General features: G+C 61.9%; 54 protein-coding genes (2 of these 54 running past the window's edge). 23 read left to right on the plus strand and 31 right to left on the minus strand.

Annotated features, from left to right (window positions below):
• Together EGJ68_RS07765 and EGJ68_RS07770 are read right to left on the minus strand one after the other, a co-directional pair.
• Positions 1-775 carry the 5' portion of a LysR family transcriptional regulator gene (locus tag EGJ68_RS07765; RefSeq protein WP_123033861.1) on the minus strand. It extends 158 nt beyond the left edge of the window, so only the first 775 of its 933 coding nucleotides appear in the window; it begins with the start codon at positions 773-775; its stop codon lies off the left edge, out of view.
• A gap of 145 nt (positions 776-920) precedes the next feature.
• Positions 921-2,399, minus strand: a complete 1,479-nt coding sequence (locus EGJ68_RS07770) for a WS/DGAT/MGAT family O-acyltransferase (RefSeq protein WP_123033862.1) — start codon at positions 2,397-2,399, stop codon at positions 921-923.
• A gap of 128 nt (positions 2,400-2,527) precedes the next feature.
• On the opposite strand from EGJ68_RS07770, the gene EGJ68_RS07775 reads away from it, so the two are divergent.
• Complete coding sequence (locus EGJ68_RS07775) at positions 2,528-3,853, plus strand: hypothetical protein (protein WP_123033863.1); 1,326 nt, start codon at positions 2,528-2,530, stop codon at positions 3,851-3,853.
• Here EGJ68_RS07775 and EGJ68_RS07780 read toward each other — a convergent pair.
• The 6 genes from EGJ68_RS07780 to EGJ68_RS07805 all read right to left on the minus strand — a co-directional run bounded on the left by EGJ68_RS07780 (position 3,831) and on the right by EGJ68_RS07805 (position 10,163).
• Positions 3,831-4,463 (minus strand): class I SAM-dependent methyltransferase, encoded by a 633-nt coding sequence (locus tag EGJ68_RS07780; RefSeq protein ID WP_233248714.1) that lies wholly within the window; start codon positions 4,461-4,463, stop codon positions 3,831-3,833. The genes EGJ68_RS07775 and EGJ68_RS07780 overlap by 23 nt on opposite strands.
• Position 4,464: 1 nt before the next feature.
• Entirely contained in the window at positions 4,465-4,920 is a 456-nt protein-coding gene (locus EGJ68_RS18545; RefSeq protein WP_158283560.1) for a cold shock domain-containing protein, read from the minus strand.
• A gap of 156 nt (positions 4,921-5,076) precedes the next feature.
• Complete coding sequence (locus EGJ68_RS07790; RefSeq protein ID WP_027948509.1) at positions 5,077-5,289, minus strand: cold-shock protein; 213 nt, start codon at positions 5,287-5,289, stop codon at positions 5,077-5,079.
• A 91-nt stretch (positions 5,290-5,380) separates the two neighbouring features.
• Positions 5,381-8,215, minus strand: coding sequence for a valine--tRNA ligase (locus tag EGJ68_RS07795; RefSeq protein WP_123033865.1), 2,835 nt, complete (start codon positions 8,213-8,215; stop codon positions 5,381-5,383).
• A gap of 33 nt (positions 8,216-8,248) precedes the next feature.
• Positions 8,249-8,677: a DNA polymerase III subunit chi gene (locus tag EGJ68_RS07800; RefSeq protein WP_123033866.1), complete on the minus strand. Its 429-nt coding sequence runs from the start codon at positions 8,675-8,677 to the stop codon at positions 8,249-8,251.
• Position 8,678: 1 nt separating this feature from the next.
• The gene (locus EGJ68_RS07805; protein WP_123033867.1) at positions 8,679-10,163 is read right to left on the minus strand and encodes a leucyl aminopeptidase; all 1,485 of its coding nucleotides are present in this window, start codon (positions 10,161-10,163) and stop codon (positions 8,679-8,681) included.
• Between the two features lie 123 nt (positions 10,164-10,286).
• Here EGJ68_RS07805 and lptF point away from each other — a divergent pair, with 123 nt between their 5' ends.
• Complete coding sequence (gene lptF / locus EGJ68_RS07810; protein ID WP_123033868.1) at positions 10,287-11,405, plus strand: LPS export ABC transporter permease LptF; 1,119 nt, start codon at positions 10,287-10,289, stop codon at positions 11,403-11,405.
• Positions 11,392-12,453, plus strand: coding sequence for an LPS export ABC transporter permease LptG (lptG, locus tag EGJ68_RS07815; protein WP_123033869.1), 1,062 nt, complete (start codon positions 11,392-11,394; stop codon positions 12,451-12,453). The genes lptF and lptG overlap by 14 nt, the downstream gene beginning before the upstream one ends.
• A 19-nt stretch (positions 12,454-12,472) precedes the next feature.
• On the opposite strand, the gene EGJ68_RS07820 is transcribed toward lptG, so the two are convergent.
• Positions 12,473-12,934, minus strand: a complete 462-nt coding sequence (locus EGJ68_RS07820; protein ID WP_123033870.1) for an RDD family protein — start codon at positions 12,932-12,934, stop codon at positions 12,473-12,475.
• A 158-nt stretch (positions 12,935-13,092) separates the two neighbouring features.
• On the opposite strand from EGJ68_RS07820, the gene EGJ68_RS07825 reads away from it, so the two are divergent.
• Complete coding sequence (locus tag EGJ68_RS07825) at positions 13,093-13,773, plus strand: response regulator transcription factor (RefSeq protein ID WP_027948502.1); 681 nt, start codon at positions 13,093-13,095, stop codon at positions 13,771-13,773.
• 6 nt (positions 13,774-13,779) lie between these two features.
• A complete protein-coding gene (locus EGJ68_RS07830) occupies positions 13,780-15,165 on the plus strand; it encodes a sensor histidine kinase (protein WP_123033871.1) in 1,386 nt (461 codons plus the stop codon).
• On the opposite strand, the gene EGJ68_RS07835 is transcribed toward EGJ68_RS07830, so the two are convergent.
• The 3 genes from EGJ68_RS07835 to EGJ68_RS07845 all read right to left on the minus strand — a co-directional run bounded on the left by EGJ68_RS07835 (position 15,131) and on the right by EGJ68_RS07845 (position 17,877).
• Positions 15,131-15,820, minus strand: a complete 690-nt coding sequence (locus tag EGJ68_RS07835; RefSeq protein WP_123033872.1) for a hypothetical protein — start codon at positions 15,818-15,820, stop codon at positions 15,131-15,133. The two genes, EGJ68_RS07830 and EGJ68_RS07835, sit on opposite strands and share 35 nt — an antisense overlap.
• 108 nt (positions 15,821-15,928) lie before the next feature.
• Entirely contained in the window at positions 15,929-16,870 is a 942-nt protein-coding gene (locus EGJ68_RS07840; RefSeq protein ID WP_123033873.1) for a zinc-dependent alcohol dehydrogenase, read from the minus strand.
• Positions 16,867-17,877 carry an AraC family transcriptional regulator gene (locus tag EGJ68_RS07845; RefSeq protein WP_123033874.1) on the minus strand — a complete coding sequence of 337 codons (1,011 nt, stop codon included), beginning with the start codon at positions 17,875-17,877 and terminating at the stop codon, positions 16,867-16,869. The genes EGJ68_RS07840 and EGJ68_RS07845 overlap by 4 nt, the downstream gene beginning before the upstream one ends.
• A 192-nt stretch (positions 17,878-18,069) precedes the next feature.
• On the opposite strand from EGJ68_RS07845, the gene EGJ68_RS07850 reads away from it, so the two are divergent.
• The gene (locus EGJ68_RS07850; protein WP_123033875.1) at positions 18,070-19,596 is read left to right on the plus strand and encodes a flavin-containing monooxygenase; all 1,527 of its coding nucleotides are present in this window, start codon (positions 18,070-18,072) and stop codon (positions 19,594-19,596) included.
• 37 nt (positions 19,597-19,633) lie between these two features.
• Here EGJ68_RS07850 and EGJ68_RS07855 read toward each other — a convergent pair whose 3' ends face one another.
• Positions 19,634-20,428 carry an SDR family NAD(P)-dependent oxidoreductase gene (locus tag EGJ68_RS07855; RefSeq protein ID WP_123033876.1) on the minus strand — a complete coding sequence of 265 codons (795 nt, stop codon included), beginning with the start codon at positions 20,426-20,428 and terminating at the stop codon, positions 19,634-19,636.
• Positions 20,429-20,488: 60 nt separating this feature from the next.
• Entirely contained in the window at positions 20,489-20,845 is a 357-nt protein-coding gene (locus EGJ68_RS07860) for an EthD domain-containing protein (RefSeq protein ID WP_123033877.1), read from the minus strand.
• 171 nt (positions 20,846-21,016) lie between these two features.
• Between EGJ68_RS07860 and EGJ68_RS07865 the strand changes: the two genes are divergently transcribed.
• From EGJ68_RS07865 to trhO, 3 genes are all read left to right on the plus strand, one after another.
• Entirely contained in the window at positions 21,017-22,054 is a 1,038-nt protein-coding gene (locus tag EGJ68_RS07865) for an AraC family transcriptional regulator (RefSeq protein ID WP_123033878.1), read from the plus strand.
• 81 nt (positions 22,055-22,135) lie between these two features.
• Complete coding sequence (locus tag EGJ68_RS07870; RefSeq protein WP_123033879.1) at positions 22,136-22,471, plus strand: BolA family protein; 336 nt, start codon at positions 22,136-22,138, stop codon at positions 22,469-22,471.
• Positions 22,468-23,418 carry an oxygen-dependent tRNA uridine(34) hydroxylase TrhO gene (gene trhO, locus EGJ68_RS07875; protein WP_123033880.1) on the plus strand — a complete coding sequence of 317 codons (951 nt, stop codon included), beginning with the start codon at positions 22,468-22,470 and terminating at the stop codon, positions 23,416-23,418. Before EGJ68_RS07870 ends, trhO begins: the two co-directional genes overlap by 4 nt.
• 25 nt (positions 23,419-23,443) lie before the next feature.
• Here the strand turns inward: trhO and EGJ68_RS07880 are convergent, their stop codons facing one another.
• The gene (locus EGJ68_RS07880) at positions 23,444-24,214 is read right to left on the minus strand and encodes a trypsin-like serine peptidase (RefSeq protein ID WP_158283561.1); all 771 of its coding nucleotides are present in this window, start codon (positions 24,212-24,214) and stop codon (positions 23,444-23,446) included.
• Positions 24,215-24,311: 97 nt separating this feature from the next.
• Here EGJ68_RS07880 and EGJ68_RS07885 point away from each other — a divergent pair, with 97 nt between their 5' ends.
• From EGJ68_RS07885 to dmpG, 6 genes are all read left to right on the plus strand, one after another.
• Complete coding sequence (locus tag EGJ68_RS07885) at positions 24,312-25,175, plus strand: SDR family NAD(P)-dependent oxidoreductase (protein WP_123033882.1); 864 nt, start codon at positions 24,312-24,314, stop codon at positions 25,173-25,175.
• Positions 25,176-25,289: 114 nt separating this feature from the next.
• Positions 25,290-26,513, plus strand: coding sequence for an acyl-CoA dehydrogenase family protein (locus EGJ68_RS07890; protein ID WP_123034118.1), 1,224 nt, complete (start codon positions 25,290-25,292; stop codon positions 26,511-26,513).
• Between the two features lie 21 nt (positions 26,514-26,534).
• Positions 26,535-27,368 carry an alpha/beta fold hydrolase gene (locus EGJ68_RS07895; protein WP_123033883.1) on the plus strand — a complete coding sequence of 278 codons (834 nt, stop codon included), beginning with the start codon at positions 26,535-26,537 and terminating at the stop codon, positions 27,366-27,368.
• On the plus strand, positions 27,361-28,149 hold the full coding sequence (locus tag EGJ68_RS07900) for a fumarylacetoacetate hydrolase family protein (protein WP_123033884.1): 789 nt from the start codon (positions 27,361-27,363) through the stop codon (positions 28,147-28,149). Before EGJ68_RS07895 ends, EGJ68_RS07900 begins: the two co-directional genes overlap by 8 nt.
• 30 nt (positions 28,150-28,179) lie before the next feature.
• Positions 28,180-29,088 carry an acetaldehyde dehydrogenase (acetylating) gene (locus EGJ68_RS07905; protein ID WP_123033885.1) on the plus strand — a complete coding sequence of 303 codons (909 nt, stop codon included), beginning with the start codon at positions 28,180-28,182 and terminating at the stop codon, positions 29,086-29,088.
• A gap of 11 nt (positions 29,089-29,099) precedes the next feature.
• Positions 29,100-30,131 carry a 4-hydroxy-2-oxovalerate aldolase gene (gene dmpG, locus EGJ68_RS07910; protein WP_123033886.1) on the plus strand — a complete coding sequence of 344 codons (1,032 nt, stop codon included), beginning with the start codon at positions 29,100-29,102 and terminating at the stop codon, positions 30,129-30,131.
• Positions 30,132-30,426: 295 nt separating this feature from the next.
• On the opposite strand, the gene EGJ68_RS07915 is transcribed toward dmpG, so the two are convergent.
• Entirely contained in the window at positions 30,427-30,981 is a 555-nt protein-coding gene (locus EGJ68_RS07915) for a MarR family winged helix-turn-helix transcriptional regulator (protein WP_269845656.1), read from the minus strand.
• A 228-nt stretch (positions 30,982-31,209) separates the two neighbouring features.
• Between EGJ68_RS07915 and ectA the strand changes: the two genes are divergently transcribed.
• The 5 genes from ectA (at position 31,210) to EGJ68_RS07940 (ending at position 35,934) form a co-directional block, all read left to right on the plus strand.
• Positions 31,210-31,725: a diaminobutyrate acetyltransferase gene (gene ectA, locus EGJ68_RS07920; RefSeq protein WP_269845657.1), complete on the plus strand. Its 516-nt coding sequence runs from the start codon at positions 31,210-31,212 to the stop codon at positions 31,723-31,725.
• A gap of 65 nt (positions 31,726-31,790) precedes the next feature.
• Positions 31,791-33,125 carry a diaminobutyrate--2-oxoglutarate transaminase gene (gene ectB / locus EGJ68_RS07925; RefSeq protein WP_123033888.1) on the plus strand — a complete coding sequence of 445 codons (1,335 nt, stop codon included), beginning with the start codon at positions 31,791-31,793 and terminating at the stop codon, positions 33,123-33,125.
• Positions 33,126-33,189: 64 nt separating this feature from the next.
• Positions 33,190-33,594, plus strand: a complete 405-nt coding sequence (locus tag EGJ68_RS07930) for an ectoine synthase (protein WP_027948485.1) — start codon at positions 33,190-33,192, stop codon at positions 33,592-33,594.
• 92 nt (positions 33,595-33,686) lie between these two features.
• On the plus strand, positions 33,687-35,129 hold the full coding sequence (locus tag EGJ68_RS07935; protein ID WP_123034120.1) for an aspartate kinase: 1,443 nt from the start codon (positions 33,687-33,689) through the stop codon (positions 35,127-35,129).
• Positions 35,130-35,250: 121 nt separating this feature from the next.
• Positions 35,251-35,934 carry an OmpW/AlkL family protein gene (locus EGJ68_RS07940; RefSeq protein WP_123033889.1) on the plus strand — a complete coding sequence of 228 codons (684 nt, stop codon included), beginning with the start codon at positions 35,251-35,253 and terminating at the stop codon, positions 35,932-35,934.
• Between the two features lie 94 nt (positions 35,935-36,028).
• Here the strand turns inward: EGJ68_RS07940 and EGJ68_RS07945 are convergent, their stop codons facing one another.
• The 15 genes from EGJ68_RS07945 to EGJ68_RS08015 all read right to left on the minus strand — a co-directional run bounded on the left by EGJ68_RS07945 (position 36,029) and on the right by EGJ68_RS08015 (position 53,669).
• Complete coding sequence (locus EGJ68_RS07945; RefSeq protein ID WP_123033890.1) at positions 36,029-36,733, minus strand: sulfite exporter TauE/SafE family protein; 705 nt, start codon at positions 36,731-36,733, stop codon at positions 36,029-36,031.
• Complete coding sequence (gene ccoS / locus EGJ68_RS07950; RefSeq protein WP_123033891.1) at positions 36,714-36,896, minus strand: cbb3-type cytochrome oxidase assembly protein CcoS; 183 nt, start codon at positions 36,894-36,896, stop codon at positions 36,714-36,716. The genes EGJ68_RS07945 and ccoS overlap by 20 nt, the downstream gene beginning before the upstream one ends.
• A 13-nt stretch (positions 36,897-36,909) precedes the next feature.
• Positions 36,910-39,321 (minus strand): heavy metal translocating P-type ATPase, encoded by a 2,412-nt coding sequence (locus EGJ68_RS07955; RefSeq protein ID WP_123033892.1) that lies wholly within the window; start codon positions 39,319-39,321, stop codon positions 36,910-36,912.
• A 7-nt stretch (positions 39,322-39,328) separates the two neighbouring features.
• Entirely contained in the window at positions 39,329-39,841 is a 513-nt protein-coding gene (locus EGJ68_RS07960; RefSeq protein WP_123033893.1) for a FixH family protein, read from the minus strand.
• The gene (ccoG, locus tag EGJ68_RS07965; protein ID WP_123033894.1) at positions 39,838-41,247 is read right to left on the minus strand and encodes a cytochrome c oxidase accessory protein CcoG; all 1,410 of its coding nucleotides are present in this window, start codon (positions 41,245-41,247) and stop codon (positions 39,838-39,840) included. The genes EGJ68_RS07960 and ccoG overlap by 4 nt, the downstream gene beginning before the upstream one ends.
• 73 nt (positions 41,248-41,320) lie before the next feature.
• Positions 41,321-42,199 carry a cytochrome-c oxidase, cbb3-type subunit III gene (ccoP, locus tag EGJ68_RS07970; protein ID WP_123033895.1) on the minus strand — a complete coding sequence of 293 codons (879 nt, stop codon included), beginning with the start codon at positions 42,197-42,199 and terminating at the stop codon, positions 41,321-41,323.
• Positions 42,192-42,371, minus strand: coding sequence for a cbb3-type cytochrome oxidase subunit 3 (locus tag EGJ68_RS07975; protein WP_123033896.1), 180 nt, complete (start codon positions 42,369-42,371; stop codon positions 42,192-42,194). The genes ccoP and EGJ68_RS07975 overlap by 8 nt, the downstream gene beginning before the upstream one ends.
• Before the next feature lie 5 nt (positions 42,372-42,376).
• Complete coding sequence (ccoO, locus tag EGJ68_RS07980) at positions 42,377-42,985, minus strand: cytochrome-c oxidase, cbb3-type subunit II (RefSeq protein WP_123033897.1); 609 nt, start codon at positions 42,983-42,985, stop codon at positions 42,377-42,379.
• The gene (ccoN, locus tag EGJ68_RS07985; RefSeq protein WP_123033898.1) at positions 42,982-44,430 is read right to left on the minus strand and encodes a cytochrome-c oxidase, cbb3-type subunit I; all 1,449 of its coding nucleotides are present in this window, start codon (positions 44,428-44,430) and stop codon (positions 42,982-42,984) included. Before ccoN ends, ccoO begins: the two co-directional genes overlap by 4 nt.
• 54 nt (positions 44,431-44,484) lie before the next feature.
• Complete coding sequence (locus tag EGJ68_RS07990) at positions 44,485-45,087, minus strand: Yip1 family protein (protein WP_123033899.1); 603 nt, start codon at positions 45,085-45,087, stop codon at positions 44,485-44,487.
• A 117-nt stretch (positions 45,088-45,204) separates the two neighbouring features.
• The gene (fnr, locus tag EGJ68_RS07995; protein WP_123033900.1) at positions 45,205-45,963 is read right to left on the minus strand and encodes a fumarate/nitrate reduction transcriptional regulator Fnr; all 759 of its coding nucleotides are present in this window, start codon (positions 45,961-45,963) and stop codon (positions 45,205-45,207) included.
• Between the two features lie 86 nt (positions 45,964-46,049).
• Positions 46,050-47,249 (minus strand): helix-turn-helix transcriptional regulator, encoded by a 1,200-nt coding sequence (locus EGJ68_RS08000; RefSeq protein ID WP_123033901.1) that lies wholly within the window; start codon positions 47,247-47,249, stop codon positions 46,050-46,052.
• Entirely contained in the window at positions 47,246-50,674 is a 3,429-nt protein-coding gene (locus EGJ68_RS08005; protein WP_158283562.1) for a DUF1631 family protein, read from the minus strand. Before EGJ68_RS08005 ends, EGJ68_RS08000 begins: the two co-directional genes overlap by 4 nt.
• Before the next feature lie 212 nt (positions 50,675-50,886).
• Positions 50,887-52,890 (minus strand): pyrroloquinoline quinone-dependent dehydrogenase, encoded by a 2,004-nt coding sequence (locus tag EGJ68_RS08010; protein WP_123033903.1) that lies wholly within the window; start codon positions 52,888-52,890, stop codon positions 50,887-50,889.
• A complete protein-coding gene (locus tag EGJ68_RS08015) occupies positions 52,887-53,669 on the minus strand; it encodes an SDR family oxidoreductase (RefSeq protein WP_123033904.1) in 783 nt (260 codons plus the stop codon). Before EGJ68_RS08015 ends, EGJ68_RS08010 begins: the two co-directional genes overlap by 4 nt.
• Before the next feature lie 209 nt (positions 53,670-53,878).
• Between EGJ68_RS08015 and npdG the strand changes: the two genes are divergently transcribed.
• The 3 genes in view from npdG to cofD are tightly spaced (each overlapping or abutting the next) and all read left to right on the plus strand, a layout consistent with a single transcriptional unit that may run on beyond the window.
• Positions 53,879-54,562, plus strand: a complete 684-nt coding sequence (gene npdG, locus EGJ68_RS08020) for an NADPH-dependent F420 reductase (protein ID WP_123033905.1) — start codon at positions 53,879-53,881, stop codon at positions 54,560-54,562.
• Entirely contained in the window at positions 54,559-55,326 is a 768-nt protein-coding gene (gene cofE / locus EGJ68_RS08025) for a coenzyme F420-0:L-glutamate ligase (RefSeq protein WP_123033906.1), read from the plus strand. The genes npdG and cofE overlap by 4 nt, the downstream gene beginning before the upstream one ends.
• A protein-coding gene (gene cofD / locus EGJ68_RS08030; RefSeq protein ID WP_123033907.1) for a 2-phospho-L-lactate transferase crosses the window boundary here: on the plus strand, positions 55,323-56,089 show its 5' portion. The gene runs 190 nt beyond the window's last position; only the first 767 of its 957 coding nucleotides appear in the window; the start codon lies at positions 55,323-55,325; its stop codon lies off the right edge, out of view. The genes cofE and cofD overlap by 4 nt, the downstream gene beginning before the upstream one ends.

Raw genomic sequence — 56,089 nt, forward strand, 5'->3', positions numbered from 1 at the left:
GCGAGTTCTGCAGCACATAGGCTGGGCCGGGCAGAAAGTAGTCCGTGCTGCGCAATACTTCCATTGCCGTCATCAGGTGTGAGGTTTCCAGCGAGCCCTGCAGCGGGCTGCGCACACGCATGAAAGCGTCTGAGCTGCGCGCAAGCTCGGCCTGCTCCAGATCCGGCACATACACACGAATCAGCGGGAAGCTGGCCAGGCGGTCCCAGGTCACCTCCCCCGTAGTGAGTGGATGCTGCGCGCGCACCAGAATAGCGGCGGGTGCCGTTACCAGTTGCTGAGCACGGTACTCCGCTGGATAGTGGGACTGGGCGATGTGAATGGCAAAATCGAGGGCGCCCGTCGCCAGGGCGTCAAGTTGATGTTCCAGCCGGGTGATGGTGCGAATGGAAAGGCGTGGGGCCAGCCGGTGCAGACGCTGGATGAAGGCCGGTAGCAGGGCGATACCCACATATTCCGAGAGTGCCAGGGTGACCTCGCCGCTGTAGGTGTAGGGATCAAAGCGCGACCCCGACACCAGCCGGTTGATATCGTCCAGTACACTGTTCAGTTCCGCAGCCAGTTCCAGCGCACGGGGCGTGGGCTGCATACCACGGTTACTGCGGGTAAACAGTGGGTCACCGAACAGAGCGCGCAAGCGACTCAGGGTCTTGCTCATGGCCGGTTGCGTGATGTGCAGGCGCTCGGCAGCGCGCGACACGCTGCGCTCCTCGAGCAGCGCTTGCAGGGCCACGAGCAGGTTCAGGTCGGTCTTGTGCAGATTAAGAGTGTCCACCGTCTAATTATGAATTATTTTCATGGCGAACATAATAAAAATACATTGGATATATATTTGATTGGAACCTAAAATTTTCCCATGTCATGAGAGTTTCCGTTACCCGGTAGTGGAAGCGCCCATCCAGGTCCAGTAAGTGACACTTTCAAACCCGCCGTCTGGCGGGTTTTTTTTGCGCTTTTCGTGGCGCCGCCTTGCGCCGCGTGCGTGGTAGCACGGCAGCCGCCAGTGCCTGCAAGGATGCCTCAAGGCAGCGCTTGTAGTGCGCCGGGTCTGACAGCATGGCGCGGTCGGCGAGTACCGATACGGTTATCTTGCCGCAGTAGCTGAACACCATGTGGAACAGCCCCACGCCCGGCGTCAGCACGCCCAGGCCGTAATAGTCCATCAGGCGGGCGCCGGCACAGTACAGCGGCTGGTCCGGGCCGGCAACATTGGACACCACGGTGGATATGTTGACCGGCAGGTAGTTGGAGAGGTGGTTGCGCGCCCAGAAATTCGCAACCGGACGCGTGATTGCCGGCGTGAATACGCCGGCCAGCTTCAGCATGTCGACCAGCGGGCTTGCGTCGCCGGCCCGCTGCGCATCAAGTGAGCTGCGGTGGATTGCCTGCAAACGGGCGGCGGGGTCGGCAATGTCGGTGTGCAGGGAGGTGAAAATCGAGCCGACCTGGTTATGGTCTTCACTGGACTCCCGGCGCGCGCGCATGTTGACCGGAATCGCCGCCGCAAGTGCCGCAGACGGTGCCTCTCCCAGGTCATCGAGGTAGCGCTGCAGGGCGCCGCCGACAACCGCCAGTGCCACATCGTTGATCTTGACACCGGCAACATCCTTGATGGCCTTGAAGTCCTGCAAGCTGAACTCGGCTGCCGTGAATACCCGATGCGGGCTTACCGGGCGATTGAAGCGGGTTTTCGGCGCCTGCATGTCGACACCGGGATAGTCGCCGGTGGCCACGCCCGCCGCATAGCGCGCCAGCCGCAGAGAGTTGCCGGCGGCGCCGCTGATTACGCCGGCCACGTTCTTGATACCATTCACGGTAGCGCGCGAGAGCAACTCCGCCATACCGGGCGTAATATCCACCAGGCGTGGCAGGGGCTGATCGCTGTCGGCAGGTGCGGGGTCGGGCACCAGGTCGTGGATCAGGGCGGCTATGGAGTTGCCCCCCATGCCATCGACCAGTGAGTGATGGATCTTGACCATGATGGCGAAGCTGCCTTTAGGCAGGCCCTGAATACGGTCCAGGCCTTCGATGATATAGGCCTCCCAGAGGGGTTTGGACATGTCCAGCGGGCGGGAATGCAGGCGTGCGACCTGAATGCACAGCTGACGCCAGTCTCCCGGGCTGGGCAGGGCGATGTGCCGCAGGTGGAATTCCACGTCGAAGCGCTCGTCTTTCACCCAGTAGGGGCGGTCCAGACCACCGGGGACCTGTACCAGCCGGGTTCGAAACAGGGGCTGGTTATCCAGCCGTCGCTCGAACGTTGCAATCAGCTGTTTGAAGCGCACTTTGCCACCCGGGGCGGTAGACGGGTCGTAAATTCCCAGGCTGGCGATGTGCTGTGGCGTACTGCCGCGCTCCAGATTGATAAAGGCAGCGTCCAGGATGCCGAGCTGTTTCATGCAGGTGACTCCGGGTCGCCGGTTGAGTGGAGGAAGAGTGATGAGTCTGTCTGTGCGCCGTTATATCATTAATGCCGGGGTTGCTCTAGCGGCACCCGGCGGAGGCTGGTGGTGAGGAGGGGTTGGCGATGAAGCAGGGACAATCGGTACAGGGCGGGCAATGGCTGGCTGTACTTTGTTGCCTGTTGATCTGCGCAGTTCCACTGGCCGCAGCCTGGGCTGCGCCGGGCATCAGTTACGGGCACGACTTTATCCGCGCGGGCAAGTCATGGCCGGATGAGGCCCCGCTGCCGGCTCGCCTCGACCCGGCAGCGGCGCTCGATCCCGCGCTAACGACCCGGCAACGGGAGCGCCTGCAGGAGTTGGAAGCGGTGCAGGGGCCGTATGCGCCCGGGCTTGCTGAGCCTCTGGCCGAACTGGGCCGCAGCCTGTCGCAGGCCGGTGATCCCGGTGCCGCTCTGCGCAGTTTCAACCGCGCTCTGCATGTAATGCGCGTCAACGAGGGACTGTACAGTGAGAACCAGCTGCCGTTGATCAAGGAATTGCTGGCCGCGCACCGCAGCCTGGGGGACTGGCGAGCGCTGGATGCCCGTTATGATTACTACTACCGCCTGTTGCACGGAGCCGGTGCAGTGCAGGATGCCCGCGGGGCGGCCGAATACTTTCGTTGGCAGCGCGAGGCCCTGCGTCGGGAATTGGACAGCAGCGACGATCGGCGCCTGGTGCAACTCTTCGAGAGCAACGAGCAACTGTTGCTGGCCGTAGACAATACGCTGCCGGCTGCTGAGCGCTGGTACCTTGTCGACAGCCAGTTGCGCAACCTCTATCTGATTCAGGCCCGGGCCCGCCCCGACACATTGGCGGTCCGCAGCACGGCGGCACCGACTTTCGGTTTTCGCCAGGAACCGGTGCAGGAGTTGGATATTTATCAACAACGGCTGGCGGCGATACAACGTTTGGCGGAGGGCCGGGGCACCGAACTCCTCGCTACGTTTATTGCGGCGCCGGACCTGCAGGATGAGGCACTCCGCGCCCGGGCCTGGCTGGCGCTTGCAGACTGGCGCCAGTGGAACGGTGCACAGGGCGATGCGCTGGAGGATTACCGCGCCGTAGCGCTGCATCTGCAAACCACAGGGCAACAGTCTGCGCTCGAGGCGTGGTTCGGCGCGCCGGTAGAGCTCCCCGACAACGGTGCCTTCACTCGCGACCCGGGGGCAGGTGGAGCGCTTGTTGCGGCACGCTATCGGATAAACGATCGGGGTGTGGCGCAGGATGTGGAAACAGCAGCGCTGGAAGAGGCGGACAGCGGCTTTGCCATGCGACTGTATCGCAAGTTGCTGAGAACACGTTTTCGTCCGCGTATGGAAGCGGGTGAGCCCGTTGCGAGTGACCCTGTAGAGCGCACCTACCGCTACCTGGACCCGGAGGCCATCAGGCGTTTTCGATCACCATAAGCGCGCCGCGCGCTTCCACGCTGCCGCGACAGCGCCAAGGCAGGAGTTCGGCGCAGTGCCGGTCAACACAGCTCTGTGCCATGTCGAGAAAGGTGGAGCGCTCCGGGTCCGCGATGATGATTGTTTTCACGCCGGCCTTTACTGCCCGGTTGACCAGGTTGGTGACCGGGCGCACCAGTTCATCCCAGAAGCATACATCGGCCGCCAGCAGCATGTCATAGCGTGCCAGTTCACGGGTCGTGATCTGTTCGAATCGCTTCACCTGCGGACGGGTACTGACGCCGTTGAGTGTCGCCACGGCATCGAGGTACGGGAATACATCCGGGTCCGCGTCCAGCGAGGTCACTTCGCTGCCCAGTCTGGATGCACACCAGATCCCCGCGATGCCCCAGCCGCAGCCGACATCGAGCACTTGTCCAGTGTGGGCAGGCGGATGTTTGTGCAGGTAGTCCAGCAGCAGACAGCTGGATTTCCACAGCTTGTTGCCGTGAATGCTCGGCAGTTTACCCTGACGGCGCACGCGGCGAATCGCCGGGTGTGCCGCCGTAGGCATGACCATGCCGCGAAAGCGGCGCTCGGTGCGCGTTGGTTTACCACCGCTGTTTGCCACCTCAGTGCGACCGTTCCAGCAGTTCCACGTCCTCAGCCTGGGGGCCCTTGTCGCTCGCCGCCGTATGAAATGCAACGCGTTCCCCATCGCGCAAGCTGCGACGGCCTTCGCCGCGAATGGCGCGGAAATGCACAAACACCTCGCTACCGTCATCACAGGTGATAAAGCCGAAGCCCTTGGCGCTGTTGAACCACTTGACGGTGCCCTGTTCACGACCCGCTTGTGCCGGCTTCGCGCTGCGTGCCGGTTTTGCCGCTGCCTTTTTGCTGCCTTTCTCCTGCCTGGGAGCGGGTTGCGCGGTCGATACGGGCCACAGTGCACCCAGCAGCGCGGAACCGGTGGTTGCCACAGCGAATAGCAGCAGCAAGGTGAGGTCAGGGAAGGGCAGGCCCAGAAGTGAGCCCGCCAGCGCGGACAGCGCCAGGGCAAAGAGCAGGGTGACAATCAGTTGGGACATGAAGCGCATGTTGTTCCTCGTCAACGGTAGGGGTGAATGCCTGTGATGGAGAGCCAGGCACATATTATCTGGCCCGCGGCGTTCGTGCCCGCGGGCAAGCAAGGTCGGGTGTATTCGATGAATCGGGACGTGTCGCGCGACACGGCGAACCGCGACTCAGGTTTTTTGCACGTCCTCGGCCTGCAGGCCCTTGGGCCCTTCAACCAGGCTGAACTCAACGGCCTGCCCTTCATTAAGGGTGCGATAACCGTCACCCTGGATCGACCGGAAATGCACGAAGACGTCTTCGCTGCCTTCCTCCCGGGTGATAAAGCCAAAACCCTTGGCGTTATTGAACCACTTTACCGTGCCACTTACACGTTCATTCATACCCCTTATCCTCGGTATTCCCTGCTGCTTTTTATTGTGGCCAACGCGCCGTTCGCGTCGGCTTCTGAGTATGTGCACCGAGTCTTGAGCCTTACAGGCGCGCGATATAGTCTGCCTGACCGCGCAGCTTTTGCAGCGCCTGCTCCAGCGCTGCCAGCTTGTCCCGCTCCTTGTCGACAACGTCCTGCGGTGCCCGGTCAACAAAGTTGCTGTTGCCGAGTTTGCCCTGCAGGCGGTCGCGCTCTTTCTCCAGTTTCTCCACTTCCCGGCCGAGCCGGGCCAGTTCCGCATCGCGGTCAATCAGCCCCGCCAATGGCACCAGCAGTTCCAGGTCACCCACCAGGCCGGTGGCGGCAACGGGGGCCTGGTTGCCGGCGTCCAACCATTCAATGCTATCCAGCTTCGCGAGCTTTTTCAGGAAGCTGGCGTTGTCATGCAGGCGCATGCGGTCGGTTTCACTGCCGTTTCGACACAGCAGGTCCAGGCCCCGCCCTGGCGGTACATTCATTTCTCCACGTATGTTGCGAATACCGACAATCACCGCTTTCAACCATTCTATATCTGCATTCGCGGCACTGTCCACGGCACCGGAGTCGCTCTCTGGCCAGGGCTGCAGCATGATGCTGGGGCCGGAAACCCCCGCCAGCGGCGCGGCGCGCTGCCAGATTTCTTCTGTGATGAACGGCATGAAGGGGTGCAGCAGTCGCAGCCAGGTTTCCATGACGGTGATCAGCGTGCGGCGCGTTCCACGCAGCAGTGCAGGGTCTGCTTGCTCGTCCCAGAGTACGGGTTTCGACAGTTCGAGATACCAATCACAATACTCGTTCCAGATAAATTCGTAGAGTGCCTGGCTGGCGAGGTCGAAGCGGTACTGATTGATGGCGGCGGCCACGGCATCGGCAGTACCCTGCAGGCGTGAGAGAATCCAGCGATCGGCCAGGCTCAGTTGCACTGGCAGACTCGTGTCAGTGCCGCAGTCGTGCTCCTCACAATTCATCAGCACATAGCGTGCGGCGTTCCAGATCTTGTTGCAGAAATTGCGGTAGCCCTCGATGCGTCCAATATCGAACTTGATATCGCGACCGGTGGACGCCAGCGAACAGAAGGTGAAGCGCAGCGCATCGGTACCGTAAGCGGCGAGGCCCTCCGGGAATTCGGCGCGGGTCTGCTGCTCGATCTTCCTTGCCAGTTGCGGCTGCATCATGCCGTGGGTGCGTTTTGCCACCAGTGGCTCGAGTTCAATGCCGTCGATGAGGTCGATCGGGTCCAGCACATTGCCCTTGGACTTGGACATCTTCTGGCCCTGCGAGTCGCGCACCAGGCCATGGACGTACACGGTGCTGAACGGTACCTGGGGGCTGCCGTCCGGGTGCTTGAGGAAGTGCAGGGTGAGCATGATCATGCGTGCCACCCAGAAGAAGATGATGTCGAAGCCGGTCACCAGCACGCTGCTGGGATGGAACGCCTGCAAGTCTGCTGTGTCTTCTGGCCAGCCCAGGGTCGAAAAGGTCCAAAGAGCGGAACTGAACCAGGTGTCCAGCACGTCCTCGTCCTGTTGCAGTGCGACGTCCGGCTCAAGTGCATACTTTTGCCGCACCTCGGCCTCATCGCGCCCGACGTAGACCTTGCCCTGTGTGTCGTACCAGGCCGGGATGCGGTGTCCCCACCAGAGCTGCCGGCTGATACACCAGTCCTGGATGTCGCGCATCCAGGCAAAGTACATGTTCTCGTACTGTTTGGGGACAAACTGTATGCGCCCGTCTTCGACCGCTTCGATGGCGGGCTGGGCAAGGTCCGCCACACTGACGTACCACTGGTCCGTGAGCCAGGGTTCCACCACGGCGCCGGAACGGTCACCGCGGGGTACCTTGAGGGTGTGGGGTTCTATTTTCTCCAGCAGGCCCAGGGTCTCGAAGGCGGCCACAATGGCCTTGCGCGCTTCGAAGCGCTCCATACCCGCATACTCAGCGGGTGCCTGCTCCCCATGCTGGGCAGCGTACCCGGCAAAGGTGAGCACGGTGAATTCGCCGAGAACATGCGCGTTGCGGTCGAGTATATTGATCAGCGGCAGGTTGTGGCGCTTGCCGACTTCGTAGTCGTTGAAGTCGTGTGCCGGGGTTATTTTTACACAGCCGGAGCCGAATTCCGGGTCCACGTAATCGTCGGCAATAATGGGGATCAGGCGGCCGGTGAGTGGCAGGCGTACCTGTTTGCCGACCAGATGCTGGTAGCGCGGATCCTCCGGGTGTACCGCAACGGCGCTGTCGCCGAGAATGGTCTCCGGGCGCGTGGTGGCTACCACGAGGTGCCCGGATTCGCCTTCGATGGGATAGCGGAAATGCCAGAGTGAGCCCTGTTCCTCCTCGTTCAACACCTCGAGGTCGGAAATCGCGGTGTTGAATACCGGATCCCAGTTTACCAGGCGTTTCCCGCGGTAGATGAGCCCCTGATCGTACAGCTGTACGAACACCTCACCCACCGCCGCGGAGAGCCCCGGGTCCATGGTGAAGCGCTCTCGGCTCCAATCGACGGAGGAGCCAAGGCGCCGGATCTGGCGGGTGATGTTATCGCCGGATTCCGCCTTCCAGTCCCACACGCGCCGCAGGAACTCTTCCCGCCCCAGGTCGTGGCGGGACGCGCCCTCCGCCGCCAGTTTCCGCTCCACAACCATCTGTGTTGCGATGCCGGCATGGTCGGTGCCCACCTGCCACAGGGTGTTGTCGCCGCACATGCGGTGGTAGCGAATGAGGCAGTCCATGATCGCGTTGTTGAAACCGTGGCCCATGTGCAGGCTGCCGGTCACGTTCGGCGGCGGGATCATGATGCTGTAGCTGCGCTCGCCGCCGCGGGGCTTGAAGTACCCCTGTTGTTCCCAGTGGTCATACCACTGGGCTTCGATTGCGGCAGGTTGAAAGGTCTTGTCCATCGCGGTTGCTGTCCGGGTGCGAAAAGCGCGGGATTATACGCCGCCGAGGTCGTGCTTTTCCAACTGGTAACCTCGCGCCTGATAAAAGCGCCAGGATTCCCTGAGTGCCGCAAGGCTGGCTTTATCCTGGGTAACCACCTCGGCAACACGGTGGAAACGGCCGAAAAACGCCGGCACTTCCAGTCGCAGGTTGATCAGCAGGTCGTCATGCCCGGCAGGTTCCTCCCCCCAGCCTATGGCGACCAGGTCTGAACCGGGTTCACCTGCGAGGCCGTGGGGCAGGAAGCTGCCCGGGCGAAAGGACCAGAGCAGGGTATCCAGTGAGTGCGCCTGCGCCTGATCCCGGGCATGGATATAGATGCGATGGCCGCGCTGAAACGCCTTGTCGGCCAAACGCGCCGCCACCTGCAGGCGCTGTGCCTCGCCCGCCTGCTGGATCACGTAGAAGCCTACCCGCGTCATGTCAGTCCGTGGCCCGCCCCTGCAGGTAGCGAGTGAGCATGGCCACCGGCCGGCCGGTGGCCCCCTTGGGCGAGCTGTTCCAGGCGGAACCGGCAATATCCAAGTGCGCCCAGGGATAGTTCTCGGCGAAGGTCGCCAGGAAACAGGCGGCGGTGACCGACCCACCTTCAGGGCCGCCGATATTGGCGAGGTCCGCGAAGTTGCTATTGAGCTGCTTGCGGTAGTCGTCCCACAGCGGCATGCGCCAGCCGCGGTCGTGGCTGTCGGTGCCGGCGCTCAGCAGTTGCTCGGCCAGCGCATCGTCGTTGGCATACACGGCCGAGGCGTGGGAGCCCAGGGCAACCACACAGGCCCCGGTGAGGGTCGCGATGTCAATCACCGCGGCGGGCTTGAAACGGCTGGCGAAGGTCAGCGCATCGCAGAGCACCAGGCGGCCCTCGGCGTCTGTGTTGAGCACTTCGATGGTGGTGCCGGACATGCTCTTGACCACATCCCCGGGTTTCGTGGCGCGGCCGCTGGGCATGTTTTCTGCCGCAGCAATGATGCCGGTGACGTTCAGCGGCAGTGCCATGTCGATCACGGCCTGCAGTGTACCCAGCACGCTGGCCGCGCCGCACATGTCGTATTTCATTTCATCCATCTTGGCCCCGGGCTTGATGGAAATGCCGCCGGAGTCGAAGGTGATCCCCTTGCCCACCAGAACCTGCGGTGCAGCACCGGATTTTCCGCCGCGGTACTCTATGACGATGAGTTTGGCGGGTTCGTCGCTGCCCGCTGATACCGAGAGCAGTGAGCCCATACCCAGCTCGCGCATTTTCTTTTCTTCCAGCACCTGCGTGCGGACCTTGCTGTTGCCGCGAGACAGCTTGCGCGCCTCGCTGGCCAGATACGACGGTGTGCAGATATTGCCGGGCAAGTTGCCCAGTTCGCGGGTGTAGTTGATGCCGCGGCCGAGCGCTGCGCCATTGTCCAGCGCCGCTTGCGCGCGCTTTGCAGGCAGCCCCTTGCCGGGGTTGACCACGAGCTTTTTCAAGGCGAGCGGATCTTTGGGCTTGGAAACCGTGCGGGTATAGCGGTAGCTGCTCACGGTGAGGGTGCGCGCGACCAGCTCCAGCAGCCAGGCGCCATCCACCGCATCGCTCAACAGGTCAGCCGTGTGCAGCAGCGCCTCCGTCACGTTACTGGCGTTCAACGCGGCGCTCAGGCCCTGAAACGCCTCGCGAGCGGTGGCGTGGCTGAAGCGGGCGCGATCACCACAACCCAGCAGCATGACGCGTTCGGCATTGCCGATGCCGGGCAGCAGGTGAGTCTGCCCCGGCTTGCCCTGGAAATCGCCAAGCTTGAGGGTGTTGCTCAGTGCGCCGGCGTTATCCAGGGCGGTAGCCGTGGCGGACAGCTCACTACCGAACACGGCAACAATGGCGCAGCGGGTTTTGGTTTTGCTGGGGTCCGCGCTGGCGCGGGCGGTAAAGGTAAGAGTGCTCATGGTCTGTGCCTGCTAGTTTTCGTGGGCGTGGAAAAGACCGCTAGTGTATGATGTACGGCGAAGAAACTGAACCTCTGGCGGTCGTCCGACACGGGCGCTTGCCACGCTGCAACCTGGGCCTGCATGAAAATCCTGGCGTATCTGACGCGCGATGTCCTGCAACACACTGTCGCGGTGAGTTTCACCCTGTTGGTGATCATATTCAGTGGTCGCTTCGTCAAGTACCTGGCGGAGGCCGCGGTAGGTAACCTGGCGGGTGACATCCTGCTGCCTGTCATGTTTTTCCGCCTGCCCGGTTTTCTGGAATTGATTCTTCCCCTGGGCCTGTTCCTCGGCATTCTCATGGCCTACGGTCGGCTCTACGTCGAGAGCGAGATGGTGGTACTGTCGGCCTGTGGGGTAAGCCCCACACGGCTGGCCGGTTATACCCTGGCATCGGCGCTGCTGGTGATGGCGCTGGTGGCGCTGCTGAGCCTGCTGGTCACCCCGTTGGGTGCGGCGCGGTCCTCGGCACTGCTGGATGACCCGGAAACCTCGCAGGGGCTGCAGACTCTGGCGGCAGGGCGGTTCCAGTATCGCAAGTCCAACGGTGTCGTGAGCTACGCCGAACGCATCGACCCGGATAGCGGCGTCATGCACTCGGTCTTTCTTTCACAGCAGTCCGCCGCACCCGGCGGCGGCACCCGGCTGACGATTACCGTTGCCTCCGAAGGCGAGATTGTTCTTGATAGCACGACGGGTGCGCGCTATCTGGAGCTGCGCGATGGCTACCGCTACAGCGGCCAGCCCGGCGAGCTGGATTATGAGGTGGTTGAGTTCGAGCGCTTTGGTGAGCGCATACCAGAGCCGGAAGGCGGTATTCGCAGCGTGCCGCGCGTTGATGCACGGCCCACCCGGGCGCTGCTGGAGTCCACGCTGCCCGAAGAGCGCGCTGCGCTGCACTGGCGGCTGTCGCTGCCAGTCACTGTGCCCATCGTGGCGCTGATTGCCCTGTCGCTGAGCCGCACGGATCACCGGCGTGGTCGCTACATCAAGATGGCGCCTGCGTTCGCGCTGTACCTCATTTACCTCGTGTTGTTGACCAAGGCGCGCTCCGCCATGGAAGAGGGTGCGGGGCCGCTGGTCTTCTGGGCGGTGCACCTGCTCTACGGCACCTTGGCGCTGGGGTTGCTGTACGGCGACACGCTGCGTCGACGCTGGTATGCCCGCAGGGCCAGGGGAGTTGCCGATGCGTCTGCTTGACGGGTACATCGGGCGCACATTGCTGGCGTCCATCTTTCTGGTGCTGCTGGTCATCGTGGGGATTGATGTCGTTTCCGTGTTTATCGACGAGTCGGGTAGCCTCAGCGAAAGCTATACCTTTCTGGAAATGTCGACCTACATTGCACTGACCGTGCCCGGCCGCCTGTACGAGTTCATTCCATCGGCAGCGTTGATTGGCAGCCTGGTGGGCCTCGGCCAGCTGGCCACGGCCAGTGAGCTCACCATTATGCGCGGTGCGGGTGTGTCCATCGCGCGCCTGGTGGTGGTGGTAATGAAATATGCCCTGCTGGTGGCGCTGGTCGGCTTTGTGCTGGGGGAGGTGGTCGCCCCGCCGGCGGAACAGCTGGCCGAGAACCGCCGGGCGCTGGCACAAAGCGCGCCCGGCGGCCTTGCCGGCCGCTACGGTATCTGGAACCGCGAAGGCGATTCCTACCTGTATTTCAACGCGGTGGAAAGTGAAACGGCCCTGCGCGGTGTGCTGCTGGTGCAGCTGGACGAGCGTCGCCGGATGATCGCATCGCTGGGCGCGCAGCGGGCCCGGTTTGCGGGGGATCACTGGGTGCTGGAAGATGTGGTGAAAACTGATTTCAGCAGCTGGGAAACCACCCGCACGCGGGCCGAAACACTGCGTTGGGATACCGGTATTACACCACGGTTGTTGACCATGGAAGTGGTCTCACCCGAGCGCTTGCCCCTCATCGATCTGCAGCGCTATAGCCACTATCTGCAGCAACAGGGGCTGGATGCCGACGATTTCGAGATCGCCATGTGGCGCAAGCTGCTGCAGCCGGCATCGATAGCCGGCCTGGTGTTGGTGGCGATAGCGTTTATTTTTGGCCCTTTGCGTGACGGTACCCTGGGCTTGCGCATTTTTGCGGGTGTTCTGGTGGGGGTGGCCTTCCAGATCAGTGAGGACCTGTTGGGGCCCGCCAGCCTGGTATTCGGATTCCCGCCGCTCTATGCTGCGTTGACGCCGGTGTTGCTGTGTATTGGCGTGGGTCTGGTGCTACTGCTGCGCACCCGCTGAGGGGGGCGTTCGGCGGCTGTTATTTCTCGTGCTTGGGCAGCAGTAGAAGGTGGCTGCCACTGAGGTGGTCGTGCCAGTACAGTCCGCGTTTGTCGATCAAGCACCACCAGTAGCCCAGCCCTACAGGCAGTAAAGAGAGGAGGGCTGCGCCGCAGCGCAGCAGGCAGCGCCCAGTGCCCGGCGTAGCCCCCGTTTCATCCACGAGCTTTATGCGCCAGGCTTGCATGCCCAGAGTCTGGCCGCCCTTGCGCCAGAACAGGGTGAAAAACACCGCCACACAGCCTATGCTCAGCAATTGCACCACCTGGGGATTCATCTGGTAGTAATCGCTGCCCTCGCGAATGCCGAGGAGCCACATTTCGATTGCGCTTGCGATGGCTACCGTCACACCAATCAGCGGTATGACCAACAGCGTGTCGTAGAGCAGGGCCGCGAGTCTGCGCAGCAGTGATGGCGGGCCTGATGCATCGGATTCTGACATGCGGTCTCCTGGTGCCTGTAGAGGGGGGCGGGCGCGTCGTTGCGACGGGCGCGATTCTAGCACTGTCAACGTCGTGGCCGCGTATTACGTCATTGTAAATTGTTCGGCCGCACAGGGCAGTGCTACATTGCGCGATCATTCACGCAGGGAATAGACGGATGAAAGTGCTGCTGGTGGAGGACGACCGAGCCGTTGCCGAGTTCATTGTGTCGGAGCTGCAGGAGGCCGGGCATGTGTGTAGCCACTGTGCTGATGGCGAGTCGGGACTTGCCGCCGCACGCAGTGGCCAGCACGATGTGCTGGTGGTCGATCGCATGCTGCCGCGCCTGGATGGCCTGGCGCTGCTGCGCAGCCTGCGCGAGGGTGGGCAGCGCACCCCCGTGCTGTTGCTGAGTGCACTGGGCAGCGTTGATGACCGTGTGCAGGGCCTGCACTGCGGCGCCGATGACTATCTGGTCAAACCGTTTGCGATGGCCGAGTTGCTGGCACGGCTGGAAATCCTTGCCCGGCATGCACGTGAGGTCGGTACGGAAGTGCCGACCCGTCTGCAGGTGGCGGATCTGGAGATGGACCTGCTCACGCAGGAGGTACGACGCCACGGCGAGTTGATCAGCCTGCAGCCGCGGGAATATAAACTGTTGGAGTACTTGATGCGGCATGAAGGCCAGGTGGTTACCCGTGCCATGTTGCTCGAGCATGTCTGGGGCTATCATTTCGACCCGCAAACCAATGTGATTGATGTGCACGTCTCCCGACTGCGCCAGAAAATCGACCGGGATTTTACGCCGCAGTTGCTGTCTACCGTGCGCGGTGCGGGTTATAGCCTCGGGGATAGCTAGGCGACCATGCAACTTCTCGACGTCGTCAAGAGCCTCACCTTTCGCTATATCGCCAAGTATGTGACTGCGCTCAGTGCCACGGTATTCCTGCTGCTGGCCGTTCTCTATGGGTACTTCAGTTACGGTTACTTCACCGACCTGCGGTCCTCCATCCTCGATGAACTGGAAACACTCCAAGTGGTGTATGCGGGGCAGGAGCTGGCGGGTGTCGAGCAGTACCTGCAGGACCAGCGCAACCTGCCCACCATTGGTCGTTTCAATTATCTGATTGCGGACGCCGAGGGCAACAAGGTCGCGGGCGACCTGGCCCAGACACCGCGCTACCGTGAATTCTCCGGCGGCTGGCTGGGTTTTCAGCTGGCCCTGCTGAACTGGGGCGAGCCGGTGGATGTCGATTTTCTCGCCCGGCGCGCGCAACTCGGTGACGGCATCAATGCGCTGGTGGCGCGCAATTACGCGGACGCCATTGCCAGCGGGGGCTTGGTGTTCAACACGCTATTCCGGGCGATGATTGCGACTTTGCTGCTCGGCATTGTGGGCGGTTTTTTCAGTGCGGCGACAACCCTGCACAGGTTCGAACGACTCAATAGCGAGCTTTCGAGCATTGTGCGCGGGAATTTTTCCCAGCGCTTGACGGTCGCCGGGAAGCAGGGCTACCCGCGCGAGCTGGCCCGCGCAATGAACCAGATGCTCGATCAGATCGGTTCGCTGATGCAGGGCGTGCGCCTGGTGTCGGACAATATTGCCCATGACTTGCGCACACCGCTGACCCGTATTCGCAACCAGCTCAGCCAGTTGCGGCAGCGGTTGGACCCGACCGGGCAGGATGAGGTGGACCGCATTATTGAGGATTGTGACAGCCTGCTGTCATCCTTCAATGCCCTGTTGCGGATATCCGCGCTGGAGTCCGGCAGTCGTCCGCCGGTACACGCCGAAGTTGATCTCTCCGCTTTGCTGGGCGATGTGGTTGAGCTTTATGAGCCGGTGGCTAACGAGCGCAATATAGCATTGCAGCTGTCGCTGGCCAGTGGCCTGTCTTGCCCCGGTGACACCGATTTGTTGTTCCAGATGAGTGCCAATCTGCTGGACAACGCCATCAAATACACGCCGGATGGTGGCCGCATCGAAGTCGGTTTATCGCGTCAGCCCGAGGGCAACGAGATTGTGGTGGCTGACTCGGGCCCGGGTATCGACCCGCTGGACAGAAAGAATGTGTTCCGGCGCTTTTTTCGCGTTGAGTCCAGCCGCGGTGAACAGCCGGGGCACGGCCTGGGCCTCAGCCTGGTGCAGGCAATCGTGCATTATCACGCCGGTCGTATTCTGCTCGACGACAATGAACCGGGCCTGCGCGTAGAGGTTATTCTGCCGGCGGTGGGTCAGCCAGGCGGATAGCGCTGGTGTCCGGCGCCTGCGCTGTGTCGCGCTTACGGTACTGCGCTTCCAGCACGTCGGCACCGGGTGGGGCCAGGCTCATGGCTGATACGTCGACATCGTGGGGGGCAGGGGACTCTGCTTGTCCATCGCGCAGGTCACTGCCCGGGTCTGCCAGGGTCAGGCCGGCGTCGGTCATGGGTGCAACCGCAGTGCTGCGCTCCAGATTCGGGATGCGCTCACCCACGCTGCCGAGGGTAATATGGCTGGTGTCCGGGGCGGGTGGCGATGGCTCCCGCGGTGCAGCAAGACGGCTGCCAACCGCGGCAACGTCCAGTGCCGGTGCGGGTATCGCGGTGGCTTCCGGCTTGCGCTCTTCGGGGCGCAGAACATCACTGCCTGCGGGAGCCAGGGTGAGCCCCGAGGGCGCGGGCTGATCGGTCGCGCGCACCTCTCTGATAAGGGGCTTGCCACCGGCACTCTCCATGGCTTCACGGTACTTTTGCGCCACCGCGGCGTCGCAATCGCGCTTGAGCAGTTGTGGCTTGCCGCTGAAGAGCTTGTCCAGAGTGGCATCGCCGGCCTTGAACAGGCGCGCGAAGTTACGACGCACCGTTGCCTCGTCCTGGCCTTCGCGCAGTTCTCCTGCAAACATCACATCGTAGCGGGTATCCATGGGCTGTCCTGCTTGAGCTTGCCTGTTTCGAGTATAGGCGCTGCCGGCCAGCAGACCAAGGGTCACCCCTGCCCCCGAGCATTCAGGGACACGCGGAGTCGCGCCGAGTCAGGGGATGAAGGCCACCTTGATGGCGCCCTGCTTGCGGTCTGCGGCAATGGCAAAGGCCTCTGACGCAGCGTCCAGCGGCAGGCGATGGGTGATGAGCGTGGGTGCAATTATGGGGTTGCGGGCCAGCGCGGCGGCCGCAACCTCCACATCGCGTACCAGTCCCTGGCGGGCCTGCGCCATGGAGGTCACCGTGCGCAACTCCTTCATCATCATTTGCATGGCGGGCATGGTCAGGCCGCCCCAGTAGGTTGCCAACATCAGGATGGTGGCGCCGGGACGACAGAGATTGGCCGCCTGAGCCATGGCGCTGTCGGTGCCGGCGCAGTCGATGACCAGGTCGTAGTCTTCGGTGTCTCCACCCAGCGTCGCCCCGAGGATCTCGCCGGCGCGCATCTGTGCTTCGTGGCGAGCAAACAAATGCACCCTGTCGGTGGCCTGACGGGCAATCGCTACCGCGCACTGGCCGATGGTGCCGCCGCCAATGATCGCCACTTTGTGTTTGCTACTGATGCCCGCCAGGCCGATACCGCGAACCGCGACAGAAAGCGGCTCGACGAGGCAGGCGTCCTCGGCGAGGATTCCGCCGGGAAGGCGCACCAGGCATTTCTCGGGGACAATCAACTCTTCGGTCATTCCGCCATCGCGACCCACGCCCATGACGGCCTCGCTGCCACGCACGCACAGGTTGTAGTCGCCACGCACACAGCGCTCGCAGTGGCCGCAGTAAACAGTCGGCTCAATGGCGACCGGCGTGCCGTCCGCGGTGATACCGGCAATTTCGTGGCCCAGGGTGAAGGGAATGGGAAAGCCCTGTTGCCAGAAGTGCAAGTCGCTGCCACAGATGCCCGCCGAGGCGACCCGGACACGTACACCTTCGCCGCTCGGCGCAGGCACATCGTGGACATGGATTTCGTGATTGTGGCAGCGTACGGCTTTCATGGGGGTTTTCCTCGGTAGGCGCGGGGGGGTATGCCGCCGGTCCAGCGTTTGAAGGCGGTGGTGAAGTTGCCGGCTTCTGAATAGCCGAGCATATCGGCAATCTCTGCGATGGACATCTGCCTGTTGCGCAGTTGTTCCCGCGCCTGTTGAAAGCGTACATCCTGCTGCAAGCCGGTGAAGCTTGTGCCGGTTTCCTCAAGGCGTCGGCGCAGGGTGCGTGCCGATACGCCCATCTGCCGGGCGATTGATTCGATATCCTGCAGGTAACCCGGGCGCTGGAACAGTTCGCTCCGCACCCGGGCGACAATGTCCCGGCTGTTGGCCAGTTCCGCAAGCTGCCTCTCGCACTCGCGGACACAGACTTCGAAGGCCGCCGTATTCCGGTAAGGATTGGGGCGGTCCAGTTGTTGCGCGGAAAAGGCAACACTGTTGCTTGCAGCGTTGAACTCAACAGGGCAGGAAAAAAACGCCTCGTACGCCCCGGCGTGGCCGTTGTCGTCGTGCTCAAGCGTGACTTTCAGAATGGCTGGCGATTGCGCCAGCGCTATGCTGCGTGCACCGAGGGTGGAAGAAGCGAGATCGCGGTCGGCAAAGAAGGCTTTCAGGGCAGGGTCGAGGTTGAGGCCTGTGGCGGTGAATTGCAGAATGCCGATACCGTTCTTTTCAAAGAAATGCAGGGTCTGCAGCGTGTAGGTGAGCCGATCAAAGCGGTCGGCGATGCGCAGGCTGGTCCGGATGTCCGGCGCGGCCATCATGGCGTATCCGAACATGCCGTAGGCCTGGGGGGGAAAGAGGGCAGACACCTTCAGTCCCAGCAGCGGATCGTCCATGACCTGTATCAGCCGGCGATAAAATTTGAGCTGCAGGTGCATGTTGAAGGCCGCGTTTTCCCGAACAAGATCCAGTGGGAACTCCTGCCACAGACTGTCGGCAGCGGATAGGCCCAGCACCGGCAAGAGTTCGCGCACGATGCGGATGCCGTTGATGTGGTGGTCGGTCGCGTGCATGGCCCATTATACCCAGTAGGCGTCCAAAAAAACCGGGAAAGTCGGGATTCTAGGCCTGCCGTGGCCGACATTCAAAAGTTATTGTCCTCTCGACACATGGCAAAATCGCCCGCAACGGGTAAAGTCCCCAACAGTTTGCGCCGGTTTGTGTGACTGGCCTGTCTTTAGAAAAGCCGTCTGGGAGAACAAGCCATGAACATGAGTGTTGCACGGGAACAGTTTGAACCCGCAGGTGCCTGGGCCGCACAAGGCCGTCAGCCCCGCATTGCCATCATCGGTGCGGGGTTCTCCGGGATCGGTGCCCTCATTCAGCTGCGCAAGCAGGGTTACACGGATCTGACCTGTTTCGAGAAAGCGGAGAAAATAGGCGGCACCTGGCGGGACAACCACTACCCGGGCCTGTCCTGTGATGTGCCTTCCCACTTCTACTCCTATTCGTTCGAGCCCAACCCTGACTGGACACACCGCTTCTCCTACGGACCGGAGATCTGGGCCTATATGAACAAGGTGGCCGACAAGTACGAGGTGAAGCGGGATATTCACCTCAACTGCGGGGTGACAGACCTGAAATACCGTGGCCCGCAATGGCAGCTGACCACTGAGCATGGCGATGTGGAGATATTCGACCTGGTGATTGCGGCCACCGGGGTGCTGGTGAATCCAGCGTACCCGGCAATCAAGGGCCTGGACAGTTTCGCCGGCCTGCAGTGGCACTCTGCCCGTTGGCGCGATGATGTTTCCCTGAAAGGTAAACGTGTGGGTATTATCGGTACGGGGTCAACCGCTTGCCAGATTGTCGGGGCAATTGCAGGGGAGGTGGCGCACCTCGATGTGTTCCAGCGCACGCCACACTGGTTAAACGCCATGCCGCAGAAGAAGTATTCTGCAACCTGGCGTTTCATGTTGCGGTGGGTGCCGGGCCTGCAACTGGCGATCCGGCACTTCATGCGCTGGTTGATGGAGCACACGTTTGCCAGAGCAACCCTGGGTGATGAAAAGCAACAGCAGCGGGTTCAGGATGCGTGTGAGGCTTTTCTGCGAGAACAGGTTCCCGATCCTGAACTGCGGGCCAGGTTAACGCCCAACTACAAGGCGACCTGCAAGCGCATGATTATGTGTTCCGATTATTACCCCGCGTTGCAGCAGGACAACGTGGCACTGATAACCGACCGGATTGATGAAATCGTACCTGAAGGTGTAAAAACCGCAGACGACAGGGTGCATGAGCTGGATGTTCTCTTGCTGGCGACCGGCTTTCAGGTTTCTGATTTCATTCTGCCGACGCGCGTAACCGGGGAGAATGGCCTGGAGCTGGCGGACTTCTGGCGCGATGCGCCACGGGCACATCGTGCGCTGACGTTTCCCGGCTTCCCTAACTTCTTCATGCTCGAAGGGCCGACCGGTGTGTTCGGCAACACCTCACTGATCGATATTTCCGAGCACCAGATTGCCTGTGTCATCGCCATCATCGACAGGATGAAACAGGAGGGTGTGGCAGTGGTTGCACCGAAACAGGAAGCCTACGAGGCCTACAACCGCGCAATGTCCAGGGATATCGGCAAGTCCACCTGGGCCACCGGCGGTTGCGATAGCTGGTATCTGGATGCAACGGGCACGCCCAACATCTATCCCTGGCTGCCGCAACGGTATCGTGAAGATATGCTGAACCCGGATTTCAGCGAGTACCGTTTCGAACAGCTGCCGGTTGCTGTGTCATAGCAGCTCACTCTTGAGGGCGACCCGCTGCGGGCAACTGTCATTCCGGCAGATCGGGTACCCAGGCGACTCCGTTGATGTGCCCGCCGCCATCGACGTACAGGGTGTTGCCGGTCAGGTAACGGGCGTCCTCGCTCGCCAGGAAGGCGGCTACGCCGGCGATGTCCCGCTCCGGGTCGCCCATGCGCCCCATCGGGTTCGCTGCCTGCGTAGCGGCGGCGAGGTCTGGCTGGGCCTCCTCAAAGCGGCGGAAGGCAGAGGAAATCGCTGCGGGGCAGATCACGTTGCAGCAAATGCCGTAGGGTGCCCATTCCCGGGCTGCAGAACGGGTGAGGCTGCGCAGCGCTTCTTTGCTGATGTTGTAGCTGGCGGTACCCATGTGGGCGTTAACACCGTTGAGTGAACAGATGTTGATGATCCGCCCCCAGCCGCGCTCGCGCATGTGCGGATAGACGGCGAGCATGGACCATTTGCCGGCCCAGAAATTCATTCGCAGGTTCTGCTCAAAGTCCTCGTCGGACTTGTTTTCCAGGCGCTCGGGGGGCTGACCCCGGTAGGCATTGTTGATCAGGATGTCGACACTGCCCCAGCGTGCCAGGCAGTGGCCCACCATGCCTTCCACGTCCTCGCGCCTGGTGACATCAACATGCTGATACTCAGCCCGGCCACCGGCGTCGCGAATGGCCGCGGCGACCGCTTCGCCTTGCTTGTCATCGATATCGGTAACGAGAACGGCAGCACCTTCTCTGGCCAGTCGTTTGGCCATGGCGCGACCGATGCCGTCGCTCGCGCCGGTGACGATGGCGCTGCGCCCCGCAAGCAGATTCTCCCTCATGATCCTTCCTCTCGTTCTGCGTGATTGCTGTCGTTGGGTAGAGCTGATAAGTGCGCCGCGTCAATGAAAGCTGGACACGAGCTCATCCACCACAAACATGCGGGTATAGCGACGATCCAGAAAGTTTTCCTCGTCCTCTGCGATGCGCGCTCCGACCTCCGGCCTGGCGTGCAGGGCCATCGCCGCGTCATAGGCCGCACGATCCGGAAACCAGATCTCGGTGACCACATCGAAATCGCGTTCTGCCGCCCCCTCGTTGATAAAGGCGCCCTCGGGATCGATGAAATTGCGGCGATACCCGCAGATCTGTGGCAGCAGGCTGCGGATCAGGGGAACGTGATGCTTTTCGTAGTAGTCGATGAAAGCCGTCCGGGAGAGGCCGGGTTTGCATTTGAGCAGCGCTATGGTTTTGAACAAGGCCGATGAACTCCATATCTTATTGTGGTTGTGATGCCCCTGTGCCTGTTGATGTCGGCGGGAGCCTCCTGATCACCGCGGCACCGTCACGGCTTGGCTTGCGTCCGCAGAGATGCCTGCCATGGTACCATCCGGCCCGGTCGAGTCCATTCAGGAGCATTTGATCTCGCAATGTCAGAGTACCTGCCCAGCCGGTTTGTTCGCACGCTGTTGCGTCTGGTAGAGGAGCACGGTCACGATCCCGCGGCGGTACTGGCCGCTGCGGAACTGGACTTCAACCCACTGCAGGAGGGAGCGCCGGGTTACCGCGAACAGGTCTCCGCAATGGAGTACTCACGCGTCTATCAGCAGGCCCTGCGGTTGCTGCAGGACTCCACGTTTGGTGTAGTGCGCAGCGGCTTCACCGGGCCTGGCGCATTCCGCATGATGTGTTTTTGTATTGTGTCCTGCCGTGACCTGGGCGGGGCGATACTGCGTGCTGCGGAATTCTATCGTACCTTCTTTGACGAGCAGAGCCAGTTGTACGCCAATTTCAGCGAGGATACCGCGCGGGTCGGCTATCTGCATGATGGTCCTCTGGCGTGGCCTACGGTGGGCGCTGCGGATGTATACGGCTTGTCACTTTGGCACCGTTTTTTCGGTTGGCTCTGCGGCCGTCCCCTGCCTTTGCAGCGCGTGGACTTTCGTGCCAGCGCGCCACCCAATCCGGATAAATACGCGGACCTTTTTCAGTGCCCGCTGACCTTCGGTCAACCCAGGGACCTGTTGTACTTCGATGCGAGCTGTCTTGCCTGGCCGGTAGTGCACAACGAGCACTCGCTGCAGGACTTTCTGCGCACGGCTCCCTACCAGTTGCTGCTGATGGACGACCGTGAGAGTAATGGCCGGGTGGCGGCGCAGGTCAGTGCCATGCTCGGGCACGACTTCAGCCAGGGCGTTCCGGCTTTCGAGACCATCAGCCAGGCGCTGGAGATGTCACCCCCCACGTTGCGGCGCAAACTGCGGCGCGAGGGCACCACCTTTCAGGCGCTGAAGGATGCGGCGCGTTGCGAAGCGGCGCGACTGGCTCTGGATCGTCCCGATGGTTCTATCGAAGAAGTGGCGCTGCAGCTGGGTTTTACCGACCCTTCTGCCTTCCATCGCGCGTTTCGCAAATGGACCGGCCAGACTCCGGGGCAGTATCGCAGCGCACGTCGTCGCAGCCGCTAGCGCGCCAGGGCACCGTGCCGAGACCGAGTACCGCAACGGACCGATCTCGGGTAAAATTGCCCCTACAGTTTGGAGGTATTTATGTCCGTTGAAGAACAAATCCGTGAGCAGCTGACTGCCGGCCTGGCACCTGTGCACCTGGAAGTGGCAAACGAGAGCCATATGCACAGTGTGCCCCCGAACTCGGAGACGCATTTTCGCGTTGTAGTGGTCAGCGACGCGTTCGCGGGAAAGCGTCAGGTGGCCCGACACCAGCAGGTGTACGGTCTGCTGGCTGCGCAGTTGGAAGGGCCGGTGCACGCACTTGCCCTGCATACCTATTCGCCCGGCGAGTGGCAGGAACGTGAGAACTCGGCGCCGACGTCCCCGGACTGTCTGGGCGGCAGCAAGGCCGGGTCGCCGGAGGCGCAGGCATGACCGATATCGTGGTTGCAGCGCTCTACCGTTTCGTGTCCCTCAATGACTACCGCGCACTGCGGGAGCCTTTGCTGGATGTGTGCCTGGAGGCCGGGGTCAAGGGCACGCTGTTGCTCGCCGGTGAGGGTATCAATGGCACCATTGCCGGGCCGCGTGCCGGCATCGACCGTGTGTTGGGTTGGCTGCGCAGTGACGCGAGGCTTGCGGCGCTGCAACACAAGGAATCCATCGATACCGACATGCCGTTCTACCGCATGAAGGTCAAGCTGAAACGCGAAATCGTCACCATGGGCATCGACGGAATCGACCCCAATCGCGTGGTCGGCACCTATGTCGCGCCGCAAGACTGGAACGACCTGGTCAACGATCCCGAGGTGTTGTTGCTGGACACGCGCAATCGCTACGAGTACGGCATCGGTTCATTCCGCGGGGCGGTTGACCCGCAAACAACCTCCTTTCGCGAATTTCCCGCCTATGTGCGCGAAAACCTCGACCCGTCCCGCCACCGCAAGGTTGCCATGTTCTGTACCGGCGGCATTCGCTGTGAGAAGGCGAGTGCGTTTATGCTGCAGGAGGGCTTTGAGGAGGTGTATCACCTGCAGGGTGGTATCCTCAAGTATCTGGAGGAAGTGCCGCAGGAGGAGAGTACCTGGGAGGGCGAATGTTTCGTCTTCGACAACCGCGTTGCGGTTAACCATCAGCTGGAAAAGGGGCAGTACGACCAGTGCCACGGTTGTCGCCACCCCATCACTGCCGCGGACAAGGCCTCGGGTCGCTATCAGCCAGGGGTGTGTTGTCCGCAGTGTTTCGATAGCTTGACGGATGACCAGAAGGCCCGTTTCGCCGAGCGCCAGCGCCAGATAGAGTTGGCGGCACAACGGGGCGAGCAGCACGTGGGCGCCGCACCGCCCTTGCGCCAGCGTCGCGCCGCCGCGACTGAGACATGACGGCATGAGCGCGGCTCGCTGGATATCAGCGAGGGTGTACTCCTGGCGTCAGGACCGTGCCAGGCAATGCGCTGCGCAGTGCCACAACCGGTATGAAACGACTGTCCTGATGGCCGTCGCCCGCGGAAATGATGCCGCTGAGTAGCGGCTGCCCGCGGTCGTTGAGCTGAATGACCGCTCCACCCGATGCACCCTTGTGCGCCCGACAGTTGCTGTAGCCCAGCGTTGCACTGCTGCGGGTGATGCGACAGGCCGGATCGTAGCTCAAGACGTTGCCCTCGTCGCCCATGCCGGCGTCGCGCGAATAGCCTGCCATCAGCACGGTGCGTTGCGGGTCTGGCGGCCCCGGCTGTAAAGCCAGCGCCGGTATCTCCGCCTGTGGCACGGCGTGTTCCAGACGCAAGAGCGCCCAGTCTGCCGCCATGCTGCCGCCATCGGCGACAGGGCGGGCGCCGATGACCAGCGGCGTGGAAGAGGCCGGCAGCAGCGTGAAGGTGATGGTGCGGGTGAGGTCGCGGTAGCTCTCCAGGCAGTGCCAGGCTGTGACGATCAGCTCAGCCTGCAACTCGCCGGCGGGCGCAATCAGTGTGGCGCTGCAGCGCTCGGTGTGATGTCGGGCGTGGCCCTGTTCGGTTTTCAGCCCCGGCACCGTCAGCTGGCCAATGGCGCGCAACCACAGGGGTGACGCGGCGGACAGGCGCTGGCGCGGGTCTGTGTTTTCGGTTGCCGCAGCTGCGGGTAGTGCCAGCTGCAGGCACAGCAGGCAGGTCGTGGCTTTTTTTCCAGAATGGCTCAATATGTTGGTCAGCCTTTTACGCTGCGTACTTGGTCATCGCGACCGGGGTCAGTAGCATGGTCGGCCAATCCGGCCGGGCAAGCAAGCAGAGGTGGTTATGCAACAGGACAGAGACTGTATCGCGGTGGTCACAGGCGCCAGCCGGGGCGCTGGCAAGGGTATTGCCGTGGCGCTCGGCGCCACGGGTGCCACGGTGTACATCACCGGACGCAGCTGGGCGGCCGGTGAGGCTGCGTTGCCCGGTTCGCTCACGGAAACAGCCCAGGCCATTGAAGCAGCCGGCGGCACCGCGGTGCCGGTGCGCTGCGATCACAGCCTTGACGCCGAGGTTGAAGCGCTGTTCGCGCGGGTGCAAGCAGAGCACGGGCGGCTGGATATTCTTGTCAACAACGCCACCAGCCTGCACCCGGCGCTCACACAAACCGGGCCATTCTGGGAAAAGCCCCGAGACCTGACCACACTGTGGGACGTGGGCATGCGCTCGCACTATACCGCCAGCTGGTATGCGGCACCGCTGTTGCTGGCGAATGGAGAGGGTTTGATTGTCAACACCTCTTCCTTTGGCGGTCGCATTTACATGCACGGCCCCGCCTACGGTGCCGGCAAGGCCGCGATCGACAAGATGGCCCACGATATGGCGGTGGATTTCCGCCCGCACAAGGTCGCGGTGATTTCATTGTGGATGGGGCTGTTGCTCACCGAGCGCACGCGGCAGGTGTTTGATGCCGAGCCAGACAAATACGCCGACCTCATGGCCACGGCGGAGCACCCGGAGTTCAGCGGCAGGGTGATTGCCGCCCTGTGGGCCGATCCCGACAGGATGGCGCGCACCGGCACCGTCTGCATCGGGGCCGAACTCGGTGAGGCCTACGGCGTAACGGATATCAACGGTAACCAGCCTCCATCGCACCGGGCATTTTTCGGCCCGCCAACGACCTTTGGCGACGCCGTTGTCGAATAGGCATACCCTAAATGAAGGATGATGCACCGGCGCCACTGGCGTTTAATGGAGGCTGGCAGCAAAGAACGGCCCAGCCCGGCCGACAATACCAATAACAGGTTCCAGGAGATTCCCATGACAACATCATCGGCTGCTGCGCTCTCCGCAGCGGATTCCTACAGTCTGGGTTCAGTACGTGCTGAGTCACTGCTTGAAGCGGCGCGCGCGCTGGGCCCCACGTTGCGTGCGCGCTCGGCTCAGTGTCGCGCGGAACGCAAGGTGCCGGCAGAAACCATCGCTGATTTTCACGCGGCAGGCTTTTTCAAGATGTTGCAGCCCGAACAGTGGGGCGGTTACGCCATGGACCCGCAGGTATTCTACAGTGTGGGGCTGGAAGTGGCGCGGCACTGCATGTCCAGCGCCTGGGTGCTGGGTGTAGTCGCAGTGCACAACTGGCAACTGGCCGTGTTTGATGACCGCGCCGCCGCCGATGTCTGGGGCGAGGATCCCTCGGTGCTGATTTCCTCTTCTTACGCGCCGGTAGGCAAGGTCACGCCGGTGGAAGGCGGTTACCGGCTGAGCGGTCGCTGGAGCTTTTCCTCCGGTAGCGAGCATTGCCAGTGGGCGTTCCTCGGCGCCGTGGTGCCCACCGCGGATGCACCCTTTGACATGATGAATTATCGCACCTTCCTCGTGCCCGCCACGGATTACCGCATCGTGGACAATTGGGACGTGGTTGGCCTGCAGGGCACCGGAAGCCACGATATCGTCGTGGAGGATGCTTTTGTGCCGGAGCATCGCACCCACCGTTCGATCGACGGCTACAAGTGCGACAATCCGGGCAACGCCGTCAACGACGCGCCGCTGTATCACCTGCCTTTCATGCAGGTGTTTGTGCGCGCCGTGTGCACCGCCAGCCTGGGAGCCCTGCAGGGCGCACTCGACGACTTTGTGGAAGTGGCGAAAACCCGCCGTGTAGGCCCCAATATCATGAGTGCTGACCCCTCCGTGCGTCGCCTTGCGGCGGAGGTGAAGGGATCCATTGAAGAAATGAAGCTGACCATGCTGCGCAACTTTGATGCCATGATGGACTGCACCCGTGCTGGTGAGCCGATTCCGGTGGAGGATCGTGTGCGTTATCGCTACGATTCCGCGGTGGTGGCCGACCGCTGTCTGGAACTCTCCGGGCGCATGTTGAAGGCGGCGGGTAGCGGCGGTATCCGGGTGGGCAGTGACCTGCTGGCCCGTCATCTTGATATACTCGCGAGCCAGGCGCATGTCGCTAACAACTCGCTGCCTTTCGCCGATAACATGGGCGCGGTGTTGTTCGGCGAAGAAAATCGCGATTTCGCGGTCTGATTGGTAACAGGGGTAAACAGCATGGCAAACAAGGGACTATTACCCGAAGGCAATTACGCGGAGTGCGCCAACGGCTACCGCATTCACTACCTCGATGAAGGGCAGGGCGATGTGGTGGTGTTTCTGCACGGCTCCGGCCCGGGCGCGAGTGGCCATAGCAACTTCAAGGGCAACTATCCGGCTCTGGTGGAGGCGGGCTACCGCTGCATCGTGCCTGACCACATCGGCTATGGCTTTTCCGACAAGCCTGACGACGTAGACCACACCCTGGACTTCTTTGTCGAGTGCATCAAGCAGACGCTGGATAGCGCGGGTGTTGAGCGCTGTACAGTGGTGGGCAATTCGCTGGGTGGCGCGGTCGCGTTGGGTATGGCGCTACAGCACCCGGCGTTGGTAGAAAAGCTGATCCTGATGGCCCCCGGTGGCCTGAGTGAACTGCACGAATATCAGCAGATGCCCGGTATGCAAAAGGTGTTCAAGGTCTTTGGTTCAGGTGAGCCGGTCACGCACGAGGTTATGAAAGACCTGTTTGCCACGGGCCTCATGTACGACCCCCGCCACGCGACGGACGAGCTGGTCGAGGAGCGCATGCAGATCATGCAGATCATGAACGGCCACGTTATGGCCAGTATGAAAATTCCGGTGCTCACGGCGCGATTGCCGGATATCCAGTGCCCGGTGCTGGGCTTCTGGGGCATGGATGAGAAAATGATGCCGGAAAACGGCATCCTGGCGATGGCCAAGAATCTCAAGCATATGCGCATGATACTGGTCTCGGAGTGCGGCCACTGGGTGATGGTGGAGCACGAGAGCCTGTTCAATCGTGAATGCGTGGATTTCCTGCGCCATGGATAAGGCCGGCCGCACAGCTCTGGGCGATGAGCTCTACCGCGCCTTGCGCGAATTCCGCACGGTGGCGCCGCTCACCGAGCGCGCGCCGGACATCACCATTGACGATGCCTATCACATCAGCCTGCATATGCTGAGCCGGCGTGTGGAGCAGGACGGCGAGCGCGTGGTGGGCAAGAAGATCGGCGTTACCTCCAAGCCGGTGCAGGATATGCTCGGCGTTTTCCAACCGGATTTCGGTTTCCTCACGGATGCCATGGAATACCCGGACGGCGCCGATATTCCGGTGGCGGGCCACCTGATACAGCCGCGCGCCGAAGGCGAGATTGCCTTTCGCCTGAAGCGCGATCTGCAGGGCCCCGGGGTCACCGAGCAGGATGTACTGGACGCGACCGACGCGATCATGCCCTGTTTCGAGATTGTGGATTCACGGATCCGCAACTGGGAGATCAAGATTCAGGACACAGTGGCGGATAATGCCTCCTGTGGCGTTTACGTGCTGGGCGAGAATGCCGTGGACCCGCGCGACTTTGACCTGCCCAACCTGAAGATGCGCATCTGGAAGAACGGCGAGTTCCTCTCCGAGGGCCTGGGCAGTGCGGTGCAAGGCAACCCGCTGACGGCGGTGGCGTGGCTGGCCAATACCCTCGGCGAGTTCGGCATTCCGTTCAAGGCAGGAGAGGTGATTCTGTCGGGCTCACTGGCGCCACTGATCCCGGTCGTGGCGGGCGACAGCATGCGGCTTGAACTTGAGGGAATCGGCGAGTGCAGCTGCCGGTTTGTGTAAGCAACGGATCAACGATGTGGAAAGCGAGCAATGAGTAAAAAAATCAGGGCGGCCATTATTGGCCCGGGTAATATCGGCACCGACCTCTTGATGAAGGCGATGCGCAGTGAGGTTATCGAGCCGGTGTGGATGGTGGGCGTAGACCCGGATTCTCCCGGCCTGGCCCGCGCCCGCGACATGGGTGTTAAAACCACCTGCGACGGCGTGGATGGGCTGGTGCCGCACATGCGTGAGGACAACATCCAGATCTGCTTTGATGCCACCAGCGCGTATGTGCATGCAGACAACAGCCGCAAGGTGAATGCCGAGGGCGCCGTGATGGTGGATCTGACCCCGGCGGCCATAGGGCCATTCTGCGTCCCACCGGTCAACCTGCAGGACGCCGTGGCCGCGAAGGCGATGAACGTCAATATGGTCACCTGTGGTGGCCAGGCGACCATCCCCATGGTGGCGGCGGTGAGCCGTGTACAGACGGTGACCTATGGCGAGATCGTGGCTACGGTGAGCTCCCGCTCCGTCGGCCCCGGCACGCGCAAGAACATCGACGAATTCACCCGCACCACCGCCAAAGGCGTTGAATTGATTGGCGGTGCCCAACAGGGCAAGGCGATTATCGTGATCAACCCGGCGGAGCCGCCTCTGATCATGCGTGACACTATCCACTGCCTGACGGCAGACGAGCCGGACCAGGAAGCGATTACCCGCTCGGTACACGAGATGGTAGCCGAAGTGCAGAAGTACGTACCCGGCTATACGCTGAAGAACGGCCCGACCTTTGACGGCAAGCGCGTGAGTATTTACATGGAAGTGGCTGGTCTCGGCGATTTCCTGCCGCGCTACGCCGGCAACCTCGATATCATGACGGCGGCAGGGCTGCGCACAGCGGAAATGTATGCTGAAGAAATCCTGGCCGGGCGCTTTGTGCCGGCAGCGGCCTGAGGAGAGACACTATGAACTTGCAAGGCAGGAAAATTCAGGTGCACGACATGTCGCTGCGCGACGGTATGCATCCCAAGCAGCACCAGATCACCGTGCAACAGATGGTGGATATCGCAGTCGCCATGGACGAAGCCGGTATCCCCCTGATTGAGGTCACCCACGGCGATGGCCTGGGCGGCGCATCGGTAAACTACGGCTTTCCCGCCGCCAGCGATCAGGAATACCTGACGGCAGTGTGCAAGGCCGTGAAAAAGACCAAGGTGTCGGCGCTGTTGTTGCCGGGTATCGGCACGGTTGACCACCTGAAGATGGCGGTGGACTGCGGTATCTCCACTATCCGCGTGGCCACGCACTGCACCGAGGCGGATGTCTCGGAACAGCATATCAGCATGGCATCGCAGATCAGCGGGCTGGACACAGTCGGCTTCCTGATGATGGCGCACATGATTCCGGCGGAAGAGCTGGTGATCCAGTTGAAGCTGATGGAGTCCTACGGGGCCAACTGCGTGTATATCACCGACTCCGCCGGTTACATGCTGCCCGATGACGTCACCGAGCGCATCGCGCTGGCGCGGGCGGAGCTGAAGCCGGAAACCGAACTGGGCTTCCACGGTCACCACAACCTGGGCATGGGGATTGCCAACTCGCTTGCGGCGGTAGACGCGGGTGCCAACCGTATCGACGGCTCGCTCGCCGGGCTGGGTGCCGGTGCGGGGAATACGCCACTGGAAGTGTTCCTGGCGGTGTGTGACCGGATGGGTGTTGAAACCGGGGTAGACCTGTTCAAGGCCATGGACGTGGCGGAAGACCTGATTGTGCCGCTGATGGACCACATGGTGCGGGTGGATAGGGATTCACTTACCCTGGGCTGGGCCGGCGTCTACTCCAGTTTCCTGCTGTTTGCCAAGCGCAGTGCTGCCAAGCACGGCCTTTCGGCGCGTGACATACTGGTTGAACTCGGCCGTCGTCGCACTGTAGGCGGGCAGGAAGACATGATTGAAGACCTGGCCATGGACATGGCGCGCGAACGCAAGAGCGCCTGATCGGCCACACATCCCTCTGCAGAGGGCGCCTGTGGCCGCCATCAGGCCCGGGCGCTGAATGTTAACAATGCGGGGCTGACTTCTCGGTCAGCCCGTCATCTGATTCAAACCTTTCAGCGCAGCGATGCTCCCGGCGTCCGCCATTGTCGGGTAATTGAAGGGTGTGGAGAAAACCCAGCGCGGCATATTGCCATTCCCCCGCGCCCTCACTGCTATCGGCCGCACTGAATCATGCAGGTCGAATGCGCTTGCCTGCGCGCGCTCAAGTAAATTCTGCTCGGCACGCGACTCGTGACTACTGTGGTTTGCCCTTGTCGCCTGCAGGCTCCGCGCCGTACTGGCTGCCTTGTCGGTCGAGTGTGCCCAGATCTAGCACCGGCGCCGCATCAATGTGTTCTGCGTCCATCATTTTGGCAATGCGCTGTAGTGACGAGATAATCATCGTCTGTTCCCACTCTTGCAAGTCATCGAACTGGCGTTTGAACTGCTCCTGCAACGGGATGGGCGCGCTGATGAGAACCTCCATCGCCTGTGGTGTGAGGTGTGCGTGCACCTTGCGCTTGTCGGTGTTGGAGCGTTTTCGGTAGACCAGACCGCGTTTTTCCAGCCGATCCAGAATGGTGGTAACCGTGGCCTGGCTGAGGCTGATATCGGTAGCCAACTCGCCGATGGTGACCTCTCCACGGTGGCGTATGGTCTGCAGCAATAGAATTTGCGGCGCCGTAAGGCCCGTGGTCTTGGCAAGGTGCCGCGAATGCAGGTCGGTGGCGCGAATCACGCGTCGCAGCGCGACCAGAACTTCATCAATACGGGCCAACAGGATGTCTCTCTCGGTAGCAAAACCCAGCACAGTGTACCTCCGCTTGCTGCTTTGGCGTTAATTCCCTGCGTGTATGCCCCCGCTCCAAAGCGGTGCAAACAAAGTACAGTGTAAATATTTAGGCAACAAAAAACAAAAACTTCATCAATAAGTCACAAATGGCGCCTAAAAGAATCAAATGCCCGGAAAAGTGATTTTGATTAAAATCGATTATGCGGTATAATGTTTAGCGTACTAAATATTCGAGGGCAAATGACAATGGCACAAGACCTGACACTGAGGCCGCCAACAGCGGTGGATGGCATGGCAGTGCACAGCTTGATCGCGGCCTGCCCGCCCCTGGACACTAATTCAGCTTACTGCAATCTCATTCAGTGCTCCCATTTTGCGAGCACGTCGGTGCTGGCAGAAGCAGAGGGCGAGGTGGCCGGGTTTATTTCCGGTCACCGCATACCCGAACGTCCGGACACGCTGTTTATCTGGCAGGTCGCGGTTGGTGAGAGTGGTCGCGGCCAGGGACTCGCCGGGCGCATGCTCGACGCAATCGTCGATCGGGCGGGGAATGAGTGGATACAGTACATGGAAACCACGATCACCGAAGACAACGCCGCATCCTGGGGCCTGTTTCAGGGGTTCGCCACGCGTCGTGGTGCGACTCTGGAACGCGAGGTTTGGTTTGATCGCGACGCCCATTTCAAGGGCAGCCACGACAGCGAGATTCGCGCGAGAATCGGGCCACTGTTCGCATCGGACCTGCGCGCTGTCGCCCGCTGATGTCGGCCTGTGCCCCCGAACAAATACCAACGGAATGAATGACAGCAACAACATTGAGGTTATGCATGAAGATTTTTGAAGAGATTGAATCCGAAGTACAAAGCTATGCTCGCTCCTTTCCGCGCGTGTTCAATCGTGCCCAGGGCGAGTACCTGTACGACGAAGACGGCAAGCAGTATCTGGACTTTCTGGCGGGTGCGGGCACACTGAATTACGGTCACAACAACCCCGCCTTCAAGACAGCACTGCTGGAATACATCGAAGCGGACGGCATCAGCCATGGCTTGGATCTGCACACCAAGGCCAAGGCCGAGTTCCTTGAAACCTTCAACGAGAAAATCCTGAAGCCGCGCGATCTGGAGTTTGTCGTCCAGTTTACGGGCCCCACCGGCACTAACGCCGTAGAGGCCGCGCTCAAGCTGGCGCGCAACATTGCCGGCCGGGAAAACGTCATTTCCTTTACCAACGGGTTCCACGGTGTAAGCCTGGGTTCTCTGGCTGCCACCGGTAATTCGCATCACCGCGGTGCTTCAGGTGTGAGCCTCGGTGGCAGCAGCCGCATGCCGTTCGATGGCTACCTGGGCGATGGCATCGACACCACCGCCTACCTCGACAAAGTCCTTTCGGACTCCAGCAGTGGTATCGACGCACCGGCTGCAGTCTTGGTGGAAACAGTGCAGGGCGAGGGTGGCATCAATGCGGCCAGCTTCGAGTGGTTGCGCAACCTCGAAGCGGTGTGTCGCAAGCACGATATGCTGCTGATCGTGGACGATATTCAGGCGGGTTGCGGTCGCACGGGCACGTTCTTCAGCTTCGAGGAGGCGGGTATCAAGCCGGATATCGTCACCCTGTCGAAATCGCTCAGTGGTTACGGCCTGCCTTTTGCGGTTGTGCTGATCAAGCCGGAGCTGGATCAATGGAAGCCGGGCGAGCACAACGGCACCTTCCGCGGCAACAATCTTGCGTTTGTCACCGCGAAGACGGCAATCGATACGTTCTGGTCTGACGACGCGTTCGCGAAAGACGTGCAGGCCAAGGGGCGCTATGTTTCGGAGCGGCTCGAAGCGATTGTGGCGCGCTATGGCGAGGGTAACTTCAGCACACACGGCCGGGGCATGTTCCAAGGCATCAACTGTGTCAACGGTGAAATCGCCGGGCGTATCACGCGCAAGGCCTTTGCCAAGGGTTTGATGATCGAGACCAGCGGTGCGGACGACCAGGTCGTGAAGTTCCTCTGTCCGCTCACGATCTCGCAAGAGAACCTCAAGCGTGGCATCGACATCGTCGAGCAGGCCATCGCCGAAGTGTGTGCCTCCGAAGGGGCCATTCCCGAAGTCGTCGACTTTTTCGAGGATGAATACAGCGTCTCCGACGACGACCGGTTCCGCAAGGCAAGCTGAGCGGCACGCGGCGGTCGCCGCAGCCTGGCGTTATTATTATTCACAGCGAACATAGGACATCCACATGATTGTACGAGATATGGATACCGCGGCACGTGAAGGCCGCATGATCAAGGATCCCGGTGGCAACTGGGACAGCACGCGCCTGTTGCTGAAAGACGACAATATGGGCTTTTCCTTTCACATCACCACGATTTACGCGGGCGCGGACTTCCGCATGCACTACCAGAATCATCTGGAGTCGGTGTACTGCATGTCGGGTGAAGGCGAGGTCGAAACACTGGCGGATGGCAAGGTCTATCCCATCGCTCCAGGCACGCTGTACATACTCGACAAGCACGATGAGCACAAGCTGCGTGCAACAACGGAAATGAAAATGGCCTGTGTGTTCAACCCGCCGTTGCATGGCACGGAGGTACACAACGCCGAGGGCGCTTATGAACTCCATGCCGAACGCGTGGGCGCCTGAGTATCGTGGGTGAGGTATCGAATATCACACAGGTAGCCGGGCCCGGCGGGCGCAGTGCGAAAGTGCGCTCCGGGCACAATACGGGGGAAGCAGTGAACAAGCATACCGTGGAGAAAATCGGCGGCACGTCAATGAGCAACTATGCCGCCGTTCGAGACAGCATCGTTTTCGGTCAGCGCAATGGCGAAACGCCCTACCAGCGCGTTTTTGTCGTTTCCGCCTATGGCGGCATGACCGACAAGCTGCTGGAGCACAAGAAAGATGGCAAGCCCGGCGTGTACGGCCTGTTCGCCAGCAGTTTTCAGGACCGCAGCTGGGAAGAGGCACTGGACGCGGTGCGCGACAGCATGTTTGCGGTTAACGCCGAGCTATTTACCGATGCCCAGGCATTGCTCGAAGCCAATGAGTTCATCGGCGAGCGTCTCGAGAACGCCCGCAAGTGCCTCGAGGACCTGCATAGCCTGTGTGGGCACGGTCACTTTTCGGTGGAAGACCATCTGGTGACAGTGCGCGAAATGCTATCCAGCGTGGGCGAGGTCCACAGTGCCTGGAACATGGCGACCTTGCTGTGCCGCGATGGGTTGAATGCGCGCTTTGTCGACCTCAGCGGTTGGCAGGGCTCGGGCAGTCAGCCTCTGGACGCGTGCGTGCAGCAGGCGTTTGCCGATATCGACCTGGAGCACGAGCTGCCGATTGTCACCGGGTATGCTCACTGTAGCGAAGGTCTCATCACCCAGTTTGATCGCGGTTATAGCGAGATGACTTTCAGCCGTATCGCCGTGCTTACCGGCGCCCGCGAGGCCATTATTCACAAAGAGTTCCACCTCAGCAGCGCGGACCCGCGTCTGGTGGGTGAGGACAACGCCGTGCCTATCGGGCGCACCAATTACGATGTGGCAGACCAGCTGGCCAACCTGGGCATGGAAGCCATTCACCCCAAAGCGGCCAAGGGCCTGCGCCAGAATGGCATCCCTCTGCGGGTGAAGAACACCTTCGAGCCGGAGCACACGGGTACCCTTATTACCGGCGACTACGTCAGCGACACGGCGTGCGTCGAGATCATCGCGGGTTGCCGGGGTGTGTATGCGTTGGAGCTGTTCGACCAGGACATGGCGGGCATCGTGGCCCACTACGACACTGAGATCCTGCGTTGCGTGCAGCGCTTCAAAGGCCATATCGTTGGCAAGGATATCAATGCCAATACGGTGACCCACTACCTCGACGTCAACCTGAAGACCGTCAAGCGCATAAAGAAGGCGTTGCAGGAGACGTTCCCGGAAGCGGAAATCCGTGAACAGAAGGTGGCGATCGTATCCGCCATCGGCAGTGACATGCAGGTGCCCGGCTTGCTCGCCCGGACTGTGGCGGCCCTGTCCAGTCACGATATCAGTGTGCTGGCCATTCACCAGTCGATGCGTCAGGTAGACATCCAGTTTATCGTTAACGACGATGACTACGAGCAGGCCATTCGCGGCTTGCACGCGACCCTGGTGGAACCCCATGACCACGGACGTGCGATCTGCCTGGCGTCCTGATTGTCCTCCTTGGCCGCGCGCATTGCGCGCGGCGTTGACCGACATCAATGCCCGAGTTCCAAAGCTGCCTTAATCTGTGCCCAGGGTGATGGACACCCTGGTCCACATTAAGGAGTTAATGATGAAAAAGGTAACTAAACTCGCCCTGGCGGCAATGGTCGCGGGCATGGCAGTTAACGCTGCTGCCTACGAGCAAGGTGATTGGATACTGCGTGCAGGCGCCGTGACCGTGGCGCCAGACGAGGACAGTGACAACATCGTGTTGCCCACGGCTCCGCCCACCGTACTCCCCGGGGTTTCTGTCGACAACGACACCCAGCTCAGCATCATTCCGGTTTACATGCTGACCGACAACTGGGCCGTGGAAGTGCTGGCGGCAACGCCGTTCGAGCACGACATCACGGTCAATGGCGTGGGTATTCCTGCCGGCTCAATCAAGCACTTGCCGCCTACGGTGAGTATGCAATGGTATCCGCGTGGCGGGCAGCAAGGCTGGCAGCCCTATGTGGGTGCCGGTGTGAACTACACCTTTATTTACGATGAGAAAGTCGACCCTGCACTTGCCGGTGCGTTGAATGGCCTGATCGGCGCAACGGAAGCGGACCTGTCGCTGGATGATTCTTTCGGTCTGGCTGCCCAGGCGGGCGTTGATATTCCGCTCTCCGAAAACTGGGCCGTCAACCTGGCAGTCTGGTACATCGATATCGACACCACGGCCAAGATCCGTACCGATGTGGGGACCGTGGCGTTCGATGTGGACATCGATCCCTGGGTTTACAACGTCGGCATCGCGTACCGTTTCTAAAGTAGTAGCGTCTTGGGGGTGCGCGCCAGCTCACCCCCGTGTTTTTTCCGGCCCCGGTTCTTACCGTTGTCGTGTGCCTGCAAATTTTCTCCGCTCAGTGATGTTGGCTGTGATCCATAGGTGTGTCATGTTGCATGGTGTGCGCGCTGTGTTGTGCATGGGCCGCCGTCAGGTAGACCGTCCAGCAACCGGACACCATCAGCAACAACCCCAATGTAACCTTCAGCCCCTTGCGGCGCAGGGCTGATTGCACGGCGCCCGCACCGAAGCTGGTGGCCAGCATGGCGGGCAGTGTGCCCAGGCCAAAGAACAGCATCATCAGTGCAGACTCGCCGGCGTCCTGGGCGGTGGCCGCCCAGGCCAGGCTGCTGTAAATTAATCCACAGGGCATGAGCCCCCAGCACAAGCCGAGGGCGATTGCCTGATACCAGTGGCGCAGGGGAAGCAGGGCGCTCGACCAGTGCTGCACTGGCCGCCAGAGAATGGCACCCCCGCGCTCCAGCCAGGTGAGTACGCGCCACCAATCCGCTATGTACAACCCCATGGCAATCAACAGTATGCCTGCCAGATAGCGCAGGGCCATGGTCCACGCCGCGATATCAATGCTGCCGGCAGCAAAGCCCAGTGCGGCGCCCAGCGCGGTATAACTCGCGATACGGCCACCGTGATAGGCCAGCGTCATGCCGGCACTCTTCACACCGCCCAGCTGCAATGCGGCAGCGATACCGCCACACATGCCCAGGCAGTGTCCGGCGCCTGCCAGGCCAAGCGCGAATGCGCTACCGAGTTCCGCGATCATCGGGTTCCTCCCGGTTGCTGTTGTGCTCTTCATCCATGAGGATACGCGATGCCTCCTTGTCCAGGTCCTCATACTGGCCGCTGTCGATAGCCCAGATCAGCAGGCGAATGACGATGACACAGAACACCAGAGCAATGGGTATCAGGAGATACAGGCTTTCCATCGGTGTTGCTACCTCAGCGCGGCACCCGATTCAGGCGCAGCGAGTTCATGACCACAATCAATGAGCTTAATGACATCCCCAGGGCCGCCGCCCAGGGTGGAATATAGCCGAGCGCGGCGAGGGGTATGCCAAGGCCATTGTAGCTCAGAGCCCAGACAAAATTCTGGCGGATAATGCCCACGCACTGGCGGGCCTTGGCGTGGCTGCGGATGACGGCGTTGAGGTTGTCGTCATCAACCACGAAGTCGGCCTGGGCCCGGGCGAGATCGGTGGCGCTGGCAACGGCGAAAGAGGCGTTTGCGAGGCCGAGCAAGGGGGCATCATTGAGCCCGTCACCGACGGCCATGACCACCTCGCCTGCGCCCTGCCAGGCGCGTACCTGTTGCATCTTGTCTTCAGGGGAGAGCCCGGTGCCGACGAATTCGAACCCCAGTTCACGGCCCAGCCGGGCCCCTGCGCTGGAGCTGTCGCCGGTGAGGAGCGCCAGTGACATGCCTGCTGCGCGGGCAGCGGCAACCACCTCGGCGGCCTCGGGTCGCAGCGGGTCGGAGAGCCCGAACCAAGCCAGCGGCTGATCGCTGCTGCAGAGCGCCACCCAATAGAGTTCATTGTCTGGTGCATTGGGCAATGTGGGGGCGAGCTCACGGCAGAAACGCTCGCTGCCCATGCGATAGCGCTGGCCGTTCCAGCTCGCCTCGATGCCGGCGCCGGTGACGTACTGGGGCTCGCTGATACCTGTGATCGCCGTGCCCGTAAAGGCGTGAGCGATAGGGTGATTGGAATGTTGCTGCAATGCCGTTGCCAGCTCGATCAGGAACGCGTCATCGATGTCCGCGCAGACGCTCGTGGTCTCCAGGCGCAGCTTGCCCTGGGTCAGCGTACCGGTTTTGTCGAAGACTACGCGCTGTGCGTGGGCGAGCGCTTCGATGGCGTTTTCGCCGTGCACAATGACGCCCTGCGCGCGCAACGCACTGGCTGCCGCTGTCAGCGCTGCGGGTGTGGCCAGCGCCAGGGCGCAGGGGCAACTGACCACCAGCACCGCCAAGCATATCCACAGTACCTGGTCGGGTGCAATCTGGCTCCACACCACACCGGTCAGGGCGGTGATGATGAGGATAGCGCCGACGAACCAGGCGGAGAGGCGGTCGGCCATGCGGGCGAGTGCCGGCTTGGCCCGTTGTGCCCGGTCCACACTGTTTTGTAGCGCCGCCAGACGGCTGTTTTCATAAAGCTGATCGACGCGCAGGTCAATGCTGCCTTCAAGATTTAGCGTGCCGGCGAACACGGCATCGCCCGGCGCCACGGTGCGCGGTACATGCTCGCCGTTGAAGGTGTCCTCACGGACGGCGCTGCTGCCGGTGGCAACCGTGCCGTCCACGGCGATGACTTCGCCTGCACGCACCCGCACTGTGTCGCCGGGCTGGACCTGGCGCCGGGATTGGCGGCGCCAGTGCCCGTCTGTCTGTTGTACGAGCACGGCAAGCGGTAGATGACTCTCGGCGTCGCGGCAAGCGATGGCATGACGGCGTCGCACCCGTTTTTCGAAAAAGCGCCCCAGAAGCAAAAAAAATGTGAACATCACCACGGAATCGAAATAGACCTCGCCGGAACCGGTCACCGTTGCCCAGACGCTGGCGATAAAGGCAAGCCCGATCGCCAGGGCAACGGGCAGGTCCATGACCAGAGCGCCTTGGCGCAGGTGTCGCCAGGCGGTCACGAAGAACGGCTTGGCGGAGTAGCCAACCACAAAGCTGGCAACCAGCAGGCTCACCGTGCGCAGGAGGGTCTGGTGCTCCGTGGCAATGCCCTGCAGGTCACCCGCATGCAGGGCGATGCCGAACATGCCTACCTGCATCATGCCGATGCCGGCAACCGCTACGCGGCGCAGGTCGGTGCGGTAATCCTGTTCCAGTTGTTCGCGTTGGGCGCTGGCCTGGAAGGGGCGCGCGCTGTAGCCGAGGGACTCCAGCAGGGCAAATACACGGCTTGGCTGCAATTGCTGCGGGTCGTAGCGCACACTCAGGCGCTGTTGTTGCAGGTTGACCTGGGCGTCCTGCACACCGGTCTCACGCAGCAGTGTTTGCTCAATAAGCCAAGTGCAGGCAGCACAGGTGACCCCGCCCAGCAACAGGCTGGCGTGCTCGCTTGCCGCGCTTTCGCGTCGGCAATATTGCGCGCGCAGGGTGGGGTCGTCATACAGGAGGTATTCGTCCGGTGTCGCCAGCGGCGCGTCGTTTGCTGGTTTTTCGCTGTAGGCGGTGCGCTGCCGGTAGAAGCTGCCCATGCCACTGTCGGCGATGAGGCTGGCAACTGCGCGGCATCCCGGGCAACACATGGGTTGGCTGATACCGTCAATGTCCACCGCAAAGTGGCTGCCCGGCGGTACCGGTTCGCCGCAGTGGAAGCAGGGTTGTACGCCCGTCATCACAGGCTCACGGCGTATCCTGTACGCCCTGTTGCAGGAGATCGGACTCGCCGACCACGCCGTCCAGCCGCCACGCGCCTTCCGCGCCATCGCGCAGGATCCAGTGCCAGCGTTCGGCAACCGGTGCGGGCAGGGCGCCGTTGTAGACGCCCGGACCAACCCGCTGCAGGTTAACCATGAAGTCCCGGTCCGATTCAATCGGGTGGGAAAGCACCAGCTCAAGCGACGTATCCGTAATCGCGCCGTCGGACACGTGCACCGTTACCTGCCCCGGCGTCAGCATCAGGCGCGCTGCAATGCCCAGCGCACGCGCCTTCTCCTGCCGGTCCAACTGCTGGTTGATCGCCAGGCCGACCTTGTAGTATTCATCCACTACCAGATCATCGGCATGATTGTAGGCGGTGTAGATCAGGTGCATGCTGATCACTACCACGCTGGCGGGCAGGGCAATCAGGAACCAGGGCCAGAACTGGCGATACCAGGGATGGATGTCGTCGTCGGCCAAGCGCGGTCTGTTCATAAGGGCCTCATGAAGCGTGATTCGGAGCTGATCTGCAGTGATTCGCGGTCCGTGGCCCGTGCCGTGAACTCGATTTCCGTGCTGGGAAGTGGCACCAGCTCCGGAGCGATGCGCACGCGCAGGCTGATGCTGCGCACTTCGCCACCGTCTAGCGTATGCAGGGTGTCCCCAATGATCTCCGCGCCGTCGATACCGCTGACGTCAATTTCGAATTCGTGCATGGACTGCTCCATATTGACCAGGCTCAGCGTGTAAATGTTTTCGATATCGCCGTCCATGGTGGTCACGTACAGTTCGTTGCGGTCACGAATGACCGTCATTTCCAACGGTACGCGGCTGATGACGCGGTAGCTGAACAGGCCGACCATTACCGACAACACGAGCACATAGCCGATCATGCGCGGACGTAGCCAGTGCGTCTTGCCGCCCTGCAGCTGGTGCTCGCTGGTGTAACTGATCAGCCCTCTGGGGTAGGACATCTTGTCCATCACGGAGTTGCAAGCGTCGATACACAGCGCACAGCCAATGCACTCGTATTGCAGGCCGTCACGAATATCGATGCCGGTCGGGCAGACCTGTACACACAGGCTGCAGTCGATGCAGTCACCCAGTCCCTCTGCTCTGTGGTCGGCATCGCGCTTGCGTGAGCCGCGCGGTTCACCGCGGACGGGATCGTAGGATACTATCAGGGTGTCCTGATCGAACATCACGGATTGGAAGCGCGCGTAAGGACACATGTATTTGCAGACCTGCTCGCGCATCCAGCCAGCGTTGATGTACGTGGCGCAGGTGAAGAAGATCGTCCATAGCACCCCCCACTGGCCCGCTGACAGCGTCAGCAAGTCCGGCAGCAGCTCACGGATGGGATAAAAGTAGCCAACGAATGTCATGCCTGTGAGGAATGCCACAAACAGCCAACCGCCGTGCTTGAGCACTTTGCGGCCCAGCTTCTCCATCGACCAGGGTGCCTTGTCGAGGCGCATGCGCTGGTTGCGGCTGCCCTCGAACCGCTGCTCGATCCACATGAAAATACTGGTCCAGACGGTTTGCGGGCAGGTGTAGCCGCACCACACGCGGCCAGCGAAAACAGTGACCGCGAACAGGCCGAAGGCCGCGATGATCAGCAGAAAGGCGAGGAGGGGGAAGTCCTGGGGCCAGAATACCAGGCCGAGAATATGAAACTTGCGTTCGGGCAGGTCAAACCACACGGCCTGACGGCCATCCCAGGACAGCCAGGGGAGGAGAAAGTAGCCAATCAGCAGCGGCCAGCCGGTATACAGGCGGATACGCTGGAAAAATCCCTCAATCTTGCGGGTGTAGATTTTCTCACGACGCTGGTAGAGGTCGATCTCGCTGACTTCTGCCGGCGCTACGTCCTGTACATCGATAAGGTGTTTGTCGCTCATGCTGGATTACCGAGGATAGCTGACGCTGGGCGTCGTGATGCCGGCCTTCCGGGCGGAAGGCCGGCGGGGCCGATCAATTGCTCAGGCTGTACACGTAAGCCGCGAGGATGTGAATCTTGTCCTCTGTGAGGCTGTCGCCGAAGGCAGGCATCACACCGTTCCGACCCGCGCGCAGGGAGTGTGCGATCTGCTCGCGAGTGCCACCGTAGAGCCATATGCCGTTGGTCAGGTTGGGCGCGCCGAAGACAGCGTTGCCTTTCGCCTCAGGTCCGTGGCAGGCCGCACAGTACATCTGGTAGTGCTTTTCACCAGCGGCAGCCAGCTCGGGATCGACGGTGCGGCCGTTCAGCGACACGACGTACTCGGTGGCTTCGGCAATGCCGTCATCACCCAGGACGCTGGTCCATGCTGGCATGGCGGCGCGGCGGCCCTGCACGAGCGCCGTCTTGATGGCGTCCGGGGACCCGCCCCACAGCCAGTCGTTGTCGGTCAGGTTGGGGAAGCCATAGCGGCCCTTGCCATCCGCACCATGACACTGGGCACAGTTGTTGCCGAACAGGCGCATGCCCATTTTTACCACGGCCGGGTCTTCGGCGATCTCTTCGACGGACATGGCCAGATAGCGGCTGCGCATCTCACTGTAGCGCTCGTCTGCCGCGGCGACTTCCTCGCGGTGCTGTTCCAGCTGGGTCCAGCCAATCAGCCCGGGGTAATTGCCCATGCCGGGGTAGACAATCAGGTAGCCGATAGCCCAGACGATGGTAATGACGAACATGTAGAACCACCAGGCGGGGAGCGGGTTGTCGTACTCCTCGATGCCATCGTGGGCGTGCCCCGTGGTCTGTTCCGTAGTGCCCTCGCCGCGCTTGCGGTTGGCAAGCAGGATCCAGGTAATGCCGACGATGGTGACGGTGGTCAGGATGATGATCCACCAGTGCCAGAAACTAGCCATTCCTTGCTTCCTCCTGCTTGCTACGTTGACTCAGTTCCTCATCTGCGAAGGGCAGGTTGGCGGCCTCGTCAAAAGATTTCTTGCGCTTGCTGCTCCAGGCCCAGATACACAGGCCGACAAAAGCGAATAGCAGCAGGGCAGTGCTAAGACCTCGAAGGTCGTTGATATCCATAGTCTCTAGCGCCTCGTTTGCAGCAGGGTGCCGAGCTGTTGCACATAGGCAATCAGCGCGTCGATCTCCAGCTTGCCCGCAACCGCGGCCTCCGCACCGGCGATATCTTCGTCAGTGTAGGGCACACCCACGGTCCGCAGTGCACTCATCTTGTTGCCGGTGGTTTCACCGCTGAGTTCACGTTCGAACAACCAGGGGTAGGCGGGCATGTTGGACTCCGGAACCACGTCGCGCGGGTTGTAGAAGTGCGCGCGGTGCCAGTCGTCGCTGTAGCGCTGGCCGACACGGGCCAGGTCCGGGCCGGTGCGCTTGGAACCCCAGAGGAACGGGTGGTCGTACACGAATTCACCGGCGACAGAATAGTGCCCGTAGCGCTCTGTTTCCGCACGCAGCGGGCGAATCATCTGCGAGTGGCAATTGTTGCAGCCTTCGCGAATGTAAATATCGCGCCCCTCGAGCTCCAGGGCCGGCAATGGCTTGAGGCCGGCGATGGGTTCATTGGTCTGCTTGATGAACATCAGTGGCACCAGCTCGACCAGGGTGCCGAAGCTGATGGCCACGATGATCAGGATCATCATCAGGCCGACGTTCTTCTCTACGACTTCGTGCTTCATGCGTGACTCCCCTGTGCGGCACCAGCGGGCAGGGGCTGTGCGGCGACATCCTTGCGCGTGGTCATGTAGACGTTGTAGGCCATGATCAGCATACCGCCGAAGAAGATGGCGCCACCCGCGAGGCGAACAAGGTACCCGGGGTAGCTGGCAGCGACCGACTCGACGAAGGTGTAGGTGAGCGTGCCATCATCGTTGTAGGCGCGCCACATCAGGCCCTGCAGAATGCCATTTACCCACATGGACGCGATGTAGAGCACCGTACCAATGGTCGACATCCAGAAGTGGGTGTTGATCAACGCCGTGCTGTACATGCGCTCCTTGCCGAACAGGATCGGAATCAGGTGGTAGATACAGCCGATGGAGATCATGGCAACCCAGCCCAGGGCACCGGAGTGTACGTGACCGATGGTCCAGTCCGTGTAGTGAGAGAGTGCGTTGACTGTCTTGATCGACATCATCGGACCTTCAAACGTGGACATGCCGTAGAAGGACAGGCTGACCACCATGAAGCGCAGGATGGGGTCGGTGCGCAGTTTGTGCCAGGCGCCCGACAGGGTCATCATGCCGTTGATCATGCCGCCCCAGGAAGGTGCGAGCAGGATGATGGACATGACCATGCCGAGGCTCTGTGCCCAGTCGGGCAGGGCGGTGTAGTGCAGGTGGTGCGGGCCTGCCCAGATGTACACGGCAACCAGGGCCCAGAAGTGCACGATGCTGAGGCGGTAGGAGTAGACGGGGCGTTCGGCCTGCTTGGGCACGAAGTAGTACATCATGCCCAAGAAACCCGCGGTGAGGAAAAACCCGACCGCGTTGTGGCCGTACCACCACTGCACCATGGCGTCCACGGTGCCGGAATAGGCCGAGTAGGACTTGGTCAGGCCCACCGGAATGGCTGCACTGTTGATGATGTGAAGCACGGCGACCGTGAGGATGAACCCGCCGAAGAACCAGTTGGCGACGTAGATGTGGCTCACCTTGCGCTTGACGATAGTGCCGAAGAACACGATGGCATAGCTCACCCAGACCACCGCAATCAGCACGTCGATGGGCCACTCGAGCTCGGCGTATTCCTTGGAGGAGGTCATGCCGAGGGGCAGGGTGACGGCCGCCAGCACGATCACCGCCTGCCAGCCCCAGAACGTGAAGGCCGCCAGCTTGTCTGAAATTAGCCGCACCTGCGTGGTGCGCTGCACCACATAGTACGAGGTCGCAAACAGCGCGCTGCCCCCGAATGCGAAAATTACCGCGTTGGTGTGCAGCGGGCGCAGGCGCCCGAAACTGGTCCAGGGCAGGTCGAAGTTGAGGATGGGGAAGGCGAGCTGGGCGGCGATGAGGACGCCAACCAGCATCCCCACAATACCCCACACGACCGTCATGATGGCAAACTGGCGAACGACCTTGTAGTTGTAGGTCGAGTGCTCCAGTGCAGCGTTGAGTTCACTCATGTCTTGTTTCCACTGTCAGTAATGTCAGGCAGATCGCCCGCTCGATAAATGCCTTTACACATCGGTAAATGCTGGCCCGGCGCCGAGATCCCAGAGGAACACCGTGGTGACCAGCAGGGACACCAGAATAACCAGGCCGACGCCGACCACGGCGGTGGAGAACAGGAAGCCCCGCTCCTCCGGAATATTCATCATGATCGGGATGCCCAGATACAGCAGGTACACCGACCAGCTCACTGCCACCACGCCGATCAGCAGGTCGACCCAGAGCAGCGGATAAAAGCCGGCAACACCGAACACGAACATCGGCGTGACCGTCAGGCCGGCGATGGCAATGCCTTTGGCGAAAGACGTCTCGGCCCCGTAGGTGCCTGCCATCCAGTGGATGAAGTAACCCACCGCGGTGACGCAGCCGACCATGGCGAAGTAGAACAGGATGCACAGCTGCAGGGCACTGTCGTAGGTCAACCGTATGGCCGGACCGTTGCCCACCGTCCAGCCGACGTCGGTGGTACCGAAGTACCAGGCTACCGCCGGAATCAGCGCGAGCACCCAAGGGTACAACACCAAAATGTTCAGGCTGCTCGATGGCAGGCTGGCAACGCTGCGCCACTGGGCGCCGGGTTTGGTCAATAGACCGATCGTGTGCTGGATCATGTGTTGTTGTTCTCCCCAAAGATTAACTGGTGCCGGGCACAGACGAAGTGTACCCGGCCGCTGTTACACGGCCATGATGCAGATCAAGAAGCGGTGGACTGAGGTCACCGGGGTGTGTCAGGCCGCGAGATTGGCGGCCTGCTGAAGAGCTTCCTGATCCAGGATCTCGATTTCTTTGTTGTCCACCCGCAGCATGCCGGTTTTCTGCATCCGGCTGAACACCCGACTGATCGTTTCCACGGTCAGGCCGAGATAGTTGCCGATATCCACACGGGACATGGGCAGGCGGAACTGGCTCGCGCTCAGGTTGCGCCGCGCGTTGCGATTGGCGATGCTGAGGAGCAGGGTGGCGACGCGCTCGTCGGCGGAATTCTTGCTAAGCAGCGTGATAAGCAGCTGATCGTCCGTGATTTCCCGGCTCATGAGCTGAAACAGGTGACGCTGCAGGCTGGGCATGGAGGCGCTCAAACGCTCCAGTGAATCAAATGGTATGGCGCAGATAGCGGAGGTTTCGAGTGCCCGTGCCGAGGAGGCGTGGCTGTTGTTGCTGATGCCGTCCATGCCGAGGATTTCACCGGGAAAGTAGAAGCCCGTAACCTGTTCACGACCATCGCTGGTGGTGCGGTAGCCTTTTACGGCGCCGGAGCGCACGGCATAGATGGACTGAAACGGCGTGCCCTCGTGGTAGAGCAGCTCGTTTCGCTGCAGGGGCTTGCTGCGCTGGATGATGTTTTCCAGCTGTTCGAGGTCTTGGTGGTTGATGGCCAGCGGCAGGCAGATACGGCTCAGGCGGCAGGTTTCGCAGTTGACCTTGTACTCGTGGGTACACGAGCGCAGCGGCGCGGCTTCACTGACATCTTGCAGGCGCATGGACATGCGGAACTCCCCTGATTTGTGACGGGCAGTATAGTGCATTTGCGACGGCTACTGAACCTCTATGACGAGGCGCAGTTGAGCGGTTACTAGCCCAGTGATGCCACGCTTTTGAGCACCAGCCGCACCAGCTCCGCCTGCCTCGAGACGCCGGTTTTGGCGAAGATGGACTTGAGCTGGGCGCGCGCGGTGTGCTGGGAGATGTTCTGTGCCTCCGATACCTCGGCGAGGCTGAGCCCGCGAGACAGGAGAATGGCGAGGTTGGCCTCGGCCGGCGTGAGGTCGAACAGTTGCCCCAGTGTGCCCTGGGAGCTCGGTTCGTTGAGGTCCGGGTCGGAAATGAACACGGCGACACAGGGGCTGGACTGGCCCTCACCCCACTCGGAAACCGGCACCGGGCGCAGTACTAGGCCCAGCTGTGCCCGTTCGCCGCCACGCGGCACCCGCAGGGCGCGGATCACCGAGGCCTCGCCGCGATGCAGCGCCTTGATGATGGTCTCCAGCGCGGTTTGCAGCTCGCGGTTCTTGTCCCGATTTTCAATGACCAGATGTTGTCCGCGTATGCTGAGCCCGTTGTCATCCTCCAGCAGCGCCCGCGCGATGGTGTTGGCACTCAGCACGCGCCCCTGTTCATCGAGGATGATAGTGGCCACCGCCAGCTGCTCGACGGCCCCGGCATACAAGTTGCGCTCTGAAGCGGTGCGCCCGAGCGTGGCGTAAAGCTGGATGGAGAGGCGCAGGTGAGGGGCAATACGGGCCAGAACCGCGCGCTCATCGGCACTGAACGACGCCTCCTCGTGGCGCCGTGAGAAGCGCAGGCGGGCGAGCATGCCACCGGGCTCAACGGTGTCCAGGCCGAGTATGCGGAACAGGCCGGCAGATTTCAGGTAGTGCTCGTAATACTCCGAGGCGACCAGTTCTGCATCGCTGAGAATGTCCTCCAGTGCCACCACCCGGTCTGGGGGCAGGTTGACGAAGGGGTCCAGCGCAAAGAACTGTTCGCGGTAGGCCGTGACCTCCCAGTCGGCGGGGTCCGACAGGGCTTTTGCCGCCCCCAGATCTGCTGCTGGCCGCACGCTGTTGAGAATCACGCCGCGGTCATCTTCTGCCGGAGGACGCAACACCAGCGACACAACCTGGCAATCGATCAGTTTGCGCAGCAGGGGCAGAGCCGATGACCAGGGCGGATTTTCCAGCGGTCCGCGATAGAGCGCGGCCACCAGCGCATCGTAGGCAGCCGGTACCGTGCCGACCGTAGCAACATCGAGCGGATCACTCCGCGCATTCATTTTTCGATACTCGACAGATCCAGGGTGACCTCCGCGAGCGGTTTGGGGCGGCCGATGCCCCAGCCCTGCAGGTAGTCAACGCCAATTTCCTGCAGTTTGCGGATGATGGCCTCGTTCTCCACCGATTCTGCAATCGTTTCCTGGCCCAGGAAGTGGGCGAGGTCATTGATCGAGCGCGCCATGGCGTAATCGTTGCTGTCCTGGTCGATGCCGGTGATGAAACTGCCGTCGATCTTGACGTAGTCCACCGGCAGTTCGCGCAGGTAGTTGTGGCTGGCGAGGCCGGTGCCGAAGTCATCGATGGAGAACTTGCAGCCAATGTTGCGGAAGGCGCGTACGAAATCCGCCGCCTTGACCAGGTTGGAGATGGTGCCGGTTTCGGTGATTTCGAAGCACAGCCGGTTGGTGCCCACGCCGAATTCGGAGATCTGCTCGAACAGGAAGTCGAGGAATGCGTCATCGGTGACGCTGGCGCCAGACAGGTTGATCGCCACACTGGGTACCACTTTCTGTGCATCCATCAGGGCGTTGATCCACATGAAGGCTTCGCGCACGACCCAGCGGTCTACCAACGTCATGATGCCGTGACGCTCAGCGGACGTAATGAAGCTCTGGGGGGAGCTCAGTTTGCCAGTCTTGTCACGCATGGCCAGCAGCAGTTCATAGTGACGCGAGGTGGAGCTTTCGCCGGTCATTGCGGTCTTGACGATAGGCTGCGCTCGCAGCATGAAGCGCTCGCTGGAAAGCTCGTCCTCCAGTGCCTTGCGGGAGCGGCGTTGTTCACTGCGCAAGGTGCGCACGGTTTCTTCGCTGGCCTCGTACAGATGCACGCGGTTGCGGCCGAGCTGTTTGGCCTGGGTGACCGCTGCCTGCGCGTTGGCCATGACCGAGTCGACGTCCGGGCTGTAGTCCTGAATGGGCGCAATACCCACCGATACCGTGAAGCTGACCTTTTCGCCGTCGATGTCCACGCTGCCATCGGCGATATCGCTGCGTACCTGCTCCGCGAGTGTCTGCGCCTTCTCGATATTGCCATCCACCAGCAGTATGGCAAAGGTGTCTTCCTCCAGGCGCGCGGAAGACGTTTTGCGCCCGTGGAGCTGTGCCAGGAGCCGAGAGAATTCAAGCAGTACCTGGTCGCCGCTGATGCGGTCGTAGATGTCGTTGACCAGGCCGAAGCGGTCGATGTTGAGCAGCAGTATGGCGTGTTGCGAGTGGTGGGTGTGTGCATGGCGCAGCGCACGCCCGACCTGGTCGATGAAGATGTCGCGGTTGATCAGGCGGGTAAGAGGGTCGTGGTTGCGGGCGAAGCTCAGCGTGCGCTGTACGTCCTCCAGCGTGTTATACATGCTCTGGTCGACAACCGAAAGACGATCGGCAGGCGCCGGGGGCTGCGCACCACGGCTGAGCTGGCGCGCCAGCTGCACCTGGTTGAACTCCGCGACTTTCTGGCCGCGGTCGTTGACGAACAGGAAGCGCTCCCGGTCGTCGCTGATCCAGGCCAACTGGATGCGATGCTTGACCCCGGCCTTGTCGCGGTAGTTCAGCCACATGCCTTTGCCCAGGGTATCAACGCGCTGCACCCAGCGGCGCAGCCGTCGCGTTTTTGCCAGGCGTTCCTCCCTTGTGGGTTGTGCCTCGCCGTCCGTATCCTCGTCTGCTTCGCTGTCGCGCTGCAGCATGTCCACGGTTATGTCGCCGGCAAGCACGCCGCGCAGCTCATCGAACACGGTCTGAATGGAGACGTTGCCGGGCAGGGCACTGCTGATCTGCTGTTCCATCAGGTCGATGAAGGGCTCGGCTTCAAGGCTCCTTTCAACGCTCTGGTCTTCACTGACCTCGCCACGCTGCTGCTCGAGCAACCAGGTGGACAGCAGCTGCAGCGTGCGTCTCTGCTCTTCCCATTCATCGCTCTCCACGCCCTGTTTGATATGGGTCAGTACCATCAGGTCGCGCCAGCCGTGGTCAACCAGGTCCTGTAAAATGCGTGGGATTTGCCCCGGGGGCAGGCACTCGCGCACCACATTTTCCACCGCGTCGCGTGCGCCGCGCAGTTTTTCCTTGCCTTCCTGAGTCTTGACCACCCGCTCGATATTGCGCGCGTGGGCTTGCGACTGCTGCCTGGACAGTCGCTCCACATGCTCCAGTGCTGCAGCGAATACGGCGGAATCACCGTCATAGTCGCGGACGATAGCCGCGACTATTTCGGCAACGCGGCTCTCCAGCATGCGGTTGGGGAAATTGGCCGAGCTGCCCAGCGCGGCCAGTTTATCGACCAGCGTGCGTGCCGGGTGGTCTGGCTGCAGGAAAAACTGCGGTTCGGTGAGCGCCAGCCGCGCCAACGGCAATTGCAGGTCGCTCAGTACAGGCTGCAGTTCGCTGCTGACATCGAGTTGCGAGCGAATGGTCTCGAACAGGCTGTCGATCATCTCGAGCTGATTACGGTTTTCCGCGCTCAGCGCCGCATCATCTTTCAATTCCGGTGTCTGTCCCAGCAGAAAGTCCGCAACGGCTGTTTCACCGGCTGCGGCCTGGGGTGACTTGCCGATCTGCTGCAACTGGGCGAGGGCGTTGATCAACTTCTGGGTATCGAGCACCGCGCCCGCTTGTTGCGGCTGCTGTTCCACGTCACGCTTGAAATTCAGTGCGTTGATAACCGATGAGTACAGCTGCTGTGGGCGACTCTCCGCACCGCCACCCCCGTTCGCGCTGCTGCCTCCCATCCCCGCGTCCTGCTGGCGCCGGCGTGTACGATCAGGACGCTCATCTGCCTTGCGCAGCAGTGAGCCGTTGGCCAGGATCTCACCCTCGAGTTCCGGCCGGATTCCCGCCTGCTCAAGAATCTCGTTCAAGTGCCGGTACAGGCTGTCGAGGTTGCGCACGAAGTGCCGGGCAAAAAGGTCATAGATGCGCTGGGTGAGCTGTTGCGGTACGCGGTACTCCTCGAGTACCAGTTGCAGCGATCGTGCCAGCTGTGCCACGTGCTCGGGCAGGCGCAGTTTCAGCGGGTCGGTCTGCACCAGCTCTGCTACACGGATTTGCAGGGCTTCCATGCCAATGCGGTGCAGGTCCTCGCCAACGTGGGCGAGGCGGTCAACTGCGAGATAGTTCTCGAAGGTGTGCAGGTCCACCAGGTCCATCGTTCCGCTTTCATCCATGACATCCCACCAGTGATGCAGCTCGGCGGCGGGCGGGGTCAGGTTGTCGTGGAAGTTGCGGTAATGGCCGAGGAAGCTGGCCAGCATGCCGCGCTGGTGGATTTGCAGAATGCCGATGGCATCGGTGACCTGGGTGCGCGAGATCTGGCCCTGGCGCGGTGAGGGCGATGAGCGCAGGAGGTTCTCCGTGAGCTCTTCCAGAAAACGCGCAAAGCGGCGCTCCAGTTCGCGTTCACTGATCTGGCGGTAGGTGTCAAACGCGTTCAAGCGAACCTCTCTGGCGCGGCCAACGGCCACTGTTGACCATCGTGCCGCGTATAACACTGCAACAGTGTTGCGCGCATTGCGTTCAGGTTGGCAGGTGACATGTCAGCTCTGATTCGGATGGGGAAACTCCCGCAGCACGGCGACCTTCAGGGCGCAGTATACCTGCACAGCACACAGCGACAAGCGCTGGTGTGGTGTGCTGAGGGCCCTCGCTAGGGTGTATTGGATGCCTTTTCCGGCAGCGCGAAGGCCATGATGGCATCCCCCGCTGTCGACCAGCCGTGGCCGCCGGCCGCCAGCACGACGAATTGCCGCCCGCCCACAGTGGCCCGGTAGCTGAGAGGCGTCGCGTTCCCGGTGTAGGGCAGATCGTATTGCCACAGCTGCTCGCCAGTTTCGCTGGAGAAAGCGCGCAGGTACGAGTCGGTGGTAGCGGCAATGAAGATGACACCCGACGCCGTCGTCAGAGGCCCACCGGCGTTGGGGGAGCCCGCTTCGAACCAGAAAGGCCACGGCGCCTGGCCGCGCGTGGTGCCCAGTGGCCGCGTCCAGGCGACCTCACCCGAGCGCAGATCCACTGCCGTCAGGCTGCCCCACGGGCGCGGATTGCAGGGGGCACCCAGGGGCGAGAACAGCGGGAAACGGCGCACGCCATAGGGGCTACCCTGCATCGCATAGTGTTCCAGTGGATACCCTGCCTCCGGGTTGAGCGCATCGTATTCCGCGCGGGGAAGCAGTTGCACTACCGTTGCCAGGTGCATCTGGTTGGCGATTAGCAGGCCGCGCTCGGGATCAATGCTGACGCCTCCCCAATTGATGCCGCCGGTGGTGCTGGGGTAGAGCACACTGCCCTCCAGGCTGGGGGGCGTGAACATACCTTCCGAGCGGTAGCGTGCGAGCTCCTTCTGGCAGGCAAGCTTGTCCAGCCACACCAGTCCGTCCATGTGTTCGGGCCCCAGTTTCGCGGGTTGGTGCAGCGGGCCGGGATGTGTGGGGAACGGCTGAGTGGGGGAGAGGGTCTCACCCGGTACACCGCCCTGTGGTACGGGACGCTCCTCCACCGGATACAGCGGCTCGCCAGTTTGTCGGTCGAGCAGGAATACGTGCCCCATCTTGGTGGCCTGTGCCAGCCCGGCGCGTCCACCTCCGACCCCGGGAATACGGAACAGGGTGGGCTGTGATGCCACATCATAGTCCCACACGTCGTGGTGCACGGTCTGGAAGTGCCAGCGCACTTTTCCGCTGTCGGCATCCAGCGCGACGACGGAAGAGCCGTAAGCGTCTATGCCATCGCGTTCCCCGCCAAACAGGTCCGGAGCCGGGTTGCCGGTGGGTACATAGATCAGGCCACGTTCAGGGTCGCCGGCGATGGGCGCCCAGACATTGGGGCTGCCCTGGTGGTAGCGCGCGCGGCCGAGGCTGTCGCGATGCCGCTCACGATAGGCTGCGGTGACCGGTTCCCAGGCCCACGCCAGCTGCCCCGTACGCACGTCGAACGCGCGCACGACACCCGAGGGAACATCCTTGCGCTCGTTGTCCGGAACCAGCGCGCCAATCACCGCCAGGTCATTCTGGATCCAGGGCGGTGAGGTCGGGTAGTACACGAGGGGGTCGGCACCGCTGATATCTTCTTTCAGGGAAACACGTCCTGCGTTGCCAAAATCGGCACAGGGCTCACCGCTGCGCGCATCCAGGGCGATCAACTCGGCATCGCGCGTGCCATAGAGGATGCGCGCGCCACAGCTCGCGTCCGCCTCGGCAGGCTCCGCTGCGCGCCACAGGGCCACGCCGCGGCACACCACCGGGTACATGCCGCTGCGGCGGTTTTCCACCTCTGGATCAAACACCCAGCGCTCTTCACCGGTTTCGGCGTTCAGGGCGAATACGCGCCCGAACGGGGTGCAGTAGTAGAGCGTGTCGCCGTCAACCAGGGGTGTCACCTGCAGTGAGCTCAGGCCCCATTCACCGCTGCCGTCACTGAAGTCCCCAGAATGGTGGCTCCAGGCGAGTTCCAGCTGGTTGACGTTGTGCGGGGTAATGTCGGTGAGTTCCGCGTGCTGTCCGGCGTCCTTGCCGCCATAGTGGGGCCAGCCCTGGGCCGCTGCGCCGGTCTTAGCCGAGGCCACACCGGTGGGTGCGCCCTCGCTTGCGGCATGGCAGCCTGTCGCCAGGGTAAAGGCGGTCAGGAGTGCGGTCAGGCTGCGCGGCGTCTTCATGAGGCGCTGGTTGTATTGGCTGCCTGCAGGAAGGCCGGTTTTTCTCCGCCGCCATGCACCGCAATGCTGGTCCCGCTGATGTATGACGCCAGCGGCGAGGCCAGGAACAGGCAGGCATCGCCGATGTCCTCGGGCACTGCCATCCGGCCCAGGGGTATGGTGCGGCCCACCGCAGCCACGCCTTCGGCATCGCCGTAGTGCAGGTGTGACTGCTCGGTTTCAACCAACCCCGCGATGATGGCATTGATCCGCACCAGCGGCCCCCACTCCACCGCCAGCGATTGGCCCAGGTTGACCAGGCCAGCCTTGGCTGCACCGTAGGCTGCGGTGCCGGGTGACGGCCGGATGGTGCTGACGCTGGCAATGTTGATGATACTGCCGCCGGATGCCTGCGCCTGCATGACCCGGTTGGCGAGTTGTGCGGCGTGCAGCGCCGACGTGAGGTTCAGCGCAATGATCGACTCGTGAAAACGCGGTGACACCGTAGCCGCCTCTGCTTCGGGTGCGCCACCGGCGTTGTTCACCAGCACGTCCAGGCGTCCGAAGCGGGCTACCACCGCATCGACCATCGCTTCCAGTTGCTCGTATTTGCGCACATCACAGGCCACGAAAAAGGCCTCGCGCCCGCCCGCAGCGGGCAATTGCTCGGGTGGATTACGGCCACAGATAGCGACCTCCGCGCCGGCGGCCATAAAGCGTTCGCTGATGCCGCGGCCAACGCCTTTGCCGCCGCCTGTCACCAGCACGACACGACCGTTGAAATCCATGGGGTTCTGCATAGTTCGCTGCTCCTTGTAGCGCGTGGCGGACAACTTGTGATCGGCGTGTGAATTGCCTAATATGCCTCGGCCTCGCGCATCCTAACCCGGTCACAGAAAAACGGGAAACCGCGATGGACAAGCGGCCAATTTCAGGCAAACAGAGGCGCCGTCGGTAGACTTTGCTGAACTGCCTGCCTCTCCACCAAGCAATCAGGACGTAGATAGTTATGACAACAGAATCTTTGCCGGTACTCGCCATTCTGGGCGGCACCGGCGATCTGGGTACAGGTTTGGCACGGCGCTGGGCGCAGGCAGGCTATCGGGTCATCATCGGCTCGCGGACCGAAGAGAAGGCCGAGCAGGCTGCCAGTGATCTGCGCGAAGTGATGACGGCGCGCGGTGTGTCCGCCGCCGTGGAGTCCATGGAAAACCTCGCGGCAGCAGAGGCCGCCGACATCGTCGCGATCACAGTCCCCTTCAGCCACCAGAAGAGCACGCTGGAACTGGTTGCGCCGGCACTGCAGGGCAAGATCCTGATTGACGTCACTGTGCCCCTGGTGCCGCCGCGTGTTGCCCGTGTGCAGTTGCCACCGGAGGGCAGTGCCGGACAGATTGCACAGGACCTGCTGGGCGAGACGGTGGATGTTGTGTCGGCGTTCCAGAACGTCGCTGCCGCGCATTTGCAGGATGAAGGTGCCGTGGACTGCGATGTGCTGGTGTGTGGCAACAAGAAAGAAGCCCGCGCCGCCGTTATTACGCTGGTGGAAGCGGCGGGACTGCGTGGTTTCCACGCCGGCATGATCGCCAACGCCGCTGCTGCCGAGGCGCTGACCTCGGTTTTGATCACCATCAACAAGCAGTACAGCTGCCATGCCGGTATTCGGATTTCCGGCCTGGACAGCCATGGATGAGTGCACGGCTTGAACTGATTCCCCTGGAGGGCTTTCCCGAAGTCGCGCCAGGGGATGACCTCGCCACACTGATCCTCGCCAGCCTGGAGCACAACAGTTTGCAACTGCAGGCCGGCGATGTGCTGGTGCTGGCGCAAAAAATCGTCTCCAAGGCCGAAAACCGCTATCGCCGCCTGGCCGAAGTCGAGCCGGGCGAACGCGCGTGCGAACTTGCGCGTCAGGCGGACAAGGACCCTCGCCTGGTAGAGCTCATCCTGCGCGAGTCCCGCGAGGTTTTGCGGGTACGCAAGGGGGTGATTATCGTCGAGCACCGCGAAGGCTATATTCACGCCAACGCCGGCATCGACCGCTCCAATATACAGAATGACGCCGAAGATCCGCGCGTACTGCTGCTGCCGCAGGACTGCAATGCGTCCGCTGCGCGGTTGCGTGAGGCCCTCGGTGCGCGCTGCGGCATCGCGCCGCAGATCATTATCAACGACAGTTCGGGCAGGGCCTGGCGGGTGGGGACTGTGGGTCTGGCGCTGGGTTGTGCGGGGCTCGACCCGCTGTTCAACCAGATAGGCGATTGCGATCGTTTTGGTAACCGCCTGGAAGTGACGGAGCCTGCCGTGGCCGACGAGTTGGCGGCTGCGGCTTCCCTGGTACAGGGGCAGGCAGCCGAGGGCCTGCCCGTTGTGCTGGCCCGCGGTGCACGGTTGCGCCCTGCTGCGGGTGACGCGCGCACACTGCTGCGACCTCGTGAACAGGACATGTTCCGGTGACGCGGCTGGCAGGGCAGGTGTTGGCGCTCTCCGGCGGTGTGGGCGGCGCGAAACTGTGCCTCGGCCTGAGCGATTGCCTGCCTCCCGGGCACTTGCATATCGCCTGCAATACGGGCGACGATTTCCAGCATCTGGGGCTGACGATCTGCCCGGACATCGACACCGTGCTTTACACACTGTCCGGGCGCAGTGACACAGCCCAGGGCTGGGGACTCGCGGGAGAGACCTGGCACGTGCTGCAGGCGCTGGAGGGCCTGGAGGGTGACACCTGGTTTCGGCTGGGCGATCGCGACCTGGCAACGCACCTCTGGCGAGCCGGCCAACTGTCGGCTGGTGTTTCCCTGTCGGCGGTTACCGCAGAGCTTGCGCGGCGGCTGGGCGTGGCGGCGTTCGTCTACCCCATGAGCGACGATCCGGTGCCAACCCAGGTGCAGACGGACGAGGGCGAGCTGGCATTCCAGACATATTTTGTGCGCGAGCAGTGCCGCCCGCAGGTCAGGGGCTTCCGCTTTCAGGGCCTGGATCAGGCCCGTCTGCAACCGGAGCTCAAGGCGCTCTGCAAGGGTGAGAGTCTGGCCGGGGTGATTATTTGTCCTTCCAATCCCTTTGTGAGCATCGACCCCATGCTGCAGCTGGACAATTTCTGGCAGTCCCTGCGAGAGTGTGCGGTCAAGGTGGTAGCAGTAGCGCCTATCGTCGCCGGTCAGGCACTGAAGGGGCCTGCGGCAAAGATGCTGGCGGAACTCGGTCTGCCGGTGACAGC

It is taken from the genome of Haliea alexandrii (assembly GCF_003719295.1).
Lineage (GTDB): Bacteria > Pseudomonadota > Gammaproteobacteria > Pseudomonadales > Halieaceae > Haliea > Haliea alexandrii.

What these genes read in the sequence shown, in the direction of transcription:
- EGJ68_RS07770 (WP_123033862.1), bottom strand. Translation starts at nt 2,399, where the DNA reads ATGAAACAGCTCGGCATCCTGGACGCTGCCTTTATCAATCTGGAGCGC.
- EGJ68_RS07775 (WP_123033863.1), top strand. Translation starts at nt 2,528, where the DNA reads ATGAAGCAGGGACAATCGGTACAGGGCGGGCAATGGCTGGCTGTACTT.
- EGJ68_RS18545 (WP_158283560.1), bottom strand. Translation starts at nt 4,920, where the DNA reads ATGTCCCAACTGATTGTCACCCTGCTCTTTGCCCTGGCGCTGTCCGCG.
- EGJ68_RS07790 (WP_027948509.1), bottom strand. Translation starts at nt 5,289, where the DNA reads ATGAATGAACGTGTAAGTGGCACGGTAAAGTGGTTCAATAACGCCAAG.
- EGJ68_RS07795 (WP_123033865.1), bottom strand. Translation starts at nt 8,215, where the DNA reads ATGGACAAGACCTTTCAACCTGCCGCAATCGAAGCCCAGTGGTATGAC.
- EGJ68_RS07800 (WP_123033866.1), bottom strand. Translation starts at nt 8,677, where the DNA reads ATGACGCGGGTAGGCTTCTACGTGATCCAGCAGGCGGGCGAGGCACAG.
- EGJ68_RS07805 (WP_123033867.1), bottom strand. Translation starts at nt 10,163, where the DNA reads ATGAGCACTCTTACCTTTACCGCCCGCGCCAGCGCGGACCCCAGCAAA.
- lptF (WP_123033868.1), top strand. Translation starts at nt 10,287, where the DNA reads ATGAAAATCCTGGCGTATCTGACGCGCGATGTCCTGCAACACACTGTC.
- lptG (WP_123033869.1), top strand. Translation starts at nt 11,392, where the DNA reads ATGCGTCTGCTTGACGGGTACATCGGGCGCACATTGCTGGCGTCCATC.
- EGJ68_RS07820 (WP_123033870.1), bottom strand. Translation starts at nt 12,934, where the DNA reads ATGTCAGAATCCGATGCATCAGGCCCGCCATCACTGCTGCGCAGACTC.
- EGJ68_RS07825 (WP_027948502.1), top strand. Translation starts at nt 13,093, where the DNA reads ATGAAAGTGCTGCTGGTGGAGGACGACCGAGCCGTTGCCGAGTTCATT.
- EGJ68_RS07830 (WP_123033871.1), top strand. Translation starts at nt 13,780, where the DNA reads ATGCAACTTCTCGACGTCGTCAAGAGCCTCACCTTTCGCTATATCGCC.
- EGJ68_RS07835 (WP_123033872.1), bottom strand. Translation starts at nt 15,820, where the DNA reads ATGGATACCCGCTACGATGTGATGTTTGCAGGAGAACTGCGCGAAGGC.
- EGJ68_RS07840 (WP_123033873.1), bottom strand. Translation starts at nt 16,870, where the DNA reads ATGAAAGCCGTACGCTGCCACAATCACGAAATCCATGTCCACGATGTG.
- EGJ68_RS07845 (WP_123033874.1), bottom strand. Translation starts at nt 17,877, where the DNA reads ATGCACGCGACCGACCACCACATCAACGGCATCCGCATCGTGCGCGAA.
- EGJ68_RS07850 (WP_123033875.1), top strand. Translation starts at nt 18,070, where the DNA reads ATGAACATGAGTGTTGCACGGGAACAGTTTGAACCCGCAGGTGCCTGG.
- EGJ68_RS07855 (WP_123033876.1), bottom strand. Translation starts at nt 20,428, where the DNA reads ATGAGGGAGAATCTGCTTGCGGGGCGCAGCGCCATCGTCACCGGCGCG.
- EGJ68_RS07865 (WP_123033878.1), top strand. Translation starts at nt 21,017, where the DNA reads ATGTCAGAGTACCTGCCCAGCCGGTTTGTTCGCACGCTGTTGCGTCTG.
- EGJ68_RS07870 (WP_123033879.1), top strand. Translation starts at nt 22,136, where the DNA reads ATGTCCGTTGAAGAACAAATCCGTGAGCAGCTGACTGCCGGCCTGGCA.
- trhO (WP_123033880.1), top strand. Translation starts at nt 22,468, where the DNA reads ATGACCGATATCGTGGTTGCAGCGCTCTACCGTTTCGTGTCCCTCAAT.
- EGJ68_RS07885 (WP_123033882.1), top strand. Translation starts at nt 24,312, where the DNA reads ATGCAACAGGACAGAGACTGTATCGCGGTGGTCACAGGCGCCAGCCGG.
- EGJ68_RS07890 (WP_123034118.1), top strand. Translation starts at nt 25,290, where the DNA reads ATGACAACATCATCGGCTGCTGCGCTCTCCGCAGCGGATTCCTACAGT.
- EGJ68_RS07895 (WP_123033883.1), top strand. Translation starts at nt 26,535, where the DNA reads ATGGCAAACAAGGGACTATTACCCGAAGGCAATTACGCGGAGTGCGCC.
- EGJ68_RS07900 (WP_123033884.1), top strand. Translation starts at nt 27,361, where the DNA reads ATGGATAAGGCCGGCCGCACAGCTCTGGGCGATGAGCTCTACCGCGCC.
- EGJ68_RS07905 (WP_123033885.1), top strand. Translation starts at nt 28,180, where the DNA reads ATGAGTAAAAAAATCAGGGCGGCCATTATTGGCCCGGGTAATATCGGC.
- dmpG (WP_123033886.1), top strand. Translation starts at nt 29,100, where the DNA reads ATGAACTTGCAAGGCAGGAAAATTCAGGTGCACGACATGTCGCTGCGC.
- ectA (WP_269845657.1), top strand. Translation starts at nt 31,210, where the DNA reads ATGGCACAAGACCTGACACTGAGGCCGCCAACAGCGGTGGATGGCATG.
- ectB (WP_123033888.1), top strand. Translation starts at nt 31,791, where the DNA reads ATGAAGATTTTTGAAGAGATTGAATCCGAAGTACAAAGCTATGCTCGC.
- EGJ68_RS07930 (WP_027948485.1), top strand. Translation starts at nt 33,190, where the DNA reads ATGATTGTACGAGATATGGATACCGCGGCACGTGAAGGCCGCATGATC.
- EGJ68_RS07940 (WP_123033889.1), top strand. Translation starts at nt 35,251, where the DNA reads ATGAAAAAGGTAACTAAACTCGCCCTGGCGGCAATGGTCGCGGGCATG.
- EGJ68_RS07945 (WP_123033890.1), bottom strand. Translation starts at nt 36,733, where the DNA reads ATGATCGCGGAACTCGGTAGCGCATTCGCGCTTGGCCTGGCAGGCGCC.
- ccoS (WP_123033891.1), bottom strand. Translation starts at nt 36,896, where the DNA reads ATGGAAAGCCTGTATCTCCTGATACCCATTGCTCTGGTGTTCTGTGTC.
- EGJ68_RS07955 (WP_123033892.1), bottom strand. Translation starts at nt 39,321, where the DNA reads ATGACGGGCGTACAACCCTGCTTCCACTGCGGCGAACCGGTACCGCCG.
- EGJ68_RS07960 (WP_123033893.1), bottom strand. Translation starts at nt 39,841, where the DNA reads ATGAACAGACCGCGCTTGGCCGACGACGACATCCATCCCTGGTATCGC.
- ccoG (WP_123033894.1), bottom strand. Translation starts at nt 41,247, where the DNA reads ATGAGCGACAAACACCTTATCGATGTACAGGACGTAGCGCCGGCAGAA.
- ccoP (WP_123033895.1), bottom strand. Translation starts at nt 42,199, where the DNA reads ATGGCTAGTTTCTGGCACTGGTGGATCATCATCCTGACCACCGTCACC.
- EGJ68_RS07975 (WP_123033896.1), bottom strand. Translation starts at nt 42,371, where the DNA reads ATGGATATCAACGACCTTCGAGGTCTTAGCACTGCCCTGCTGCTATTC.
- ccoO (WP_123033897.1), bottom strand. Translation starts at nt 42,985, where the DNA reads ATGAAGCACGAAGTCGTAGAGAAGAACGTCGGCCTGATGATGATCCTG.
- ccoN (WP_123033898.1), bottom strand. Translation starts at nt 44,430, where the DNA reads ATGAGTGAACTCAACGCTGCACTGGAGCACTCGACCTACAACTACAAG.
- EGJ68_RS07990 (WP_123033899.1), bottom strand. Translation starts at nt 45,087, where the DNA reads ATGATCCAGCACACGATCGGTCTATTGACCAAACCCGGCGCCCAGTGG.
- fnr (WP_123033900.1), bottom strand. Translation starts at nt 45,963, where the DNA reads ATGTCCATGCGCCTGCAAGATGTCAGTGAAGCCGCGCCGCTGCGCTCG.
- EGJ68_RS08000 (WP_123033901.1), bottom strand. Translation starts at nt 47,249, where the DNA reads ATGAATGCGCGGAGTGATCCGCTCGATGTTGCTACGGTCGGCACGGTA.
- EGJ68_RS08010 (WP_123033903.1), bottom strand. Translation starts at nt 52,890, where the DNA reads ATGAAGACGCCGCGCAGCCTGACCGCACTCCTGACCGCCTTTACCCTG.
- EGJ68_RS08015 (WP_123033904.1), bottom strand. Translation starts at nt 53,669, where the DNA reads ATGCAGAACCCCATGGATTTCAACGGTCGTGTCGTGCTGGTGACAGGC.
- npdG (WP_123033905.1), top strand. Translation starts at nt 53,879, where the DNA reads ATGACAACAGAATCTTTGCCGGTACTCGCCATTCTGGGCGGCACCGGC.
- cofE (WP_123033906.1), top strand. Translation starts at nt 54,559, where the DNA reads ATGAGTGCACGGCTTGAACTGATTCCCCTGGAGGGCTTTCCCGAAGTC.